Consider the following 56876-nt stretch of genomic DNA (forward strand, 5'->3'; position numbering starts at 1 on the left):
CCCGGAAGCTAAGCCCTCCAGCGCCGATGGTACTGCACCCGGGAGGGTGTGGGAGAGTAGGACACCGCCGGACAAACTTTCGGTCAAGGGCCGCCCCAACAGGGGCGGCCCTGAACCATTTTCCGGCCCCGGCACGGGCACCCGCGCCGTCAGCGGCGCTGGATGCCCTCACGGATCTTGCGGAACAGCACCGCCGCGCTGTCGGGCGATCGTCCCGGGAACATGCCCAGCACGACACTGCCGTGGTCGGCCCAGCCACAGACCGCGAAGTCACCGCCCTCGCCGGTGGTGGTGCCGCACTTCATCACACCGCCGAGCCGGCCGGCGTCCACCTCACGTAGCCCGGACACCTGGCCGGTCTCGTCGGCCATCAGGTCGAACAGCGTGTCCAGGTCGCGTTCGGGCCGCCAGAGCAGCGTGGTGCCGCCGAACAGCAGCACCGACTGCTTCGCGCCCTGCCGGTCGGAGTAGACGGCGCCGAAGCTGCTGTCCAGTTCGATGTCGGCGGACAGCCCGTCGCGCAGGTATTCCGCGGTGCTGCGGGCATTCTCCCGGTCGTCGCGGTCCAGCCCGGCAACCTCGGCAGGCTTGTCGAGGGTGGCGTCCTTCTGCTGCCACACCCGCCAGCCACCCAGCCCGAGCGCGCCGGCACCGGCCACGCCGACCGCGAGCAGGGCGGAAAGGATGACCCTGCGGTGTCGCGGGACGGCGGGTCGGTCGGGCTCCTGCGCGGGATCGCGGCGGCTCAGCTCGATCGGTTCGTCGGTCAGCTCGACCGGATCGGGACCCCCGTCGACCGGGCGCTCGGTGAGGTGCGCGTCGGACATGTCCGCCACCGTACGCGAATCACAGGTGGCGCACGTCAGCTCCCCGAAAGCGCTCCGTAGACTTTCAGGGTGACCGAGAGACTGGATGCCCGACGCCCCGACGCCCCGACCCTCGCCGGCCAGTACCAGCCCGGCGAGGTGGAGCAGCGACGGTACGAGCAGTGGGTAGCCGGCGGACACTTCCGGGCCTCGGCGGGCAGCGACAAGCCGCCGTTCACCATCGTCATCCCGCCGCCGAACGTGACCGGGTCGCTGCACATGGGCCACGCGTTCGAGCACACGCTCATGGACGCGCTCACCCGGCGCAAGAAGATGCAGGGGTACGAGACGCTGTGGCTGCCGGGCATGGACCACGCCGGCATCGCCACCCAGAACCTGGTCGAGCGGCAGCTCGCCGGTGAAGGGCTGTCCCGGCACGACCTCGGGCGGGAGAAGTTCGTCGAGCGGGTCTGGCGGTGGAAGGCCGAGTCCGGCGGCGCGATCCTCGGCCAGATGCGTCGCCTCGGCGACGCGGTCGACTGGGACCGGGAACGCTTCACCATGGACGAGGGCCTGTCCAAGGCCGTGCAGACCATGTTCAAGAAGCTCTTCGACGACGGCCTCATCTACCGGGCCAACCGGATCATCAACTGGTGCCCGCGCTGCCTCACCGCGCTGTCCGACATCGAGGTGGAGCACACCGACGACGAGGGTGAACTGGTCTCGATCCGCTACGGCGACGAGGTCGTGGTGGCCACCACCCGGGCCGAGACGATGCTCGGTGACACGGCGGTGGCGGTCCACCCGGACGACGAGCGCTACCAGCATCTGATCGGCACGGAGGTGGCGCTCCCGCTGACCGACAGGCGGATCCCGATCGTCGCCGACGAGCATGTCGACCCGAGTTTCGGCACCGGCATGGTCAAGGTGACGCCGGCGCACGACCCGAACGACTTCGAGATCGGCCAGCGGCACGACCTGCCCTCGCTGACGATCATGGATGAGCGGGGCGTCATCACCGCGCCGGGTCCGTTCCAGGGCCTGGACCGGTACGAGGCCCGCCCGGCGATCGTCGCGGCGCTGCGCGAGCAGGGCCGGATCGTGGCCGAGAAGCGGCCGTACGTGCACGCCGTGGGGCACTGCTCGCGGTGCAAGACGACTGTCGAGCCGCGGCTGTCGTTGCAGTGGTTCGTCAACACCGGGCCGCTGGCCAAGGCGGCCGGTGACGCGGTGCGCGACGGGCGGGTGACGATCGAGCCGGCCGAGCTGGCCAAGCGGTACTTCGCCTGGGTCGACAACATGCACGACTGGTGCATCTCCCGCCAGCTCTGGTGGGGCCACCGCATCCCGGTGTGGTACGGCCCGGCGGGCGAGATCGTCTGCGTCGGCCCGGACGAGGAGCCGCCGACCGGCGAGGGCTGGCGGCAGGACGACGACGTCCTCGACACCTGGTTCTCCAGCGGCCTGTGGCCGTTCTCCACGCTCGGCTGGCCCGAGCGGACCGCCGACCTGGCGAAGTTCTATCCGACGAGCGTGCTGGTCACCGGCTACGACATCCTGTTCTTCTGGGTCGCCCGGATGATGATGTTCGGCCTGTACGCGATGGACGGCGTGCCACCGTTCGACGTGGTGGCGTTGCACGGCATGGTGCGTGACGAGCACGGCAAGAAGATGTCGAAGTCGTTCGGCAACGTGGTGGACCCGTTGGACTGGATCGACCGGTTCGGTGCCGACGCCACCCGGTTCACGCTGGCCCGTGGCGCCAACCCCGGTCAGGACGTGCCGGTCAGCGAGGAGTGGTGCCAGGGCTCGCGCAACTTCTGCAACAAGCTCTGGAACGCGACCCGGTTCGCGCTGCTCAACGGCGCGCACACGACCGGCCCGCTGCCGGAGGCGGGGAGCCTGTCCACCGTCGACAGGTGGATCCTGTCCCGGCTGGCGCACGTCACCGCCGAGGTGGACGAGCAGTTCGAGGCGTACGAGTTCGCGAAGGTCTGCGACCTGCTCTACCACTTCGCCTGGGACGACGTGTGCGACTGGTACGTGGAGTTGAGCAAGCCTGTGCTTGCCGAGGGCGGTGCGGGCGCGGACGCCACCCGCCGGGTGCTCGGCCACGTGCTGGACCAGCTCCTGCGGCTGCTGCACCCGGTCATCCCGTTCGTCACCGACGAGCTGTGGAGCGCGCTGACCGGCGGGGAGACGGTCCTGACGGCCGGGTGGCCGGCCGCCGACCGTACTCTGGTCGACGACGCCGCGGAAGGCGAGGTCGGCGCCCTCCAGCGGGTGGTGACCGAGGTCCGGCGGTTCCGCTCCGACCAGGGGCTGCGGCCCACGCAGCGGGTGGTGGCCCGGCTCGACGGCCTGGCCGGCGCGGGCATCGCGGCGCACGAGCCGCTGGTCCGCGCGCTGGCCCGGCTCGACGCGGCCGGGGACGACTTCCAGGCCAGCGCCACGCTGGCGATGCCCGGCGCGGTGAGCGTCGCCCTGGACACCCGCGGCTCCATCGACGTGGCCGCCGAGCGTGCCCGGCTCACCAAGGACCGGGCGGCGGCCGAGAAGGAGGCCACCCAGGCGCGGGCCAAGCTGGACAATCCGGCGTTCGTGGGCAAGGCGCCCGAGCCGGTGGTGGCGAAGATCCGCGAGCGGCTGGCGGTGGCCGAAGCGGACCTGATCCGGATCGACGCCGCACTGGAGGCGCTGCCCTCATGAGTGACCGTACCGCGTTCGCCGAGGTGGACGCCGCGCTCAACGCGCGCGGCTTCACCCGCATGCACTTCGAGCTGGAGAAGATCGAAACCCTGCTCGACCTGCTGGGCAGCCCGCAACGGGCGTACCCGTCGATCCACCTGACCGGCACCAACGGCAAGACCTCGACCGCCCGGATGATCGACTCGCTGCTGCGGGCGTTCGGGTTGCACACCGGCCGCTACACCAGCCCGCACCTGGACACCGTCCGGGAACGGATCAGCCTGGACGGCGAGTCGGTGAGCGAGGAGCGGTTCGTGGCGATGTACCAGGACATCGCGCCGCTGGCGGAGCTGGTCGACCAGCGGTTCGCCGAGCCGCTCACGTACTTCGACATGACCACCGCGCTGGCGTTCGCCACGTTCGCCGACGCGCCTGTCGACGTCGCGGTGGTGGAGGTGGGGCTCGGCGGGGCGGAGGACGCGACGAACGTGCTCCAGGCCGGCGTCGCCGTGATCACCCCGATCGGCCTGGACCACACCGAGTGGCTGGGCGACACGATCGAGGACATCGCGCTGCACAAGGCCGGCATCATCCACCCCGGCGCCACCGTGGTCGCGGCGGCGCAGGAGGACGAGGCGGCCCGCCCGATCCTGGCACGCTGCGCCGAGGTCAACGCCACCGTCGCCCGGGAGGGCGCCGAGTTCGGCGTGCTGCGCCGGGCCATCGCGGTCGGCGGCCAGGTGCTCACCATCCAAGGGCTGGGCGGGGTGTACGAGGAGATCTTCATCCCGCTGCACGGCGCACACCAGGCGCAGAACGCAGCCGTGGCGCTGGCCGCGGTGGAGGCGTTCCTCGGCGCAGGCGCCCGGCGGCAGTTGGACATCGAGGCGGTCCGCGAGGGCTTCGCCGCGACCAGTTCGCCGGGTCGGCTGGAGCGGGTGCGTACCGCGCCGACGGTGCTGCTCGACGGCGCGCACAACCCGCACGGGATGGCCGCCACGGTCGCCGCGGTGCAGGAGGAGTTCGCGTTCAGCAAGCTCGTCGGTGTGCTGGCGGTGCTCGGCGACAAGGACGCGGCGAGCCTGCTCGAACTGCTCGAACCGGTGGTGGACTCGATCGTGGTGGCGGAGAACAGCTCGCCCCGGGCGCTGCCCGTCGACGAGTTGGCCGCGCTGGCGCGGGAGGTGTTCGGACCGGACCGGGTGCAGGCCACCCGGGACATGCCGGACGCCATCGAGGCCGCGGTGGCCGAGGCCGAGTCGGACGTGCCGGGTGAACTGTCCGGGGTGGGCGTGCTGATCACCGGATCGGTGGTGACCGTGGCCGACGCCCGCCGGCTGCTCAAGCGATGACCGGCCCGCAGCGGCCCCCCGCCGGCGCGGACCGGCCCGGTGGGCCGGGGGAGCCGGGGCCGGACGGTGTGCGCCGGTCCGGGCTGCGCAACCCGGCCAAGGCGGTACGCGGGCTCGGCGCCGGCACCCTGGCGCTGGAGGCGCTGGTGCTGCTGCTGGCGATCCAGCCGATCCGGGTCGTCGGCGGCGACCTGGGCGGGGCCGCGATCGGGGCGATCGTCGCGCTGGCGGTGGCGTGCGTGGTGCTGGCCGGGATGATGGGCCGGCCGTGGGCGTGGAACGCCGGCACCGTGCTCCAGGGTCTGCTGCTGCTCTCCGGCCTGCTGCACTGGTCGCTGTTCGGGCTCGGCGTGATGTTCGGGCTGGTGTGGGCGTACGCGCTGCACGTGCGGCGGGTCATCCTCGGCTGAACGCCGCACGCACGCGGTGGTGGGCGGGACCGGCCTGGACGCTCAGGCGTCGGCGAGGGTGCGCCACTGGGTCAGGGCCACGCCGTGGCCGTCGGGGTCGCGGAACGCCGCCGCCCACACCTCAAGCTTGGTGCCCCGGTTGACCACCCGGGGGGCGTACGTGAACCGGACACCGGAGTCGCGCAGCCGCTCGTACGCGGCCTGGATGTCGTCGACCTCCAGGTTGACGTGCACCAGCCGGCGGCTGATCGGCGCGGCCCCGGTCACCCGGCGCAGCACCAGCCGGGTCGGCCCCGAGCCGAGCACCGCGTTGCTCTCACCCCGGTCGAGGTCGGCGAAGCCGAGTTCGCGGTAGAAGTCGAGGGACCGGTCCAGGTCGGCGACCAGCAGGGTGAGGCCGACGCCGCTGATCGGGCTGGTCGTCCCGTCGGTCTCCCCGTCGCCGGCCGGGCCGAAGATGGCCTCGTCCAGTTCCTGCGCCGTCGGCGTCGCCGCCGACTCCCGCGCCGCGCCCGACCGGGCCGCGTCGGGTTCCCGGCCCGCAGGCGACTGCCGTGGCAGGTCCGGTCCCGGTGCCAGGTCCGGTCCCGGGGCCACCTCGGACGGCCAGGGCCCGTCCAGGGGGACGTCGATCGGGTCCACCCGCACCGTGTCGTCGAGCCGCTCCCCGGCCGGCGGGCGGGGAGCGCTGGCGCGGCGGGGGAGGCCGCCGGCGGCAGCCGGCTCGACCAGTTGCCCCTCCAGCACCAGCGGACCGCCGGGTCGCTGGTGCACCACCACCGGTTCGCGTTCCTCGGCCGGCGTGACGTCGTCCAGGACGTCGTCGAGGAGGAGGTCGTCCCGGAACTGCCCGGGGGTGGGCGGGTAGTCGTCGCGGAAGTCCTCCTCCGGGGCGCGGCCCGCCCAGGGCGGCGCCTCGTGCGCGATGAGGGGCTCGTCGAGCGGTTCCGGATCGGCGTACTCGGGCGGCAGGTCGGCGACCGAGGCGGCGCTCTCGGCGTGCGTGGGCACCTCGTCCCAGAGCACCCGCACGTGGCGCTGGTCGTCGAGGGCCACCCGGACGGGCAGCGCCTGGCCCAGCGAGGGCCACTTGGAGACCGGCACCCGAGGCTCGATGATCTTCTTGGACCTCGGCGGCAGGCCTGGCGCGTCGATCACCAGTTGCAGCTCGCAGCGACCGAACGCGTACTGGGTGGGCGGTTCGGAGGCGCTGTGCACGTGTCCCAGGCCGATCACCCAGGTGCGCCCGCCACCGCGCACCGTGGCCAGGGCGATCGCCAGCACCAGCAGCGCGACGCCCAGGGCCACGATGGCCCAGCTCGTCATGCCCAGCCCGAACACGGCCACGAAGGTGGCCAGGGTGCCCAGCACCACGCCGACCAACTTGCGCACCGGCGCGATCGTGCGGTTCCCGCCATTCGCCACAGTGGACCTCCCAGGGGTTCCATGGCCAGGCTAGGCCGCCGCGGCGGGCCAGGGAAGGCGTAGCCGCCGCGTCGGCGCCGGGGCCGGGTCGCTACGCTGACCGTACCCAGCCCGGCCCCGTCCTGCGCACAGGAGGAAACCAGCGTGTCCAGCAGCAACCCGGACGAGCGGACGCTCGTACTGATCAAGCCCGACGCGGTCAGCCGTGGTCTGGTCGGCGAGATCCTGTCCCGGTTCGAGCGCAAGGGCCTGCGGATCGACGCGATGGTGAGCCGGAGCATGGACGGCGACTTCGCCGACAAGCACTACGCCGAGCACGTCGACAAGCCGTTCTATCCGCCGCTGAAGACGTTCATGACCAGTGGCCCGCTGGTGGCCCTGGTGCTCTCCGGCGACCAGGTGGTCGAGGTGGTCCGCGCGATGATCGGCAGCACCGACGGCCGCAAGGCCGCCGCCGGCACCATCCGCGGCGACCTGTCGCTGTCGAACCGGGAGAACCTGGTGCACGCCTCCGACTCGGCCGACAGCGCCAAGCGCGAGATCGCGCTCTGGTTCCCCGAGCTGGCCTGAGCATCTCCGGCGCAGCCGGCGAGCAGGGCGACCGCCACCAGGGCAGCAGGGATCAGTCGAGCACGCACGTGTTTCCTCCCCCGTCGGCGTGTCACCGGCGGCTGTAGAGGAACGGCCGGCACCCGGGGGCCCGCGTCATCAGGTCGGCGGCTGCGTCTGGCAGGTCACCGCGATCCGGTTCCACACGTTGATGGTGGCGATCGCCATCAGCAGGTCCGCCAGCTCCTTCTCCGACCAGACCTTCGCGGCGGCGCCCCAGACGTCGTCCGGCACGCCGTGCTCGCCGAGCCGGGTCACCGCGTCGGTGAGGGCCAGGGCGGCCCGCTCCCGCTCGTCGAAGAACGGCGTCTCGTGCCACGCCGCGACCGCGAACAGCCGCCGGCTGTCCTCCCCGGCCGCCAGCGCGTCGCGGCTGTGCAGGTCCACGCAGAACGCGCAGCCGTTGCGCATCGACGCGCGCAGCTTGACCAGTTCCAGCACGGTGTGGTCCACGTTCGCCCGGACGTACTTCTCCAGGCCCAGCACGGCCTGCACCGCCTCCGGAGCCACCGCCGCCATGTCCATCCGGCTCATCGCCGCCTCCTTGGGAACTCGGGTACACGGACAGGACGGGCCACGGCGGGCATGGGTGACGCGACGGGGGTGTGACGGTCGTCATACGTGGCCGGACAGCATGCCGGCCCTCACCCGCACCGCCGACCGGGTGCGAGGTGCGGATAGTCGGAGGCGGCGAGGGTGTGGGGTCGAGTACGCTTGGGCACACAGGCGACGATCCGGCCATCACCGGTGAGCCTCCGGAAGAACAGCCGGGTGACCGGCCCAGTAGAACCGGACGGGACCGGCCCGTCACAGCCGGCCAACGAGCGGGCGGTCGCACCTCGGCCGCCAAGCGGGGTGGTACCGCGGGCCCGGCCCGGGGCGTCGGTCACGACGTACCGGACGGAGGCTCGTCCTCGCAGACCACAGATGAGTGAGCTGCTGAGGGAGCGACAGGCGATGGCCTATCCGTTGCACGACCCGACCGGCGCCGGGGTCCCGGCGAGCCCGGACCTGCCCGCGGTCGAGCGCCGGGTGCTGGAGCACTGGACGGCCGACAAGACCTTCGAGGCGTCCGTCGAGGCCCGCGCCACCGGCCGGGACGGGGACAACGAGTACGTCTTCTACGACGGCCCGCCGTTCGCCAACGGCCTGCCGCACTACGGCCACCTGTTCACCGGCTACGTCAAGGACGTGGTGCCGCGCTACCAGACCATGCGTGGCCGGCACGTCGAACGCCGGTTCGGCTGGGACTGCCACGGCCTGCCCGCCGAGGTGGTGGCGGAGAAGCAGCTCGGCATCACCACCAAGGCGGAGATCCTCGACCTGGGCGTGGCCCGGTTCAACGAGGCCTGCCGCAGCAGCGTGCTGGAGTTCACCCAGGACTGGGAACGCTACGTCACCCGGCAGGCCCGCTGGGTGGACTTCGCCAACGACTACAAGACCCTCGACCTGGACTACATGGAAAGCGTCATGTGGGCCTTCAAGACCCTGCACGACAAGGGTCTGGTCTACGAGGGCTTCCGGGTGCTGGCGTACTGCTGGCGGTGCGAGACGCCGCTGTCGAACACCGAGACCCGGATGGACGACGTCTACCGGGACCGGCACGACCCGTCGCTGACCGTGTGGTTCGAGTTGACCGCCGACGACGACGCGCCAGAGCTGCTGCGCGGGCCGGTCCGGCTGGGCGTCTGGACTACCACGCCGTGGACGCTGCCGTCGAACCTGGCGCTCGCCGTCGGCCCCGACATCGAGTACGCGGTGCTGGAGCGCGACGGCCGGCGCCACGTGGTCGGCGCCGCCCGGCTCGCCGCGTACGCCAAGGAACTGGAGGGGTACGAGCAGGTCGGCACCGTGCGCGGCGCGGACCTGGTCGGCCGCCGCTACACGCCGTTGTTCGACTTCCTGGTCGAGCCGGCCGGACAGAACGCGTTCCAGGTGCTCGGGGCGGACTTCGTCACCACCGAGGACGGCACCGGGATCGTGCACCTGGCGCCGGCCTTCGGCGAGGACGACCAGAACGTCTGCAACGCCGCCGGCATCCCCACCATCGTCACCGTCGACGACCACACCCGCTTCACCGCGCTTGTGCCGCCGTACCAGGGCGAGCAGGTCTTCGACGTGAACAAGCCGGTGATCCGGGACCTGAAGGAGCGGGGGGTGGTGCTGCGGCAGGACACGTACACCCACTCCTACCCGCACTGCTGGCGCTGCGACACCCCGCTGGTCTACAAGGCGGTGTCGTCGTGGTTCGTGGCCGTGACCAGGTTCCGGGACCGCATGGTCGAGCTGAACCAGGAGATCAACTGGACGCCTGGGCACATCAAGGACGGCTCGTTCGGCAAGTGGCTGGCCAACGCCCGGGACTGGTCGATCAGCCGGAACCGGTTCTGGGGCTCGCCGATCCCGGTCTGGCGCTCCGACGACCCGAACTACCCGCGGATCGACGTGTACGGGTCGCTTGCCGAGATCGAGCGTGACTTCGGCGTACGGCTGACCGACCTGCACCGGCCGGCGGTGGACGACCTGGTCCGCCCCAACCCGGACGACCCGACTGGCACGTCGATGATGCGCCGGGTGCCGGAGGTGCTGGACTGCTGGTTCGAGTCCGGCTCGATGCCGTTCGCCCAGGTGCACTACCCGTTCGAGAACCGGGAGTGGTTCGAGCACCACTACCCGGGCGACTTCATCGTGGAGTACATCGGGCAGACCCGCGGCTGGTTCTACACCATGCACGTGCTGGCCACCGCGCTGTTCGACCGGCCGGCGTTCCGCAACTGCCTCAGCCACGGCATCCTGCTCGGCTCGGACGGGCGCAAGATGTCCAAGAGCCTGCGCAACTACCCGGACGTCTACCACGTGTTCGACTCGCACGGGTCGGACGCGATGCGGTGGATGCTGATGTCCTCGCCGGTGCTGCGCGGCGGCGACATGGCGGTGACCGAGTCGGGCATCCGGGACGCGGTGCGCCAGGTGCTGCTGCCGCTGTGGAACGTCTGGTACTTCTTCACGCTCTACGCCAACGCCGACGACCACACCGCGCGTCGTCGCACCGACTCGGCGAACGTGCTCGACCGGTACGTGCTGGCGAAGACGAACGAGCTGGTGGCGACCGTCGGCGCGCAGATGGACGCGTACGACATCTCCGGCGCGTGCGGCACCGTCCGGTCCTACCTCGACGCGCTGACCAACTGGTACGTGCGCCGCTCCCGGGACCGGTTCTGGGCCGGCGACGCGGAGGCGTTCGACACGCTGTGGACCGTGCTGGAGACGCTGTGCCGGGTGGTGGCGCCGCTGGCGCCGCTGACCGCCGAGGAGATCTGGCGCGGGCTGACCGGCGAGCGGTCGGTGCACCTGACCGACTGGCCGTCGGCGCAGGAGTTCCCGGCCGACCACGAGCTGGTCTCCGCGATGGACAACGTCCGGGCGGTCGCCTCGGCGGCGCTGTCGCTGCGCAAGGCCAAGGGTCTACGGGTGCGGCTGCCGCTGGCCAAGCTGACCGTGGCGTCGCCGGTGGCCGACCAGTTGCGCCCCTTCACCGACCTGGTCGCCGACGAGGTGAACGTGAAGGAGGTCGTGCTCACCGACGAGGTGTCCGCGTACTGCCAGCAGGTGTTGACCGTGGTGCCGCGGGCGCTCGGCCCCCGGGTGGGCAAGGCGGTCCAGCAGGTCATCAAGGCGGTCAAGGCCGGCCAGTGGGAGCTGCGTGACGGCGCACCGGTCGCCGCCGGGGTCACCCTCGCCGAGGGCGAGTACGAGCTGCGGCTGGTCGCCGCGGACGCGGAGCACTCCGCGCCGCTGCCCGGCGCCGACGGCGTGGTGGTGCTGGACACCGAGGTCACGCCGGAGTTGGCCGCCGAGGGATTGGCCCGGGACGTGGTGCGGGTGGTGCAGCAGGCCCGCCGCGACGCCGACCTGGACGTGTCGGACCGGATCACGGTGGCCGTCTCGGCCTCCGAGGAGGTGCGCGCGGCGGTCGCCGCGTACACCGACTTCGTGACCCGGGAGGTGCTGGCCGACAGCGTCGACTTCGCCGAGGGCCTCGACGGCTTCGCCGGTGAGGTCGGCGACGGCGAGCGGGTGACGGTGACCGTCCGCCGGGTGTGAGCATGTGGCGCGGGGGCCCGGTCGACGCCTACGGTGTCGACCGGGGCCCTCGCGTGACACCCCGCCCCACGAGTGGACTGCGGCCTACCCGCTCGGTGGTTGACGGTGGCGTCGGCTACCGTGACAGCGCCTGTCTCACGTACGACCGCCGGAGGACCCGTGCCCCTGCTCTACACCATCGGCAAGCTCACCGTGGCGCCCACGCTCCGGTTGGCCTTCCGGCCGCACGTGGAGGGGTTGGAGCACATCCCGGCGACCGGTGGCGCGATCTTCGCGGGCAACCACCTCTCGGTCGCCGACGAGCTGCTGCTCGGCACCGTGGTGCCCCGGCACCTGGCGTTCTGGGCCAAGTCGGAGTATTTCACCGGCACCGGGCTCAAGGGGGGCCTCTCCAAGTTCGTGCTCACCGGGCTGGGCGCGATCCCGGTCGAGCGGGCCGGCGGCCGGGCCGCGCTCACCGCGTTCGACGCGGCGATCCCGGTGCTCAAGGCCGGTGACCTGGTCGCCGTCTACCCGGAGGGCACCCGCTCGCCAGACGGACGGCTCTACCGGGGGCGTACCGGCACCGTCCGGCTCGCGATCGCCGCAGGTGTCCCGATCATCCCGGTCGGGGTGACCGGCACCGACAAGGCCCAGCCGATCGGGACGCGGATCCCGCGACCGGGCCGCGCCAAGATCACCATGACGTTCGGCAGGCCGCTGGACTTCACCGGCCGCCCCGACGACCGGACGTCCCTGCGCGCCATGACCGACGAGATGATGGCCGAGATCCAGAAGCTCACCGGCCAGGAGTACGTTCCCCGCTACGCCCCGAAGCGCGCCGACCAGACGCCCGAGGAGCCCACGGCCTGAGCCGTCCGGCGCCCCTTCAGGACTTGGGGAACACGATCCGCTGGCGCAGGTCGTTGAGCATCCGTCCGCTGTCGTCCACGGACAACCGGGTGAACACGCCCGTGGTGAGGCTGCCGTGGTCGACCGAGGTGCAGACCACCACCGTGTCGCCGTCCGCCCGGCCCACCGCGCACCGCTCGTGCCGGCCCCGCACGCCGGTGTCCACCACGGTCGAGGGCTTGAGCGCGTAGTCACCGGTGAGGCGGTCCATCTCGGACTCCGCGTCGGACTCCGGCGTGAGCCGGAAACCGGTGCTGCCGAACAGGATCACCTGCTTGCCGTCGCCGGTGGCGTAGATGCCGGCGAAGGTGTCCTCGGCGAGCAGGTTCGTCTGGCGTACCTCGTTCTTCAGCTTCTCCGCGGCGACCCGGCTGCGCTCGTCCTGCAGCAACCGCATCGAGCCGAGATCGTCCGGCAGGTCGGCGCCGGCCGGGTACTGGCTGGACAGCGGCTGGACCCACCAGAGCGGGACGCCGCAGCAGCACGCCACCGAGAGCAGCAGCATCCAGGGCCAGCGGCGTCGACGACGCGCCGGCTTCCTCGGGGCGTACCCGGGGGGTGCCTGCCCGCCGGGGGCGGTGTTGCCGCCGCGGCGCTGCTTCGGCGGCCGGGCCTGCTTCGGCGGCCTGGCCGGTTGCGCCGGCGGGGGCGGGGGAGCGGGGTACGGCGGCGCGGGCACGTGGGGCGCGGGCGCCTGACGGGCGGGCATGTGGGGTGCGGCCTTCGGAGCGTGCCCGGCCGGCGCGGGGGGCCGGGCGGCCGGCGGGCCGGGGTGCGGGATGTACGCCTGTGGGGCGGCCGGCGGGGGCGGCTGCGGGGCCGGATGTGCCGAGGTCGGCCAGGGGGTGGTGGGGGACGGCATCGGCGGCAGCTCGGCCGACGGCAGGTCCCACCCGGTGGTGTCCACCCCCGCCCACGGGTCGACCGGGGTGGCGTGCTCGGGCGACGCGATCGGCGGCGGGGTCGGCTCGGCCGACTGACCCCAGCCGGGCCGGCGCGCCGGCGGCGGCGGGACGGCGGCCGAACCGCTCCAGCGGGGCACCTGCGTGTCCACCCGCGTGCGGTCCGGGGTGCTCGCCGCCGGGAGCGCCTCGTCGACCCGGGTCGGGTCCGGCCGCTTCCCGGACCCGGGAGTCGGTACCGGGGTGGTGCGGCCCGGGACCGGTGCCGATCCGCGGGCCCGCCCGAGCGGTACGGGTGGGGTGGCATCGGTGTCGCCGGTCTCGGCGTCATCGGCTCCAGCGTCACTGTTCTCGGCATCGCCGGCTCCAGCGTCACCGGTCTCGGCATCGCCGGTCTCGGCGGCGCCTGTCGACGCGTCGGGGTTCGGCGACGTGGTGCCGGGCGCGGCGCCTGGGCCCGCGGGCTCGGCCGTGTCGTCCGGCGCGGCCTCGCGCTCCCGGGTGTCGCCCCCGGGGGCGTCGGCCGGCGCGGGCGAGCCCGCGTCGGGCACGGTGACGTCGGGTGCCCCGGCGTCGGGCGCGGACGCCGAGGCGGAGGCGCCGGTGGCACCTGCGGAGTCGACGGCGGTCGGCGGCCCAGCGGGTGGCTTCTCGCCCCCGTCGGCCGGCTCGCCCGCCCCCGGCTGCGGCTGCGGCATCGCGGCTCTCTCCTCTCGCACCGATTGCGAGGTTAGTACCGCACCGCCACTCCGCACGAATCACACGTCGCCCGACCCGCTCGCCGTGAGCACGGAACTCGCGTCGGCGAGCGGCTCCCGGCGCTCGCGGACTCCCCGGTCACCGGCGCCGGCACGGCCGGGGTGCCGGTGCGCGGGAGGCCGGGGCCGGCAGCGCGTACGCTTGGCCATCATGAGTGCCCCGTCCACGACCCCGCGCCCCGCCGCCGCCAACTCGGTCTGGCCGCGGTTGGAGCCGTTGCTGCCGCAGGTGACCAAGCCCATCCAGTACGTGGGTGGGGAACTCGGCGCGGTGGTCAAGGACTGGGACGCGGCGACCGTCCGGTGGGCGCTGATGTACCCGGACGCGTACGAGGTGGGCCTGCCCAACCAGGGCGTACAGATCCTCTACGAGGTGCTCAACGAGCTGCCCGACACCCTGGCCGAGCGCACGTACGCGGTCTGGCCGGACCTGGAGGCGCTCATGCGCGCCCACGGGGTGCCGCAGTTCACCGTCGACGCCCACCGTCCGGTGCGCGACTTCGACGTGTTCGGCGTCTCGTTCTCCACCGAGCTGGGCTACACGAACCTGCTCACCGCGATCGACCTGGCCGGCATCCCGCTGCTCGCCGCCGACCGCACCGACGCCGACCCGGTGATCCTGGCCGGCGGGCACGCCGCGTTCAACCCGGAGCCGATCGCCGACTTCGTCGACGCCGCGGTGCTCGGCGACGGCGAGGAGGCGGTGCTGGAGATCACCGCCATCGTGCGGGAGTGGAAGGCCGAGGGCTCGCCCGGCGGCCGCGACGAGCTGCTGCTGCGGCTGGCCCGCACGGAGAGCGTCTACGTGCCGCGCTTCTACGACGTCGACTACCTGCCCGACGGCCGGATCCAGCGGGTCGTGCCGAACCGCGCGGACGTGCCGTTCCGGGTGCACAAGCGCACGACGATGGACCTGGACGCCTGGCCGTACCCGAAGAAGCCTCTGGTCCCGCTGGCCGAGACGGTGCACGAGCGGTACGCGGTGGAGATCTTCCGCGGCTGCACCCGGGGCTGCCGGTTCTGCCAGGCCGGCATGATCACCCGTCCGGTGCGGGAGCGCTCGATCACCACGGTCGGCCAGATGGTGCAGCAGGGGCTGGAGTTCTCCGGCTTCCACGAGGTGGGCCTGCTGTCGCTGTCGTCGGCCGACCACTCCGAGATCGGCGACATGTGCTCCGGCCTGGCCGAGCAGTACGCCGGCACCAACGTGTCGCTGTCGCTGCCGTCGACCCGGGTGGACGCGTTCAACATCGACCTCGCGCAGGAGCTGTCCCGCAACGGGCGGCGGACCGGCCTGACCTTCGCCCCGGAGGGCGGGTCGGAGCGGATCCGCAAGGTGATCAACAAGATGGTGTCGAAGGACGACCTCATCCGCACCGTGGTCACCGCCTACACCAACGGCTGGCGGCAGGTGAAGCTCTACTTCATGTGCGGCCTGCCCACCGAGACCGACGCGGACGTCCTGGAGATCGCCGACATGGCGCACGAGGTCATCCGGGCCGGCCGCGCGGCGACCGGGTCGAAGGACATCCGCTGCACGGTGTCCATCGGCGGTTTCGTGCCCAAGCCGCACACCCCGTTCCAGTGGGCGTCGATGGAGCGCCCGGAGGTCATCGACGGCCGGCTCAAGCTGCTCAAGCAGGCCATCAACAGTGACCGCTCGCTGGGTCGGGCGATCGGCTTCCGCTACCACGACGGCGAGCCGTCGCTGATCGAGGGCCTGCTGTCCCGCGGTGACCGCCGGGTCGGCGCGGTGATCCGCAAGGTGTGGGAGAACGGCGGCCGGTTCGACGGCTGGAGCGAGCACTTCTCCTACCAGCGCTGGGTGGAGGCCGCGGCCGAGGTGCTGCCGGCCTACGGGGTCGACCTCGACTGGTACACCACCCGCCAGCGCGAGGAGCTGGAGGTCCTGCCCTGGGACCACCTCGACTCCGGCCTGGACAAGGACTGGCTGTGGCAGGACTGGCAGGACTCGCTGTCCCAGTACGAGCAGGACGACTGCCGGTGGACGCCCTGCTTCGACTGCGGCGTCTGCCCGTCCATGGACACCGAGATCCAGATCGGACCGACCGGCCGGAAGCTGCTGCCGCTCACGCCGGTCAACGGGCTGACGCTGCCCGCCGCCGCCCAGGGCTGAGGCCGCACACCGGCCCACCTGGTGGCCGGTCCCGGGGCGGGGTGCCTTCGCTGGCGCATCCTCGATACGCTGCGTCCGTATTGGACCGGCCCGCAGGGTCGGTAGCGGGGAGGACGAGCAGCATGGGCATCAATCCGCCGGACACCGGCGATCTGCAGGTCAGCGTCGAGGACCTGGACGCGGCCGCCGAGTACATCGAGCGCCTCAAGCAGTACGTCGAGGACACCATCTCCTGGGAGATGGAGCAGATCAAGCTCAAGATGAAGGGCGACAACAACAGCCCGCAGATCGTGGCCGGGGGCACCCCCTTCGGCGCGTACGGGGAAGCCCAGTTGCAGTGGCAGGCGTTGGAGCGCTCCACGGCCAACATGGAGTTCCACCTGAAGAGCCTCTCCGCCAAGCTGGCCGGCCTGAAGAAGGGCACCGAGGACATCGCCAAGGCGTTCCGCGACGCCGAGGAACGCAACGCCGCCAACGGCAAGGACATCGAACGGCTGTTGGAGTCCGCTGCTGTGCCGCCGGGCGGTCCGGAGATGCCCACCTACCCGTACTCGGCCTGAGAGAGGAAACGGCCATGGCTGGAGCCACCTGGGAACGCTGCGTCCGCGAGGTGACGCTGTCGGCGGATCCGTACACCGTCGGTGAGGTCGGCTCGCGGTGGAGCAACCTGACCACCGCCCTCGCCCACCTGCGCGACTCCCTGGCCGGCCGCGCGTTCGTCGGCCCGGTCGCGTCCGGGCAGGAGCGCCCGCTGGCCGGCGGCCTCACGGGCATGCTCGGCGGCTGGAAGGGTGGCGGCGGCGACGCCTACCGTGAGCACCTGGGTGAGATCGGCAAGGACATCGAGGAGCTGATCACCCACGCCAGTGGCGTCAGTGGCGCGCTGTCGCGCATCGAGTGCGACATCCGTAAGGCGGTCGCCAGCATCCCGGTTCCGCTGATGGACAACTTCGGCTGGAACGAGTGGAGCCTGCCCGGCGGCACCCAGCTGGACGACGCCCGCGACGGCGAGAGCGAGTCCGGCTTCCTCACCGCCCTGCGCAGCGACTACCAGGCCAACCAGGGGTTGTACGCCGACGGGGCGTTCCGCGACAAGGCCGACGACCTCGAAGCCACCATGAAGATCGACGGCCAGGCCAACGACCAGAAGCGCGGCGGCTGGTGGGACACCAAGTCGCACCTCGACAACTGGTACAGCGACAACCAGCAGGCGGCCCTCAAGGCCATGTCACCGTTGCCGGAGGCGGTGCAGGCCGAGCGCCCCAAGCTGGTCGTGCCGACGCCGCACGGCGGGCTGGACGACGGCTACCGCGCGGACACCAGGGTTCCCCCCTCGGGGCTGCCCGGCGGTGGGCTGCCGGGCGGTGGCGTGCCGGGTGGCGGTGGCGGTGCGCCGGGCGGCGGGATGCCGTCCCTGGGCAGCACCGGCGTCGGTGGTGGCATGCCCGGTGGCGGTTCGTTCACGCCGCCGAGCACCGGCGTGCCCGGCGGCGGCCCCGGCGGTGGCTCCTACACCCCACCGAACACCGGCACGATTCCCGAGCTCGGCGGCCGCCCCGGTTCCGGTGCTCCCGAGTACGGCAGCGGCCTGGCCGGCGTGGGTTCGCCCGGCACGATCACCGCGGGCTCGCCCGGCACGGCCTCGGTGGGCGCGCCGGCCACCCTCGGCGGCGGGCTGAGCGCCGGTGGTGGTGGCTTCGGCGGCGGTGCTGGTCTGGGTTCGGCCGGAGGGATCGGCGCGGCCGGCGGAATGGCGATGGGCGGCCTGCCCGGCATGGTCGGCGGCGGTAACGGCAAGGTCCCGCCGCTGACCAGTGCGGCCAGCGCGCTGAAGGCCGCAGCCGCCGCGGGCCCGGGCGCCGCGGGCGCGGGCGGGATGCGTGGCGGGACGGCCGGCGCGGGCATGATGGGCGGCGGAATGATGGGTGGTGCGGGCGGCGCCGGTCACGGCGGCGGCGCGGCGGGACACTCGTCGTGGTTGACTGAGGATGACGATCCGTGGGGTGCCGGTGACGGTGGGTCCCCGGGCATCCTGCGATAAGGACGGACGGATGAGGGTGCACGTCGGCGCGCTCCGGCCGGTGGTGGCCGGGCTGGCGGCCGGGCTGATGGTGCTGGGGGCCGCGCAGCCCGCGGTCGGCGCCCCGCGCCGGTCCGAGCAGTGGTATCTCGACGAGTTGCGGATCGACCGGGCACACCAGATCTCCACCGGACGGGGCGTCGTGGTCGGCGTGGTCGACTCCGGCGCCGACACCAACCACCCGGACCTGCGTGGTCAACTCCTGGCCGGCGGCACCACCTTCGGCTCCGGCGACGGCCGGCGCGACCCGGAGGGCCACGGCACCCACATGGCCGGCATCATCGCGGCGAACGGAGCCGGGGTCACCGGTGTCGCGCCGGACGCCCGGATCCTACCCATCCGTAAACCGGCGGACGAACTCGGCGACCCGGGCCACTCCGCGGTCGGCATCCGGATGGCCGTCGACGGCGGCGCGAAGGTGCTCAACCTGTCCTACGGGCACGCCGGAGACATCGACGCCGGCGAGCAGGCCGCGGTCCGGTACGCGCTGGAGCGCGACGTGGTCGTGGTGGCCGCCGCCGGCAACGTCCGCAAACTCGGCCCGGACATCGCCGCGCCCGCCAAGATCCCCGGCGTGATCGCGGTGACCGGCACGACGCGGGGCGGCGGCTTCTGGTCCGGGTCGGCGCAGGGCCCGGAGGCGGTCATCGCCGCGCCGGGGGACGAGGTCTACAACATCGGCCCCGACCGGGGCTACGGCTGGGGTGACGGCACCTCCGACTCCAGCGCCATCGTCGCCGGGGTCGCGGCGTTGATCCGGTCGAAGTACCCGAACCTCTCCGCGCCCGACGTGATCAATCGGATCATCCGCACGGCCCGGGACGCCGGCCCGCCCGGCCGTGACCCCCGGTTCGGCTTCGGCCGGGTCGACCCGGTGGCGGCGCTGACCGCCGACGTGCCGTCGGTGGCGGCGAACCCGCTGCTCGGCGCCGCCCCGCCCGGCGCCTCCGCGCCGCCGGCCGCCGCCGAGGACGAAGACTTCGACGTGACCGACTACGGCGACCGTGGCGGCCCCACCGACCAGCAGGTCATGGTGATCGGCATCGGGATCGCCGTGGTGCTCGTGGTGCTGCTGGCGTTGGTGGTGTTCCTGATCTGGAACCGCCGTCGGCACCGGCGGGAGCTGGCCCGGGCCTCCGCGGTCCCGGACGAGGTGTTGGACCGGATGGACAACGGTGGGCAGGGTGCGCCGGTCCAGCCGGTGCCACCCCATGGCTACGCCCAGCCGGGCGGATATCCCCAGCCGGGCGCCTACCCCCAGCCGGGCGGCTACCCCGCGCCGGGCCCGGGCGCCTACCCGCCCGCGGGCCAGGGGCAGCCCACGCCGCCCGGCCGCAGCCCGTACGCCCCGCCCCCGCCGCCGCCGCGCACCTGACCCCGCGGCCTCCGCCGCCGGCCGCGGCGGAGGCCGCCTCTGCCGCCGACCCCTGATCGGGGCGGGGCCGTGGTGGGGTACGTGGTGGTTTGGGGTGGCGTGCGGTGGCCCCGCCTGTGGCGCGCGTCGGGCCCTGCGCCAGGATGGTGCGGATACGCAGGCACAGCCCGAGGAGTCACGATCGCCAGAAAGCCTCAACCCGAGGGCGGCCAGGCACCCGTCGTCCAGCGGATCCGTATCCGGTACGCCAAGCGTGGGCCGCTGCGGTTCACCTCGCACCGGGACTTCGCCCGGGCCTTCGAGCGCGCGTTGCGCCGCGCCGGTGTGCCGATCGCCTTCTCCCAGGGCTTCACCCCGCACCCCAAGATCTCGTACGCCTCGGCGGCGCCCACGGGCGTGGCCAGCGAGGCGGAATACCTGGAGATCGGGCTGCGCGAGCGGGTCGACCCGGCGCGGCTGTGCGCGGCGCTGGACGCGGCGCTCTCGCCCGGGCTGGACGTGCTCGACGCGGTCGAGGCCGCCGGGGGAAGCCTCGCCGACCGGATCGAGGCGTCGCACTGGCGCATCGAGCTGCCCGAGGTGGATCCACAGGTGCTCGGTGCGGCGGTGGCCGCCTTCACCGCCGCCGAGGAGATCCAGGTCGAGCGGATGACCAAGCAGGGGCGGCGCACCTTCGACGCGCGTGGCGCCGTGATCCGCATCGATGTGCTGCCGTCGACTGAGACGCCTTCCGGGGCGGCGACCGTACCGTGTGCGATACTCGAACTGGTCGTGCGGCAGGTCACCCCGTCCGTACGGCCCGATGACGTCCTGTCCGGCCTCCGTGCGGTGGCCGCCCTGGAGCCGCCGGTGACCCCCAAGGTGATCCGGCTGGCGCAGGGCACGCTGACCGCGCAGGGCGAGATCGTCGATCCGTTGGACGCGGACCGCGACGGGGCAACCATCGGAGAGCGCTGACCGTCGGTCAACGCTCTGGCAGGCAGACTTCGGCGGACGCGCGCCCGCGTGCCCGGCGGAAACACCTTTGCGGCAACCCTGCGTGGCAGCGCTCACCCGCGCCCGGGGCGGCCAGAACTGGAGAACGTCCATGCTCGAGAACGAGCCCGAGGGCGGCGAACGGACCGGCGAGCAGCCGGCCGGGACGACCGCCGACCGTGCCGCCACCACGTCCGGCAACGCCGAGGGAGTGACTGCTCCCGGCAACGCCGAGGGAGTCACCGCCTCCGGCAACGCCGAGGGCGCCGCCGAGACGAAGCCGCCGGCGCGTAAGCGGGCCAGCCGCCGCAAGGCCGCCCCGCTGAACCAGCCGGAGCAGACCGACGCGCCGGTCGAGGCTCCCGCGACGGCGACCGGCAGCGGCGAGTCGCCGCAGGCCGAGGTGCTCGCACCGGTGGCGGGGGAGTTGGATCCGGCGCCGAAGACCACCCGCCGTCGCCGCAAGGCAACCCCGGCGAAGGCGGTCGAGGAGCCGGTGACCGCCGCCGGGGCGGAGGTCACCTCGGACGAGGTGGTGCCCCCGGTCAAGGTGACCCGGACCCGTCGCCGTAAGGCCACACCGCCCACCGAGGCTGTCGAGTCGCCTACCGCCGCGGTCGATGCCGTGATCGACGGCCCGGTCTCGACCCCCGGGGTCGGGGACGTGGTCGCCGAGGGCCGCGCGGAGATCGGCGGGGGAACGGCTCCCACCGGACCGGCCGCCGCCGAGGTGACCGCCCCGGGCGCCACCGTCGGCACCGGGGAACCGGACGCCGAGGAGGACGAGCCGGTCGTGGGTGCGGCCGGCGCGTCGACACGTGCCGACGAGGCCACCGTGGCCCGCGCGGGCGGGCCGGCGGACACCACAGGCGTGGTGTCGACCGGCGCCGCGGTTCCGGGCCTCGCCGACGAGCCGGCCGAGGAGGTGCGGCCCGCCGGGCGTCGGCGCCGCGCCGCGCTGTCCGCGCCGACCGTCCTGTTCATGGCCCCACAGCCCGACGAGGCCCCCGCTGTCCAGGTCACGTACCCGGCCGCGGAGGAGCCCGTCGAGGAGCCGGCGGAGACCGGGCGGCGTCGTCGCCGGGGCCGCCGGGAGGCCGAGCCGGTCGAGGCGGAGGCCGAGCCGGAGGCGGTCGAGGAGACGTCGGTCGACGAGGCCGAGGAGATCGACGAGGACGACGAGGACGACGAGACCGCCGCGGCTCGCCGCCGTCGTCGCCGGGGCCGTCGGGGTCGCGGCCGGGGCAAGGGTGGCGCCGACGAGGCCGACGACGAGGACGAGGAGTCCGGCACGGCGGAGACCGCCGAGGACGAGTCCGACGAGTCGGGCGAGGACGAGGAGCCGGACGGCGAGGGGATGACCCGTCGCCGTCGCCGTCGTCGTCGCCGGGGCTCGGGCGACGCGGAGACCACCGCCGAGGACGGCGTGCCCACCGTCGTCAAGATCCGGGAGCCGCGCAAGCCGGTCGACGAGGTGCAGGGCGTCTCCGGCTCGACCCGGCTGGAGGCGAAGCGGCAGCGCCGCCGGGACGGTCGCGAGCAGCGCCGCACCCGCCCGCCGATCCTGAGCGAGTCGGAGTTCCTGGCCCGCCGGGAGGCGGTGGACCGGGTGATGGTGGTCCGCCAGCGCGGCGACCGCACCCAGATCGCGGTGCTCGAGGACGGTGTGCTGGTCGAGCACTACGTGACCCGCAACTCCTCCGGGACCATGGCCGGCAACGTCTACCTGGGCAAGGTCCAGAACGTGCTGCCCAGCATGGAGGCGGCCTTCGTCGACATCGGGCGCGGACGCAACGCGGTGCTGTACGCCGGTGAGGTCAACTGGGACACCACCGGCCTGGAGGGGCGGGCCCGTTCGATCGAGCAGGCGCTGCGCTCGGGCGACTCGGTGCTGGTGCAGGTGACGAAGGACCCGATCGGGCACAAGGGCGCCCGGTTGACCAGTCACATCGCGCTCTCCGGTCGACACCTGGTCTACGTGCCCAACGGCAACGCCTCCGGGATCAGCCGCAAGCTGCCCGACACCGAGCGCAAGCGGCTGCGGGACGTCCTCAAGAAGCTGGTGCCCGACGGTGCCGGCGTGATCGTCCGGACCGCGGCCGAGGGGGCCAGCGAGGACGAACTGGCCCGGGACGTCAAGCGGCTCCAGGCGCAGTGGGAGGACATCCAGGCCAAGTCGACCGAGGGCGGGGCCCCGGTGCTGCTCTACGAGGAGCCGGACCTGGTCATCCGCGTGGTCCGGGACCTGTTCAACGAGGACTTCCGCGAACTGGTCATCGAGGGCGAGACCGCGTACGACCTGGTCGAGTCGTACCTGTCGCACGTCTCGCCCGACCTGGTCGCGCGGCTGCGCCGGTACGCCGGTGTGCAGGACGTGTTCGCCGAGTACCGGATCGACGAGCAGATCCTCAAGGGGCTGGACCGCAAGGTCTTCCTCCCCTCCGGCGGTTCGCTGGTGATCGACCGCACCGAGGCGATGACCGTTGTCGACGTCAACACCGGCAAGTACACCGGTTCCGGCGGCAACCTGGAGGAGACGGTCACCCGCAACAACCTGGAGGCGGCCGAGGAGATCGTGCGCCAGCTGCGGCTGCGCGACCTCGGTGGCATCGTGGTGATCGACTTCATCGACATGGTGCTGGAGTCGAACCGGGAGCTGGTGCTGCGCCGGCTCACCGAGTGCCTCGGTCGGGACCGCACGAAGCACCAGGTGACCGAGATCACCTCGCTCGGCCTGGTGCAGATGACCCGCAAGCGGATCGGGGCGGGCCTGCTGGAGGCGTTCAGCGAGACCTGCGAGTGCTGCAAGGGCCGGGGGGTGGTCATCCACACCGAGCCGGTGTCGGAGAAGCCGCGCGCCGGCGCGGCGGAGAAGGTCAAGGCGGTCGCGTCCGCGGTCGTCGCGCCGGCCGAGGAGAAGGGCCGCCGCCGGGGTCGCAAGGCCGCCGCGGAGAAGCCCGCCGCCGAGGCCGCGCCGGAGCCGGCCACCGTCGAGCCGTCGTTGTCGGCCGAGCCGCCGGCCGCCGGGCCGGACCGGACGGTGGCCGAGGTGGCCAAGACCTCCGACGACTACTACGACACGCAGGGCTACGACCTGTCCCGGTACGGGGCGGACACGTCGGCCGCTCCGGCGGCCGCGGACAGCCGGGAGGGCGAATCGGCCCGGCTGGCCGCCGCGGACGACCCGGATGCGATCGGCGACGGGGACACCGACGACGACAGCGGTTCGCCGCGGCGGCGGACCCGGCGCGGTGGCGCCCGGCGGCGTACCCGGCCGTGAGGCGTCCAGCCGCGTGATGGTGGAAAGGCCCCCGCCCGAGCCCGGCGCGGGGGCCTTTCCACGCGTACCCCGGGCGGGCCGCGACGGGTCGCGTCGGCAGCCCGGCCGGCCCCGGTGGCGCCCGTGGCGAGTGCGGGCGGCGGCCCGGTTTGGGGGGCGGGCAGGGTATGGCGTACGCTGGCCTGCGGCGCACCTTTGTGTGCCTGAGTTCCCACGTGCCCGCTCCGCCGGTGTCACGGCTCCCGGCGAGACGCCGTGGGAACGGCCGGTAACGGTTCGAGCGCCGGTGACGGTGCAAGAGCCGGTAGCGGTGGAAGTGAACGCCAGCAGCCTCAACGACAGGGAGTCCGCCTCCGATGTACGCGATCGTCAAGACCGGCGGCAAGCAGTACAAGGTCGCCGAGGGCGACGTGATCGAGGTCGAGAAGCTCGCCGGCGCGCCCGGCGACGCGGTGAAGCTCACCGCGGTGCTCCTCGTCGACGGTGACGACCTGGTGACCGACGCGGCGAAGCTTGCCAAGGTCGCGGTGTCCGGCGAGATCGCCGCGCACACCAAGGGCCCGAAGATCCGGATCCACAAGTTCAAGAACAAGACCGGCTACCACAAGCGCCAGGGTCACCGCCAGCCGTTGACCCAGGTCAAGGTGACCGGCATCTCCAGCGGGAAGTAGGTCGTCCTCCAATGGCTCACAAAAAGGGTGCGTCCAGCTCGCGTAACGGTCGTGACTCCGCGGCCCAGCGGCTCGGCGTGAAGCGCTTCGGTGGTCAGGTCGTCAGCGCGGGTGAGATCCTCATCCGGCAGCGTGGCACCAAGTTCCACCCCGGTGACCTGGTCGGCCGTGGCGGCGACGACACGCTGTTCGCGCTGTCCGCCGGTTCGGTGCAGTTCGGCACCAAGCGCGGTCGCAAGACCGTCAGCATCGTGCCGCAGCAGTAGTTCTGAAGGCGTGGCGGGCCGCGGACCTCGGGTCCCGGCCCGCTTCGCTTTTTCACGTGCGGGGCGCACCCCGCTGGAAGGATTGGCGTCGTGACGACGTTCGTTGACCGGGTCGTCCTGCACATGCAGGCCGGCGACGGCGGGCACGGCTGTGTCTCGATCCACCGGGAGAAGTTCAAGCCGTTCGGCGGCCCCGACGGCGGTAACGGCGGCCACGGTGGCAGTGTGTCGCTGGTGGTCGACCCGCAGGTGACCACGCTGCTCGACTTCCACTTCCGGCCGCACCTGAAAGCGGACAACGGCAAGGGTGGGGCCGGTTCGAACCGGGACGGCGCCAACGGCCGCGACCTGCTGATCAAGGTGCCGAACGGCACCGTGGTGCAGACCCTCGACGGCGAGGTCCTGGCCGACCTGGTCGGGGTGGGCACCACCTTCGAGGCGGCCCGGGGCGGCCGGGGCGGGCGGGGCAACGCCTCACTGGCCAACGCCCGCCGCAAGGCGCCCGGCTTCGCCGAACTGGGGGAGCCCGGTGACCGGCTTGACGTGGTGCTGGAGCTCAAGAGCGTCGCCGACGTCGGGCTGGTCGGTTTCCCGTCCGCCGGCAAGTCGTCGCTGATCTCGGTGATCTCCGCGGCCAAGCCGAAGATCGCCGACTACCCGTTCACCACGCTGGTGCCCAACCTGGGCGTGGTCCGGGTGGACAACCACACCTTCACCGTCGCCGACGTGCCCGGCCTGATTCCGGGCGCGGCCAGCGGCAAGGGCCTGGGCCTGGAGTTCCTCCGCCACGTCGAACGCTGCGCCGTCCTGGTGCACGTGATCGACACCGCGACGTTGGAACCCGGCCGGGACCCGGTCGCCGACATCGATGCCATCGAGGCGGAGCTGTCCCAGTACGGCGGGCTCGCCGACCGGCCCCGACTGGTCGCCCTGAACAAGGTCGACGTGCCGGACGGTCAGGACCTCGCCGACATCGTCCGCCCCGACCTGGAGGCGCGCGGACTGCGCGTCTTCGACGTCTCCGCCGCCACCCGCGAGGGCCTGCGGGAGCTGACGTACGCGATGGCCGAGCTGGTCGACCAGGGCCGCCGTGCGGCCCCGCCGGCCGAACCGACCCGGCTGGTGATCCGCCCGAAGGCGGTCGACGACGCCGGTTTCACCGTCGAGGCCGAGCCGGACGGTTCGTACACGGTGCGCGGCAGCCGCCCGGAGCGCTGGGTCAAGCAGACCAACTTCGACAACGACGAGGCCGTCGGCTTCCTGGCCGACCGGCTGGCCCGCCTGGGCGTGGAGGAGAAGCTGGCCAAGGCCGGCGCGCAGGCCGGCGACCTGGTGCGCATCGGCGACCGGGAGTTCGACTGGCAGCCCACCCTCTACGCGGGCACCGACTTCGTGCCCGGCAACCGGGGCACCGACGTGCGGCTGGAGGAGAAGTCGAACCGCCCGTCCGCGTCCGACCGACTGGCCGCCCGTAAGGCCCGCCGGGTGCAGGAGGACGGGACCGAGGTCGAGGCGGGGCCCGCGGCGGCCCCGGACGTCGAGTAGCCGTTTCGCGTCGAGTAGCCGTTTCGGCGGCCGACGCCGGAAACCTCCGCGACATCTGGCGGCCCTACCGTACGAGGATGCTGATCGAGTCCCGTCCCCCCACCGACCCGGAGATCGCCGCGCTGGTGGTCGCCCAGCAACGCGAGTTGCGGGACGCGGACGGCGGGTTGGACGGGCAGGTCACCGTCGTGCACACCGACATCCGCTACCTGGCGGCCGTGGTCGGCGGTCGGGCGGTCGGCTGCGGTGGCCTGCAGGCGCTCGACGCCGACACCGGCGAGCTGAAGCGGATGTACGTGCTGCCCGCGTACCGCGGACGGGGCATCGCCCGGCAGTTGCTGGTGGCGTTGGAGGAGTTGGCCTTCCGGCAGGGGCACCGCACGGTGTGCCTGGAGACCGGCACCTACCTGCCGGCCGCGATCGGGCTCTACCGGTCCAGCGGCTACGAGCCCGTCCCGGTCTACGGCGAGTACGTCGACAACCCGTACAGCGTGTGCTTCGCAAAGCGGCTGCCGGTGGCCGCCTGACCGCTCAGGCGTTCGTCTGCGCGTGCGGCGCGGTGACCGGCTTGGACTCCCGGGCTGGCGTGCTGGCGCAGCACGATGCTGAGCAGGATCAGCGCGCCGACGGCGAGGAACTCGCTCTGCCAGTTCTGCATCGACTGGAACCAGAAGTCACTGGTGCCGAGGAACTGCCAGGCGCTGATCGGGGCCGCCCCGCTCGCCAACGCCTCCTCCTGGTTGTAGGCGGTTACGCCGCCGAAGAGGTGACCGAGGAACGCGCCGCCGAAGATCATCAGCAGGGCGATGGCGAGACTGTTGCGGTAGACCACCAGGGGCAGCCCGCCGACCCGTACCGGCCACGGCGAGTCCGGGGCGGCGTGGTCACGGTTGTCCTCCGGCCGGTCCGTCTCATCCGGCGGCTTCGACTCGGCCGAGCCCTTCTGCACCAGGTACGCGGTGAGCAGCACGTAGCCGCCCATCTGGAGGAACTCCGACTCCCAGTTCTCGAACACCGCCTCGGCGAAGTGCCCGGTGCCCAGGTAGGCCCACCAGCTCAGCGGCTCGGCGCCGTACCGGGTCAGTTCCTCGTTGTGCACCTGCCAGCCGAAGACGCTCTGCAACACCGGGAAGACCAGGAACGCGCCGAGCATGGCCACCGAGAGCAGGTTGTCGCGCAACCACCGTGGCATCACCGGACCTCCTCGCCCGCGCCGCATCTACCGCCCGTGTGGGCGCTCCTGCCCCCGGATCGACCGGGGCAAACGCCGGCCCGGCGTGTCGTGCCTGGTCAGGGGCGGTCGAAGGGGGTGTCCAGTCGGCCCCCGGTGCCGGCGTCGTCGTTGAGCAGCAGGCCGGTGGCGAGCATCCCGAAGCCGAGGAACAGGTGCAGCCAGTTGTCGGCGTCGTTCACCGGCACGAAGTTCACCGGGGTGTCCCGGTCGATGGCGAAGCCGTACAGCCACAGCACCAGGTAGAGTGCGCCGCCGCCGGCCAGGAACACCCGCGCCCCGGCCAGCCGACGGGCCATCACCAGCCCCACCAGACCGAACAGCAGGTGCACCAGGTTGTGCAGCACCGACACCTGGAACACCCCGAACAGTTCCGCGCCGGAGTGGTGACCGGCGAACGTCATCTCGCCGTAGTGGGTGGTGACGCCGGGCACGAAGCCCAGGATGCCGATCAGCGCGAAGACGGCGGCCGCCGCGAGGGCGACCTTCTGCACCGCAAGCCGGGCCGGCGCGTGGTCGCGCGCGTCACGTGTCATCCCTGTCACCCCCGTGAACCCCCCCGCCCCGGTGGGCAGGCATCCCATTCTGTGACGCGACCGGGCCGCTTCCGCAGAGAATTTACGAATCAGGCATGGACCCGCCGACCTGGGGTAGGGCAGTTGTCACGCGGAAAACATCGCGTACACCCCTCGGAGATCACCCGCTGGGAACACACGAGCGGAAGGGACACCATGACTCAGGATTTCTCCCCCACGTCCGCCACGTACGAGTCGACGAACGGCGGCGTACGCGACCAGGCGCGCCAGGTCGGTTCGGATGCCGCAAGCGCGGGCGGCGCGGTCGCCCAGACCGCCAAGGAGCAGGGCCAGGAGGTGGTGGGCGAGGCCAAGCGGCAGGCCCGCGACCTCTACGGCGAGGCCCGCAGCCAGGTCACCACGCAGGCTGGCCAGCAGCAGCAGCGCGCCGCGAGTGGCCTGCGGTCGCTGGCCGACGAGATGCGCACGATGGCGCAGCAGGGCGGCGGCTCCGGCCCGGTGACCGGACTTGCCCAGCAGGCCGCCGAGCGGGTGCAGGGCGTGGCCGGCTGGCTGGAGCAGCGTGAGCCGGGCGACCTGCTCAACGAGGTGAAGGGCTACGCCCGCCGCAACCCCGGCACGTTCCTCGTCGGCGCCGCGCTGCTCGGTGTGGTCGCCGGCCGGCTCACCCGCAACATCGCCGCGGTCGGCGACGACAACGGCGTCCGTCCGGCGTACGACCCGGACCGCACCGCCGTCATCCCGACCACGCCCGCCGTGCCGGCGCAGACGACGCCGCCGGGTGGCTACCTCGACCCGACGCCGGGCACCTACGCCGAGCCGGACCCGGGCTACTCCGCGCCGGGCGCGACCTACCCGGGCGGCGGCGCGCCGAACACCTGGGCCGACCCGGTGGGCGGCACCGGTCAGCCGCTGCCCCCGCCGGAGCGCACCGACCCGCTGCCGGGCGTCCCGTCCACCGGCGCTCCCCGCCCGTGACCCGCCGCGCAGGCAGAAGGGAGGCGACGGCATGACCGTGCCGACGCAGGACCCCGGTTACCAGGCGGCGGGTGCGCCGCACCAGGCCGACGAGGTGCGCGGAAGCTCCCTCGGTGAGCTGATGCGCCAGGTCACGACCGACCTGTCGACGCTGATGCGGCAGGAGGTCGAGCTGGCCAAGGCCGAGATCCGCCAGGAGGGCAAGAAGGCGGGCAAGGCCGCCGGCTTGTTCGGCGGCGCCGGTTTCGGCGGCTACATGGTGGCGCTGTTCGTGTCGATCGCCCTGTGGCAGTTCCTCGACAACGTCATGGACTCCGGGCTGGCCGCGCTGATCGTGGCGGTGCTCTGGGCCGTGGTCGCCGCGGTCCTCTACTCGATGGGCAAGAAGAACGCCGAGCGGGTCCGTGGCCTGAAGCAGACCAACGACAGCGTGCAGCGCATTCCCGACGCGCTCAAGCCGCACCCGGAGGGAGTCATCCGATGAGCACCGATCCCGAGCAGATCCGACGCGAGATCGAAGCGACCCGCAACAACCTCAGCTCGGACGTGGACGCCCTGGCGTACAAGGTCAGCCCGAGCCGCATCGTCGACGACCGCAAGCAGCGTGCACGCAGCGCGCTGACGAACGTGAAGGACAAGGTGATGGGAACCGCATCCGACCTCGGCCACAGCACCGGCCACGCCGCCCACTCGGTGGGCGACCACGCCTCCTCGATGGCGTCCACCGTGGGCGAGAAGGCCCACTCCGCCGCCTCCACGGTGGGCGACGCCGCCCAGCGGGCACCGCAGGTGCTGCGCCAGAAGTCCGAGGGCAACCCGATCGCCGCCGGGTTGATCGCCTTCGGCGTCGGCATGCTGGTCTCCTCGCTGATCCCGGCGACCCGGCGCGAGCAGCAGGTCGCCGCCCAGGTCAAGGAGAAGGCGACCGAGCACGGCGGGGTGGTCAAGGACAAGCTCGGCGAGGTCGCCGGTGAGCTGAAGGACGAACTGCGTGAGCCGGCGCAGCACGCCGCCGATTCAGTGCGGACCACGGCGCAGCAGGCCGCGCACGCGGTCAAGGACGACGGCCGCGCCGCCGCGCAGGACGTGCGGCACAGCGTCGAGCAGACGCGCTCCTGAGGTGTCCGGCGGGGGCCCTTTCTATCGCCTGGCGGTAGGAAGGGCCCCCGCGGCGTACCCGGGGCGGTATGGAATGGAGGAGTGATGAGCAGCAACGCAACGAGATGGGCGCTGGCCGGCGCCGCCGCCGCGACGGCGCTCGGGGTCACCCGGACAGTGGCCCGACGTCGGCGCCGGCACCAACCCGACCGCGAGGACGGCTGGTACGTGGTGCACCGCGGGATCACCGTCGACCGGCCGGTGGACGCCGTGATCGGCTTCTGGACGGATCGGGAGCGGCTCGACCGGAGCCTGGCCGAGTGGGCCACGCTGGAGCAGCTCGACGCGAACCGGTGGCGCTGCGTGGCGGCCGATCCGGCCGGCGACGGCACCCAGTGGCGGGCCGAGATCACCGTCGACGGCCCCGGGCAGTTGAGCTGGCGGGTCATCGACGGGCCGGTCGCCCAGCGGGGCCGGGTCGAGCTGGTCGCCGCGCCGCAGGACCGGGGCACCGAGATCCGCGCCGAGCTGCGCTGGCGTTCCGGCCCGCTGCGGCGCGCGGTCGGGCTGGTCGGCGGGGACGACCCGGACCTGGCGCTGCGCACCACGCTGCGCAGGATCAAGTCGCTGATCGAGACGGGCCAGGTGATGGACACCCGGCACGACCCGTCCGGGCGCAGCCCGCGCCAGGAGCGGGCAACGGACAAGGTACGCGAGAAGCTGATGGTGGGAGGTCGACCGTGAGGGCGTTGTGCTGGGAGGGCGTCGGCAAGCTCGCCGTACGCGACGTGCCGGAGCCGACCATCCGCTCGGCCGGCGACATCATCGTCAAGGTGCGGGCCAGCAGCGTCTGCGGCTCCGACCTGCACCTGATCAACGGTTACCTGCCGGCGATGCGCGAGGGGGACGTACTCGGCCACGAGTTCATGGGCGAGGTGGTGGAGACCGGTCCCGACGTACGGCGGATCTCCGTCGGCGACCGGGTGGTCGTCGGTTCGGTGGTGGCCTGCGGCGGCTGCTGGTACTGCCGCACCGAGCAGTACTCGCTGTGTGACAACTCGAATCCGCAGCCGGTCTTCACCGAGAAGCTGTGGGGCCACTCGCCCGCCGGCATTCTCGGCTACTCGCACGCGGCCGGCGGTTACTCGGGCAGCCACGCCGAGTACATCCGGGTGCCGTTCGGAGACGTCGGCGCGTTCACCGTGCCCGACGGGGTGCCGGACGACTCGGTGGTGTTCGCCTCCGACGCCATGCCGACCGGCTGGATGGCGGCCGACTTCTGCGGCCTCAAGGGCGGCGAGGTGGTGGCGGTCTGGGGCGCCGGCGGCGTCGGCCAGATGGCCGCCCGGTCCGCGCAGATCCTCGGCGCCGAGCGGGTCGTGGTCATCGACCGGCTGCCGGAGCGGCTCGCCACGGCCGCGGACCGGTTGGGCGTGGAGACGATCAACTACGCGGAGACCGACGTGCTGGAGGCGCTGCGGGAGTTGACCGCCGGTCGAGGGCCGGACGCCTGCATCGAGGCGGTCGGGATGGAGTCGCACGACGTCGGGCCGACGTACGCGTACGACAGGGCGAAGCAGGCCGTCCGGGCACAGACCGATCGACCCACCTCGGTCCGGCAGGCGATCATGGCGTGTCGCAAGGGCGGCACGGTCAGCATCGTCGGCGTGTACGGCGGGCTGGTGGACAAGTTCCCGCTCGGCGCGGCCATGAACAAGGCGCTCGTGCTGCGGATGGGGCAGATGCACGCCCAGCGCTACATCCCGATGCTGTTGGACCGGATCGCGACCGGCGAGATCGACCCCGGCTATCTGGCAACCCACCCGATGTCGCTGGAGGACGGCGCCCGGGGCTACGAGATCTTCGAGAAGAAGCAGGACGGCTGCCTGCGCAGCGTGCTGCACCCGCAGGCGGCGTGACAGTCGACCGGGGTGCGTCCGCTCAGGGGAGCGGGCGTACCCCGTCGACCACCAGCCCGCCGGCCGGCAGCGCCGGCATGGTGCCCAGGTCGAGCGCGAGGTCCTGCGGCGGCACCCGGTAGCTCATCGCGCCGGTCAGGTTGGCCACCGCCCGCTTCATCAGCTCGATCGTGATCCACTCACCGGCGCAGCGGTGGCCGGTCAGGTGGTCCCCGCCGCCCTGCGGGACGAGGCCGTACGGGTCGTCGCGCCAACCGGCGAAGCGCTCCGGGCGGAACTGTTCCGGCTCCGGCCACAGCCCGGGGTGGTGGTTGGTGCCGTACAGGTCGAGCAGCACCCGACGGCCCTGCGGGAACGTGTGGCCCTGCCACTGGAACGAGCGGCGTACCCGGGCCGCGGCGACCGGGAAGAACGGGTAGTGGCGGCGTACCTCCTGCACGAACTGCTCGGTCGCGGCGTCGTCACCGCGCACCCGGTCCCGCCACTGCGGGTGGTCGTGCAGGGCCAGCGCGGCGAAGACCACGTACCGGTCCACCGCGACCGTCGGGCGCAGCCCGTTGAGCAGTTCCACGGCGGCGATCCGGCGGGGCAGGAGCTGACCTGTGCCGTCCCGGTGTCCGGCGACGACGCGCAGCACGCTGCTCTCGGGGCTCGGCGCCGCGCCCGCGCGGACCCGGTCGACGAGCGCACCGGCCCAGCGTTCGGCACGGCGGCGGGCCAGCCGTCCGCGCCAGTGCCGGGGACCCAGCGCGGCCGGTGCCTCGATCATGGCGTGCATCTCGGCGGTCCGGGCGGGTACGTCGGCGTCGGCCAGCGGCACCCCGGCCCAGGCCCAGACGGCCTCGGTGAGCAGCTTGCCCACCTCGTCGTAGAGCACCACCGGGCCACTGCCGGCCCAGTCCGGGAGGCGTGCCCGCCACCGGTCGTCGAAGATCTGCCCGAGGCGTCGGACCGCGTCCGGCGTCATGACGGACATGAGCATTGCCTTGCGGTCGTGGTGATCCGCGCCGTCGAGGCCCTGCACGCCACCGACTCCGGTGAGGGTGCGTTGTCCGCGTGTCGGCATCGCGCCGCGCCGGACGAACCGTTCCTCGTCGTAGAACAGCTCGGCGGCCTCCCGACCGCGTAGGCAGATCGTCGGCTCCAGCAGCAGTCGGGTCTGGAAGATGTCGGTGCCGAGACGGTCGCAGCGGGTGCCGACGAAGCGGTAGCCCTCGCGCAGGAAGGCCAGGGTGCTGTCCGGGCTCCGATCGCTCGGCATGGTGCTCATCGGGACAGCTCCTGATGCGGTTTGCTCCGGCACGACGTTTGCTCCGGCACGACGTGCGTTGTCTACCCGCGGCGACGCGGCCGAATCCCCTATTCCAGCAGCTTCACCCCGGCCCGGGAGGGGCCAGCGCGATGCCGGGCTGGCCCCTCCCGGCAGGCGGAAAAGCTGGTTGTCTCGGAGGGACGCGGACCGCCGCCCGCCAGCACGGGGCCGGCGATGACCAGGGACGACGGGGAGGGCACGGATGCGTAACGAGAAGGTGGCCCGGTGGCGCGAGACGGCGGACGGCCGGCTGGGCCGGGGCCCGGCCCCGGCCGCCCCGGGCGGGCGGCCGGAGCCGCTGATCGGCGGCCCGCGCCGCCCCGGGGGCCGCCCGCCGCGGCACTTCACCGTGCACCTCGGCTTCGCGGCCACCGACACCGCCGTCGCCCGCGAACTGGCCGTGGCGTACGCCGAAGCGCTCGGGCTGCTCCGCCCGGAGCTGGCCCTCGGTGCGGCTGCCCTGTCCCCGGCCGACGCCTGGCACCGCGCCGAGCGGCTGTTCTGCGGCGCGGTGGGCCCCGACGGCGAGCGGTGTGCCGACGTGGCCGGCCATCCCGGCTTCCACCATGCGCCCGGCCCGGGCGGGCTGGGCTGGGGCGACGGTGACTGAGCCGGCCCGTTCAGTCCAGGTCGAACTCGCCGTCCTGGGCGCCCGCGACGAACGCGTCCCACTCGGACTGGGTGAAGACCAGCACGGGGCCGCCCGGCTCGGCCGAGTTGCGCATGCCGATCAGGTCGTCGACGAAGGCCACTTCGACCGCTCCCTCGGACGTGTCGCCCTCCGCTCGCTGCCATACCGCCCGAGAGAGGTCGAAATCGCCCTTGGGGTGCTGGCCCATCGTTGTTCCTCCATCGCCTTGCGTAACGACGAGGCCCGGGCGGACCTCATCGGGCAGGATAAGCGGATGCCGAGCCTGACCCGTGCAGAGGCGACCGCGCGTCGCGCGTCGATCACGGTCGAGTCCTATGCGGTGGACCTCGACCTGACCGGCGACGCCGAGTGGTTCCGCTCCGCCGTCACCATCCGGTTCCGGGCGACCCCCGGCGCCGACACGTTCGTCGATGCCAAGCCCCACCGGCTCCTGCGCGTCCGCCTCAACGACCGTGACCTCGACCTGGCCCTGCTGGACGACGGGCGGTTGCCGCTGGCCGGGCTGGCCGAGTCCAACACGCTCACCGTCGAGGCCGAGATGGCCTACTCCAACACCGGCGAAGGGCTGCACCGGTTCGTCGACCCGGCCGACGGCGAGACCTACCTCTACGCGATGTCCTTCCTGGACGACGCCCCCCGCATCTTCGCCGCGTTCGACCAGCCCGACCTGAAGGCGCCGGTGACGCTCGCGGTCACCGCGCCGCCGCGGTGGACGGTCGCGGCCAACGGCGCGGTGGCCGACCGGCCGGCGCCGGGGCGCTGGGAGTTCGCCCCCACGGCGCCACTGGCCACCTACTTCCTCACGCTGATCGCCGGGCCGTGGCACGAGTTGCGCGCCGAGCACGACGGCATCCCGCTCGGCCTCTACTGTCGAGGCTCGCTCGCCGAGCACCTGGACGCCGACGCCGAGGAGATCTTCACCGTCACCCGGCAGTGCCTCGACCGGTTCCACCAGCTCTTCGCCGAGCGTTACCCCTTCGGCAAGTACGACCAGGCGTTCGTGCCCGAGTTCAACGCCGGCGCGATGGAGAACCCGGGCCTGGTCACGCTGCGCGACGACTACATCTTCCGGTCCGCGGTCACCGACACCCAGCGCGAGCGGCGGGCCACCACCATCGCCCACGAGATGGCGCACATGTGGTTCGGTGACCTGGTCACCATGCGCTGGTGGGACGACCTCTGGCTCAACGAGTCCTTCGCGGAGTACCTGGGCACCCGGGTCACCGCCGAGGCGACCCGGTTCGACCAGGCCTGGACCACGTTCGCCATCCGCCGCAAGAGCTGGGGCTACACGGCCGACCAGCGTCCCTCCACCCACCCGGTGGCGCCGCCGGAGGTGGCCGACGCCGCGCAGGCCCTGCTCAACTTCGACGGCATCTCGTACGCCAAGGGCGCCAGCGTGCTGCGCCAGCTCGTCGCGTGGCTCGGCGACGACGCCTTCGTCGCCGGGCTGAACGCGCACTTCGCCGCGCACCGGTTCGGCAACGCCACGCTCGCCGACCTGCTGTCCAGCCTGGGTGCGGCGAGTGGCCGCGACCTGACCGGGTGGGCGGAACGCTGGCTGCGCCGCGCCCAGGTGAACACGCTGCGGGTGGAGACCACGGTGGACGCGGACGGCCGGTGGGCCGAGGTGGCGGTGGTCCAGACCGCACCGCCGAGCCACCCGGTCCGGCGCCCGCACCGCATCGCGGTGGCCCACCACGTCGCCGACGGCCCGACCCGCCGGTTCGACGTCGACCTCGACCCGGACTCCGACGGCGGCCGTACGCCGCTGCCGGAGTTGGCCGGGCAACCCGCCACCGGCCTGCTGCTGCCCAACGCCGGCGACCTGACGTTCGCCAAGATCCGGCTCGACCCGGCCTCGGTGGACGCCGTGCCGAGGCTGCTGCCCGACCTCGACGACCCGCTGGCGCGGGTGTTGCTGTGGAGCGAGGCGCTGGACGCGGTGACCGACGGGGAGCGGCCCGCGGCCGCTCTGGTCGAGCTGATCGCGGTGGCGTTGCCGGCGGAGCCCGAGGTGACGATCGTCGAGGAGGTGCTGACGCTGAGTCGACGCCTGATCGACCGCTACCTCGACCCGCTCGCCCGCGACGCCGCGTTGGCGCGGGTGGCCGCTGCCTGCGCGACGCTGCTCGGCGGAGCCCGCCCGGGTAGTTCGTTGCAGCTCGCGGCCGCGCGCGGGCTGATCGGGGCGACCACGGACACCGGGTTGCTTGCCGGCTGGCTGGCCGGCGAGGGTGTCCCGTCAGGGCTCGCGGTCGATCCCGAACTGCGGTGGGCGGTGCTGTACCGGCTGGTGGTCCTCGGGGCGGCCGGCGCGCCGGAGATCGACGCCGAGGCGACCGCCGATCGCAGCGCCACCGGTGCCGAGCGGGCCGCCGCATGCCGTGCCGCACTTCCCGACGCGGACGCGAAGCGTGCCGCGTGGGAGATCATCGCCCGCAACACCGAGCTGTCCAACCGGCTGGTCGAGGCGACCGCGGAGGGCTTCTGGCAGCCCGAGCAGTCCGAGGTGACCGCCGGGTACGTGGAACGCTACTTCGCCGACATGCCGGCGGTGGCACGCCTGCGTACCGCGTGGGTGGCCGACTCGGTCGCGGTGGCCGCGTTCCCCCGCTACGCGGTGGCGCAACCCACCCGGGAGTTGGCCGCGGCGCTGCTGGCCCGCGACGACCTGACGCCCGGCCTGCGTCGGTGGGTCACCGACCTGGACGACGACATGCGCCGGGCGCTGGTGGCCCGCACGGCGGTGGCCGCCGCCGGCGCCTGACCGGCCGGCGGCACGCCGGGCGGTATCGGCCGCCCGGCGTGCGCCGCGGACCCCACCCGGGTCGCTCCGGCGCGCGGCCTAGGATCGCGGGGTGGAGGAAGACATCCGGCGGATCGGCATCATGGGCGGCACGTTCGACCCGATCCACCACGGCCACCTGGTGGCGGCGAGCGAGGTGGCCGACCGGTTCGGGCTGGACGAGGTGGTCTTCGTGCCGACCGGGCAGCCGTGGCAGAAGGCGGACGAAACGGTCAGTCCGGCCGAGGACCGCTACCTCATGACGGTGATCGCCACCGCCTCCAACCCGCGCTTCCAGGTGAGTCGGGTCGACATCGACCGGGGCGGCCCCACCTACACCGTCGACACGTTGCGCGACCTGCACGCCGAGTACGGCCCGAAGGCGCACCTGTTCTTCATCACCGGCGCGGACGCCCTGGAGCGCATCCTGTCCTGGAAGGACCTGGACGAGGTGCTCGAACTGGCGCACTTCATCGGGGTGACCCGGCCCGGCTTCGACCTCACCGACCAGCATCTGCCGGCCGACACGGTCAGCCTGGTGCAGGTGCCCGCGATGGCGATCTCGTCGACCGACTGCCGGGCCCGGGTCAGCCGAGGCGAGCCGGTCTGGTATCTGGTGCCCGACGGTGTGGTGCAGTACATCGCGAAACGGCGGCTCTACCGCCGATGATCTCGTCCGCCTTGTCCCGTTCCGTCCCTGAAATCCACCAGAACTGACAAGTCGTCACCCCGCCGGGTGTGAGAGGCTTGGAGAGTCGCACGGTTGATCGAAGGAGAACGGTGACAGTTTCCGAGCGCGCGCACGAGCTGGCGATCGCCGCGGCCCAGGCCGCGGCCGACAAGAAGGCACAGGACATCGTCATCATCGACGTGGGCGACCAGCTCGCGATCACCGACGCGTTCCTGCTGGCCGCCGCTCCCAACGAGCGTCAGGTGCTCGCCATCGTCGACGCCATCGAGGAACGCCTGCTGGAACTGCCGGAGAAGGCCAAGCCGGTGCGCCGCGAGGGCGAGCGCGGCGGCCGCTGGGTGCTGCTCGACTACGTCGACATCGTGGTGCACGTCCAGCACACCGAGGAGCGCGAGTTCTACGCCCTCGACCGGCTGTGGAAGGACTGCCCGCAGATCCCGTTCGTGGATCGCGACCTGGCCGACTCGGCCGCCGGCACCGCCACCGCCGAATGACCCGCCTGATCATCTGGCGGCACGGCAACACCGACTGGAACGCGGCGAACCGCGTCCAGGGCCAGACCGACGTGCCGCTCAACGACCTCGGCCGGGAGCAGGCCCGCGCCGCCGCCCCGGTGCTGGCCGCGCTGCGCCCGGACGCGATCGTCGCCAGCGACCTGCGCCGGGCCGCCGACACCGCCGCCGCGCTGGCGGCGCTGACCGGGCTGCCCGTCCGCACCGACGCCCGGCTGCGTGAGCGGCACTTCGGCCGCTGGCAGGGCCTCGTCCTCACCGAGGCGGCCGAGCGGTTCCCCGACGAGTACGCCCGCTGGCGGGCCGGTGACCCCGACCCGGGCGCCGACATCGAGAGCCTGGACGACCTGGGCGCACGGCTCGGCGCCGCGTTCCGGGACGCAGCCGACCTGGCCGCCGACGGCACCGTCGTGGTGACCACGCACGGCGGCGGCGCCCGGCAGGGCGTCGGCCACCTGCTCGGCTGGGACCACACGGTGCTGCGCAGCCTCGGATCGCTGGCCAACTGCCACTGGACCGAACTGCGCCGCGACGACGGGGTGCAGCGGCGCACCCGACCGGGCTGGCACCTGCGCGCGCACAACGTCGGTCTGATCACCCAGCCGGCGCTCACCGACGCGGTCTGAGACCTCCGGCCCCGGCACGTCACCGCCACATCGGCTAGCGTGCCGGTCATGCCCGTCGCGGTCGTCACCGACTCCACCGCCTACCTGCCCCCCGACCTGGCCCGTGCGCGCGGACTCACCGTCGTCCCGCTGACCGTCGTGCTCAACGGCGCCGAAGGGCTGGAGGGCATCGAGACGTCCCCGGCCGACGCCACCCGCGTGCTGGGCGGCCGGCGCGTCTCGGTGAGCACCTCACGCCCCGCGCCGGAACAGTTCGCGCAGGTTTACCGCACCCTGCTGGCCGAGGGCGCCGACGGCGTGGTGTCGGTGCACCTGTCCGCCGAGCTGTCCGGCACGGTCGAGGCCGCCCGCCTGGCCGCCGCCGAGACCGGCGACCGGGTCACCGTCGTGGACAGCCGATCCACAGGCATGGGCCTGGGCTTCCCCGCGCTCGCCGCCGCCGCTGCCGCCGCCGGTGGGGCCGACCTTCCCGGGGTACGCGACGCGGCGCTCGACGCGGTCGCCCGCACCACCATCTTCTTCTACGTGGACACGCTGGAGTTCCTGCGCCGGGGAGGCCGGATCAACGCGGCCGAGGCGCTGTTCGGCACCGCACTGTCGGTCAAGCCGATCATGCACATGCCGGACGGCGCGATCGTCGTCAAGGACAAGGTTCGCACCGCCAGTCGAGGGGTGGCCCGCCTGGTCGACCTGGCCGCCGAGGCAGCCGGCGACGCGGAGGTGGATCTGGCGGTGCACCACCTCGCCGCCCCGCAGCGCGCCGAACAGTTGCTGGCGGCGCTGACCGAACGGCTGGGTGAGCGGCTGCACGACACGTACGTCACCGAGGCCGGCGCGGTGGTCGCCGCCCACGCGGGCCCCGGACTGGCCTGCGTGGTGGTCCACCGCCGCCCATGACCACCCGGTCGGCTCCCGGGTGCCGGTCGGTGGGGGGCAGGACTCCGGGGTGGATCTCCGTGGCGGGGGTGGCCGGATGAGTGCCGGGTCCTACGTCGTCACCGGGGGCGGCCGGGGGATCGGCCGGGCCGTCGTCGAACGGCTGGCCGCCGACGGTGGCACGGTGGTCGTCGTCGAGCGGGACGGGAACGCGCTGGGCTGGCTGGCCGGGCACCCGGCCGCCGACCGGCTGCACGCGGTCACCGGCGACGCCGGCGACGAGGCGGTCACCGGGCGCGCCGCCGACCGCGCCGAGGCCGCCGCCCCGCTGACCGGGTGGGTGAACAACGCCGCCGTCTTCCGCGACGCCGCGCTGCACCACACGCCACCGACCGAGGTGTTCGACCTGATCGCGGCCAACGTGCGCCCCGCCGTGGTGGGCGCCGGCACCGCCGTACGCCGGTTCCTGGCCGCCGGCACCGGTGGCGCGATCGTCAACGTCTCCTCCCACCAGGCCCGCCGGGCGGTGCCGGGCGCCCTGCCGTACGCCACCGCCAAGGCGGCCGTGGAAGGGCTGACCCGGGCGCTCGCCGTCGACTACGGCCCACGGGGAATCCGGGTCAACGCGGTCGCGCTCGGATCGATCCACACCGAGCGCCACGCCGCGTACCTCGCCGGGCTCGACGCGGGCGGCGTGGAGCACGTCGAGGCGGAACTGGCTCGGCTGCACCCGCTCGGCCGGATCGGGCGTACCGACGAGGTGGCCGAGGTGGTCGCGTTCCTGCTCTCGGGCCGGGCCTCGTTCGTCAACGGCGCGACGGTCCCGGTGGACGGGGGACGGGCCGCGCTCGGCCTGGACCCGGAGGCCCGCTGACCGGCGTCCGGGTCCCGGGGCCGACTCCGACAGCACACCGGGGACATGATCGGGTGGCCGTCCACAACCCGTCCGCTGTCCACAGGTGAGCGTCGACGACCCGCCCGGACGACCGCCGCCGCCGTAGCGTCCCGGCCGTGCCAGACGACAGGGAGACGATGGTGCGGCGGCGGCTCGCCCGGTTGTTCCTACCGGCGGGACAGGTCGCCGCCGAGCCGCAGGCCGACCGAGCCGCCCGGGTTCGACCCGGTCCGGCGTTCCCGCTGCCGCAGCCTCGGCACGACCTGTCGGAGCCGGCGCCGGAGTTGCGGTCCGGGTTCCCCGCACCCGGGCCGGGGCTGCCGTCCGGTCTCGCCGAGCCGGAGCCGCGAGCAGGCGCTTCCGTGCCCTGGCCGGACCCGGACGATCCGTGGGCGACCGACCGGGTGTTCGCGGCGTACCCGGGCGAGGTGGCCGAGGTGGATCCGCCCGACGACGTCGAGGTGGCGCGCGGGCCGGCCTCCCGGCTGCCCGGCCCGGGCGCGTTCGATCCGGGCCGGCGGGGTGTCCGCGCGCTCGCGGCGGTAGCGCTCGTCGTGGTGCTGGTGGCCGCCGTCTGGGCGTGGCGCTCCCGCCCGCGTGCCGAGCCGGTCGGCCCGGTGGCGTCGGGCATCGAGGCGGCGACCGGCGGGGTGCCGGTCGCACCCGCGCCGTCCGGCTCGTCCGGGCAGGTGGTGGTCGCGGTGGCCGGCAAGGTCCGCCGGCCGGGGTTGGTCCGGCTGCCGGCCGGCGCCCGGCTGGCGGATGCCGTCGAGGCGGCCGGCGGCGCGCTGCCCGGCGTGGACGTGGCGTTGCTCAATCCCGCGCGCAAGGTCACCGACGGCGAGTTGATCCTGGTCGGTGTCACCGCCGCACCGGGCCAGAACGGGCCGGGTGCGGCGGCCGGCGCCGGTCAGCCGGGTGGCCCGTCGGCGCCGGCCGGGCCGGTCAACCTCAACACCGCCACGCTGGCACAGCTCGACGCGTTGCCGGGTGTCGGGCCGGTGCTGGCCCAGCGGATCCTCGACCACCGTGACCGGCAGGGCGGCTTCCGGTCCGTCGCCGACCTGCGCCAGGTCGACGGCATCGGCGACGCCCGGTACGAGCAGCTCAAGGAACTGGTGACGGTGTGACAGGCACCCGTGATCCGGAGCCGGCCGACCGGGCGACCGCGCCGGATCTGCGGCTGGCCGGGCTGGCGGTGGCCACCTGGCTCGCCGCGCTGGCCGGGTTGCACCTCACCGTCACGGCGACCGTGTGGCTGGGCGCCGTGGCCGGTGTGCTCGCCCTCGCCGCCGGCCTGCACCTGCGGGGCGCGGTGGGCCGCCCGTCCGCGCCGGTGCGCCGGTACGGCTGGATCGCGGTCGCGGTCCTGCTCGGTGTGCTCTGCGGGGCTGCCGCCACCGGCGCCCGGCTCGCGGTCCGCGACGCCGCGCCGGTACGCGCGCTCGTCACCGAACGCGCCCTGGTCACCGCCGACCTCGTGGTCCGCGACGATCCACGTCCGGTCCGCGGCGCGCCCGGCCGTCCGAGCATGCTGTTGGTCCGGGTCGACCTGATCCGCCTGACCGGTCCGGACGGTCCTCGGGTGACCGGGCCGGTACGCGGCCTGGTGCTGGCGACCGATCCGGCGTGGCGCCCGCTGCTGCCCGGGCAGCGGGTCACCACCCGGGGCCGGCTGTCCGCGCCGCGCGGCGGCGACCTGACCGCCGCGGTGCTCTCGACCACCGGCTCGCCCACGCTGCGCGGCAGCGCGTCGTGGCCGCAACGGGCGGCCGGCGTCCTGCGGTCCGGGCTGCAGCGGGCCTGCGGGCCGCTTCCGGACGCGCCGGGCGGGTTGCTGCCCGGCCTGGTGGTGGGCGACACCAGTCGGCTGCTGCCGGAGGTGGAGGAGGACTTCCGCGCCACCGGCATGACACACCTCAACGCGGTTTCCGGGTCGAACGTCGCTATTGTCGTCGGGGCCGTGCTGCTGCTGGCCCGCTGGGCGCGGGCCGGTCCGCGTACCGCCGCCGCGCTGTGCGTGCTCGCCCTCGTGGGGTTCGTCATCCTGGTGCGTCCCTCGCCGAGCGTGGTGCGGGCCGCCGCGATGGGCGCGATCGGCCTCGCCGCGCTGGCCACCGGCCGATCCCGGGCGGCGCTGCCCGCACTTGCCGCCGCCGTCGCCGCGCTGGTGCTGCTGGACCCGGACCTGGCCGGCGACCCGGGCTTCGCGTTGTCGGTGTGCGCCACCGGTGGGCTGTTGCTGCTCGCCCCCGGGTGGCGGGACGCGTTGCGTCGACGGGGCGTGCCGACCGGGCTGGCCGAGGCGCTCGCGGTGCCGGCCGCCGCGCAGCTCGCCTGCGGCCCGGTGGTCGCCGGGCTCTCCGCGACCGTGAGCCTGGTGGCGGTGCCGGCGAACCTGCTGGCCGTGCCCGCCGTCGCCCCGGCCACCGTCCTGGGCGTGCTCGCGGCGGTGCTTTCGCCGGTCTGGCCTGCGGGGGCGGAGTTCCTGGCCTGGCTGGCGAGTTGGCCGGCGCGCTGGCTGGTGGCGGTGGCGGCGCACGGTGCCGGGCTGCCGGCCGGGAACGTGCCCTGGGCCGGCGGCGTCACCGGCGCCCTGCTGCTGGCCGTGCTGAGCGTGGCGCTGCTGTTCGCCGTTCGCCGGCGTCGGGGTCGGCGGCTGGTCGCTGCCGTGTTGACGGCGGCGCTGCTGGGCGCGCTGCCGATCCGGCTGTTGGCCTCGGGCTGGCCGCCGCCCGGCTGGGTGGTCGTGGCGTGCGCGGTGGGGCAGGGGGACGCGGTGGTGCTGCCGGTGGCCGCCGGTCGCGCGGTGGTGGTCGACGCCGGCCCGGAGCCGTCCGGTGTGGACGGCTGCCTGCGGCGCCTCGGCGTACGCGAGGTGCCGCTGCTGGTGGTCAGCCACTTCCACGTGGATCACGTGGGCGGGGTGGCCGGGGTGTTCCGGGGCCGGCAGGTGGGCGCGGTGGTGGGTCCGTCCTGGTCCGAGCCGGCCTACGGCGTGTCGCAGGTACGCGAGGCGGCCCGTCGGGGTGGTACCGCGCTCACCCCGGCGCAGGCCGGCTGGCGGTGGCGGGCCGGTGCGGTGGAACTGGCCGTGGTGGGGCCGCCGTACCCGCTGCGTGGCAGCCGGTCCGATCCGAACAACAACTCGCTTGTGGTGGCCGCCTCCGTGGCCGGGGTGCGGATCCTGCTGTCCGGTGACGCCGAGGCCGAGGAGCAGCGGGCGATGCGGGAGACGATGCCGGCCGGCGCGATCCGGGCCGACGTGCTGAAGGTGGCCCACCATGGTTCGGCGTACCAGGACGGCGAGTTCCTCGCCGCGGTGCGCCCGGCGGTCGCGCTGGTCTGTGTGGGTGCCGACAACGACTACGGGCATCCCCACCCGGGGTTGCTGGGCCGGCTGACCCGGGGCGGGGCCCGGGTGTTCCGCACCGACACCGACGGGGACGTGGCCGCGGTCCGCGTCGACGCGGGCCTGGCGGTGGTGGCGCGCGGTGCGGACGCCGGGCCGCGCCGCTGAGCGGAGCCCGGGCGGGGTGGAGCTTGTCGAGGTAGGCGGCAGATGAGGGTAAATGTCAGGATTTGCGTTGAGTGCGGGCTGTGCCGTCACAGTCCCCGATGAGCAGGCACGATTGCCCCCGGAGGCGTGCGAGTATGGGCGGCGTGACCCCCGCCGGCCTGCCCCCCATTGTGCTCGTCCTCGGCGACGAGGAGCTGCTCGCCACGCGAGCGGTCACCGAAGCCGTCGCCCGGACCCGCGAGGTGGACCCCGACGTCGACGTCCGGGAGTACCAGGCCGGCTCGCTCACCGTCGGCGAGATCGCCGAGATGCTCAGCCCGTCGCTGTTCGGCGGCCGCCGGGTGCTGGTGCTGCGCTCCGGCCAGGACGCCCGCAAGGACCTGTCCGCCGCGCTGCTGGCGTACGCGAAGAACCCCGACCCGGACGTGCAGCTCGTGGTGCTGCACCTGGGCGGCGCGAAGGGCAAGGCGTTCGCCGACGGGCTGCGGGCGGCGGGCGCCACCGTGGTGCCGGCCGCGAAGCTCAAGGGGGACCGGGAACGGGCCGCGTTCGTCCGGGACGAGATCCGCCGCAACGGTGGCAAGTGCACCCCGGACGCGGCCGACGCCCTGGTCGCGGCGGTCGGCAACGACATGCGTGAGCTGGCCGCGGCGTGTTCGCAGCTCCTCGCCGACACCGACGGGCGGATCGGCGCGGACACGGTGGCCCGCTATTACCGGGGGCGGGCCGAGGTGACCGGCTTCACGGTCGCCGACGCGACGATGGTCGGCGACGTGCCGGGCGCGCTGGAGGCGCTGCGCTGGGCGCTGCACGTCGGGGTCGACCCGGTGCCGATCGCCGACGCGCTGGCCGACGGCGTACGCACCGTGGCCCGGGTGGCAGCCGCCGGGCGGGGCTCGGCCTTCCAACTGGCCAAGACGCTCGGCATGCCGGCCTGGAAGATCGAGAAGGCGCAGGTGCGGGCCCGGGGCTGGACCCCGGAGGGCCTGGTCGAGGCGATGCGGGTGGCCGCCGAGTGCAACGCGGCCGTCAAGGGCGGTGCCGACGACCGGGCGTACGCGTTGGAGCGGGCTGTCTTCTCGGTGGCCGCGGCACGGCAGGGCAGCGCCCGGTGACCCGGCCGTGGCCGACCGTGCCGACGGACGAACAGCGGTACCGGCCGCTCTACGCCCGGGTGCTCGGCCTGCGCTTCGTCAACCCGGGCGGGGTGCTCTGCTTCCTCTTCTTCGAGGGAGCGGTGGCGCTGGCCGTGCTGCTCGCGCTCGCCGAACTGGTGAGCTGGTGGGCGGTGCTGGTGCTGCCGACCGTGGTGGCTGCCATGGTCAAGCTCAACGACGTGGTGGCCGAGATGGTCATCCGCACCGCCGCGCAGGTGCCCGAGCAGGAGCGCGACCGCTTCCGACGGCAGATGGAGCCGGTCGTCGGGCGGGCGCGGGTGCCCACCGCCCCGCCCTCCGGGCGGCCCTCGCACTGACGGTCCGGCCGCAGGTCGGGACCGTGCCGGGTCAGGGGACGGGCGGAAGCCCCGAGGCGACCGCCCCGGGGCTTCCGATCACATCTGTGGCGCTGGTCAGGCGGAGAACGACGCGACGCGCTTGGCGATCGCAGACTTCCGGTTGGCCGCCTGGTTGGAGTGGATGACACCCTTGCTGGCAGCCTTGTCCAGCTTGCGGGTGGCCTCGCGCATGAGCACGGTGGCCTTCTCGGTGTCGCCCGCCTCGGCAGCCTCGTGGAACTTCCGGATGGCGGTCTTCAGCGACGACTTGACCGACTTGTTACGCAGCCGGCGCTTCTCGTTCTGCCGGTTGCGCTTGATCTGGGACTTGATGTTCGCCACGCGACAGCCTCGTCTTGATAGCTCGGGTTGGTCAGCTTCCGCGCACGACGAGTCATGCGTCATCGCCGCGCGAAAAGCCAGGCTACCAGGTCGGCCCCCGACGAGCCAAAACGCCTCTCGGTCGGGCCTCGACCGGCAGGCGCCGGCCGGTCCGGGCCCGGCGGTGCGGCCTGGTCTTCACCGAGGTGGGGGTGTCCGGCCGTCCGCTGCCGCCACCGTCCCGGACGGTGTCGGTCCGGGGTCGTCGGGGGCCGGTGCGGGCCAGCCCCGGCGGGCGGCCAGCCAGCCGAGCGCCTGCCCGCCGCTCCAGCGTTGGTGCGACCGCAGGTGCGGCGAGGCGTTCGACGGCCCGGCGGCGGCGCCGGTGAGGAAGTAGCCGGCGAGCGCGGCGAGCGTCACGTCCAGCGCGTCGGCGGGCGCGCCGGCGGCGGCCGGGTGGCCGCCGAAGGCGGCGTCCGCGTCCAGACCACTGGCGTACGCGGTGAGCAGCAGTCCGGCCAGGTCGAACCAGGCCGGCCCGTGGCAGAGCCAGGGCCAGTCGCACAGCCAGGCCCGGCCGTCCGCGTCCAGCAGGAGGTTGTCCACCCGCAGGTCGCCGTGGGCCAGCCCGGAGGCGGCGTCGGCGTACCCGGGCAGGCGCGACTCCAGCGCGACCAGCTCCGCGAGCGGGGCGTCGGCCGCCGCGGCGGGCAGCGGTTCCCGGCCGGCGGCCACCTCGCCCCACCAGAGGATGTCGTCGCGGGCCAGGTCGGCGAGGCGGGGCAGGCCGAGCGCGACCAGCTCGGCGGGCGGGTCGGCGAGCGCGGCGGCCACGTCGGCGTACGTGGCGAGGGCGGCTGCCAGCTCGGTCGGGTTCCAGGGCAGTCGGGGCGTGTGCCCGTCGATGGCGTCCAGCGCGAGCGCGTACCAGCCGGAGTCGGTGAGCGCCCAGCGTGGGCGGGGCACCGGCAGGTGGGCCGGGAGCCGGGCCAGGACGACGGCTTCGCGGGCGTACCAGTCGACGAGGTGGCGCTGCCGGTGAAGCGCGGCGGCCTTGACGAACACCCGGTCACCGGCCGGGCCGGTCAGGACGGCGGCGAAGCCGTCGGTGAACCCGCCGCCGGCGACGCGGACCGTCGGTGGGCCGCCGACCCGGGCGGCCAACGCGTTCCGCAGCCCCGGGGGCAGGTCCGCCCAGCCGGGCCGGACGGCCGTCGCCCCGTACGTGACGGGCGGGAGCGAGATCGCGGGCACCGCACCATGCTGCCGGACGGCGGCGGGGCTGTCATACCTCACCGGCAGCATTGCGGTCGTGCGCTTCGTCCCCGATCCGTCCCGGGGGCCCGAGAGCTGGGAGACTTCCCGACCATGAGGACCGAGGAGTTCTGGGAGTTGATCGAGCAGGCCCGCAGCGGGGCCGGGGGAGAGGCCGACGCGGTGGCCGCCCGGGCGGTGGCGCTGCTCGCCGAGCGCGATCCGCAGGAGATCGTCGGGTACGCCCACCACCAGCGGCGGGTGCTCGCCGCCTCCTACCGGGTCGACCTGTGGGGTGCGGCATATCTGATCAACGGGGGCGTCTCGGACGACGGCTTCGAATACTTCCGGGGCTGGTTGATGGCCCAGGGTCGGGCGGTCTTCGCGCGGGCGGTGGCGGGGCCGGACTCGCTGGCCGAGCTGCCCCGGGTGCGGGCGGCGGCGCTCAGCGGCGAGGAGTTCGAGTGCGAGTCGATGCTCGCGGTGCCGTGGGACGCCTACCGGAAGGCGACCGCGGCCGACCTGCCGGCCGAGCGTGACCCGGTGCCGGTGCCCGACCTGAACGATTTCTGGGACTTCGACGACGAGGAGGAGGCCCGCCGCCGGCTGCCGGGGCTTGCCGCGCTGTTCGTCGAGCCGCCCCTGGAGTGACGGGGGAGTCCCGGGGGAGCCCGGGCGTGTCCCGGGCGACGTGGGAGCATAGGGGTGGCCGGCGACACGCCGGCCCGCTCACGTCAGCCGACCAGAACGGACCGCTGTGCCACCGACGCTCGATCCCGGCGCGAACGCTCCTGGTGCCACCGACCCGGCGCGCATCCGGAACTTCTGCATCATCGCCCACATCGACCACGGGAAGTCGACCCTGGCCGACCGGATGTTGCAGCTCACCGGCGTGGTCGATCCCCGGCAGATGCGCGCGCAGTACCTGGACCGGATGGACATCGAGCGCGAGCGCGGCATCACCATCAAGAGCCAGGCCGTCCGGATGCCGTGGACGATCCGGGAGGGTGAGCGGACCGGCGAGACGGCCGTGCTCAACATGATCGACACCCCGGGTCACGTCGACTTCACCTACGAGGTGTCCCGCTCGCTGGCCGCCTGTGAGGGCGCGCTCCTGCTCGTCGACGCGGCCCAGGGCATCGAGGCGCAGACGCTGGCGAACCTCTACCTGGCGCTCGAGAACGACCTGCGCATCATCCCGGTGCTCAACAAGATCGACCTGCCGGCGGCCCAGCCGGAGAAGTACGCCGAGGAGTTGGCCCACCTGATCGGCGGTGACCCGGCGGACTGCATCAGGGTCTCCGGCAAGACCGGGGAGGGCGTGTCCTACCTGCTCGACGAGATCGTCCGGCAGTTCGTGCCGCCGACGGGTGCGGCCGACTCCCCGGCCCGCGCGATGATCTTCGACTCGGTGTACGACGTCTACCGGGGCGTGGTCACGTACGTCCGGGTGATCGACGGCAAGATCAGCGCTCGGGACCGGATCAAGATGATGTCCACCGGCGCGGTCCACGAGCTGCTGGAGATCGGCGTCATCTCCCCGGAGATGGTGAAGGCCGACGCGCTCGGTGTCGGCGAGGTGGGCTACCTGATCACCGGTGTGAAGGACGTCCGGCAGTCCCGGGTGGGTGACACGGTCACCATCAACGGCAACCCGGCCAAGGAGGCCCTGGGCGGCTACAAGGACCCGAAGCCGATGGTCTACTCAGGGCTCTACCCGATCGACGGTTCGGACTACCCGAACCTGCGTGAGGCGCTGGACAAGCTCAAGCTCAACGACGCCGCGCTTGTCTACGAGCCGGAGACCTCGGGCGCGCTCGGCTTCGGCTTCCGTTGCGGCTTCCTCGGCCTGCTGCACCTGGAGATCATCCGGGAGCGGCTGGAGCGGGAGTTCAACCTCGACCTCATCTCCACCGCGCCGAACGTGGTCTACCGGGCCCTCCAGGAGGACGGCGAGGAGATCGTGGTCACCAACCCGAGCGAGTACCCGACCGGCAAGATCGCCGAGGTGTACGAGCCCACGGTGCGGGCCACCGTGCTCACCCCGAACGACTACGTCGGTGCGGTGATGGAGCTGTGCCAGGGCCGCCGGGGCAGCCTGCTCGGCATGGACTACCTCTCCGCCGACCGGGTGGAGTTGCGGTACTCGCTGCCGCTGGCCGAGATCATCTTCGACTTCTTCGACCAGCTCAAGAGCCGGACCAAGGGTTACGCCTCGCTCGACTACGAGACCTCCGGCGAGCAGGCGTCCGACCTGGTCAAGGTGGACATCCTGCTGCACGGTGAGCCCGTCGACGCGTTCAGCGCCATCGTGCACAAGGACAAGGCGTACGCGTACGGCACGTCGATCGCGGCGAAGCTGCGCGCGTTGATCCCGCGCCAGCAGTTCGAGGTGCCGATCCAGGCGGCCATCGGCAGTCGGGTGATCGCGCGGGAGACTATCCGCGCCATCCGCAAGGACGTGCTCGCCAAGTGCTACGGCGGTGACATCAGCCGTAAGCGCAAGCTGCTGGAGAAGCAGAAGGAGGGCAAGAAGCGGATGAAGATGGTGGGCCGGGTGGAGGTCCCGCAGGAGGCGTTCATCGCGGCGCTGTCGTCGGACTCCGGCGACGGCAAGCCCGCCGGCAAGAAGTAGCCCTCCGCGTACGCGACCGGCCGGCATCCCCTTGGTGGGGGCGCCGGCCGGTCGCGTACCCGCAGAGATTTTCCCGCCCGGTGGCAGCGCTCCCACCTGCGGTTCCGTCCCGTCGCGGCGGGTGCGGACCGGCTCCCGGGGGGACGGGCGGTTTCAATTTTCGATGCCTCGGGCACTTGGTCGGCACGACAGCAACCGCACGGAAAACGTGCGAAATCACTTAGGAGGACCGACCGTGGAGTTCACCGTCTGGGGCATCATCACCGCGCTGGTCGTGGGTCTGATCATCGGCGCGCTGGGCCGGCTGCTCGTGCCGGGCCGGCAGAACATGCCGATCTGGCTGCACATGCTGATCGGCGTCGGTGCCGCGCTGCTGGGCACGGTCGTCGCCCGGGCCTCCGGTTTCGCCGACACCAAGGGCATCGACTGGCGTGAGCTGATGCTGCAGGTGCTCTTCGCCGCCATCGCCGTGGCCGTGGTGGCCGGCGTCGGTCGTCGGCGCGGCGTCTCGCACTCCTGATCCCGCATCATGCGCGCCGACGGGCGCCCGGCCGAGTAGGCCGGGCGCCCGTCGGCGTTTCGACATTGAACCCCGTCGGTGCGCGCGGGAGGCTGCCCGCGCCGGGGATCGGGGAGAAGCGGCAGGTCACGGCAGGTTTGAACAAATCGTCACCGGAGTCGGTTTGGATTTCCGGGCGGTCGGGAACTTAGCGATCACGACAGTAACCACACAAAAACGTGTGACCGAGCTAAATGAGGAGGGCGACCATGGAGTTCACCGTCTGGGGCATCATCACGGCGCTGGTCGTTGGTCTGATCATCGGCGCGCTGGGCCGGCTGCTCGTGCCGGGCCGGCAGAACATGCCGATCTGGCTGCACATGCTGATCGGCGTCGGTGCCGCGCTGCTGGGCACGGTCGTCGCCCGGGCCTCCGGTTTCGCCGACACCAAGGGCATCGACTGGCGTGAGCTGATGCTGCAGGTGCTCTTCGCCGCCATCGCCGTGGCCGTGGTCGCGGGTGTCGGTCGTCGGCGCAGCGTTTCGCGCTACTGACCGCCGCACCAACGCCTGGAAGGGCGCCCGGCCGACAGGCCGGGCGCCCTTCGGCGTACGCACGTCCCGAACGGCCCGGCCGGCATCGATGTCGGCCGGGCTGTCGGCTGCGATACGGTCCCTGTGCCCGCCGTCACACGCACCCCCTGTTGTAAAGGAAATTTTCCTACTAAGGTGCGGCGGAGAAGGTTAGTGCCAAACGGTCCTGAGGGAGATATGGCGTGAACAGGTGGAAGCGGCTGGCTCCGGTCACCGCCATCGTGGCGTCGGCCGCGTTGGCGCTGACCGCGTGCGGTGGCTCCGGCGACGACGACAAGGCCGCCGACAACAGCAAGCTCACGGTCTGGATGATGGGCGAGGGCGGCGACGCCCAGACCAAGTTCCTCGACACCGTCGAGGCGGAGTTCAAGAAGAAGCACCCCGAGACCGACGTCGTGGTGCAGTACATTCCCTGGCTCGAGGCGCCGAAGAAGTTCCAGGCCGCCCTCGCCGGCGGGGAGGGCCCCGACGTCACCGAGCTGGGTAACACCGAGACCCAGGGGTGGGCCGCGCAGGAAGCCCTCGCCGACGTCACGGACAAGTTCAACGGCTGGTCCGAGGGCAAGGACATCCTGCCCGACCTGGTGAAGAACGCCCAGCTCGACGGCAAGCAGTACGGCGTGCCGTGGTACGCCGGGGTGCGCGCCGTCTACTACCGGACCGACTGGTTCGCCGAGGCCGGCGTGAAGCCGCCGACGAACTGGGAGGAGATGGTGTCCGCCGCGAAGGCCGTGCAGGCCAAGAAGCCCGGCACCTACGGCATCGCCCTGCCCGGCAACTCCGAGCTGCCGTTCTACTCCTTCCTCTGGGGCGCGGGCGGCGAGATCGCCACCAAGGAGGGCGACAGCTGGAAGTCCGGCTACAACACGCCCGAGGCACAGAAGGCGGTCAAGTTCTGGACCGACCTGGTGACCGTGCACAAGGTCGCCCCGCCGGCCGCCGCCGGGTGGAACGAGGTCGACGCCCGCACCCAGTTCGCCACCGGCAAGGCCGCCATGGCATTCGGCGGAAGCTGGCAGGGCGGCGCGATGAAGAAGGACAACCCCGACATCGAGAAGGTGTGGGGCACGTTCCCGATCCCCGGCCCGGACGGCAAGCCCGCTCCGGCGTTCGCCGGCGGCTCCGACGTCGCCATCTGGAAGGACAGCGAGCGGCAGTCGCTGGCCTGGGACTACATGACCGTGCTGCTGAGCAAGCAGAAGGACCAGGAGTTCGCCAGCAGCCTCGGCTTCTTCCCGGTCTACAAGGACCTGGTCAGCGGCGGCAACTACGCCAACGACAAGGTGATGGCGGCGTTCGCCACCACCATCCAGAACACCAAGCTCACCCCGCTCACCCCCAAGTGGGTCGAGGTCAGCCGGACCAAGACGGTGACCCAGGCGATGAACAGCTCGGTCATCAAGGGTCAGAAGACGGTCGAGAAGGCAACCGCCGACGCGGCCACCGAGATGGAAAGCATCCTCAACGCCAAGTGAGCACGCTGACCGACGAGGCCATCGGCGAGGCCGCCGCGCGGGAGACCCCCGTGCGGCGGCGTCGCCGCCGGGTCGACCGCCTCCCGTACCTGCTGCTCCTGCCCTGCCTGGCGATCATCGCCGTGCTGCTGCTCTGGCCGCTCGGCCAGGTCGTGTGGATGTCCTTCCACAAGCTGGACAGCGTCCGGCAGCTGCGCGGCGACCGCGAGTGGCCCTGGATCGGCCTGGACAACTACACGCAGATCCTCGGCGACCCGTTCTTCCACACCGTGCTGCGCAACACCGTGCTGTTCGCGCTCGCCAACGTGGCGCTCACCATGATCCTCGGCACGCTCGTCGGGCTGCTGCTCAACCGCCTGGGCAAGAAGATGGCCACGTTCGTGGCGAGCTGCGTGATGCTCGCCTGGGCCACCCCGGCGCTGACCGGCACCATCGTCTGGAAGTGGATCTTCGACGACACGAGCGGCCTGGTCACCTGGCTGTTCAACAAGCTTCCCGACGGGCTCTCCACGGCCCTGTTCGGGCGCAGTGACTGGACCGGGTACGGCTGGTTCAACGACCCGCTGCTGTTCTTCGCCATCCTCACGCTCGTGGTGGTCTGGCACTCGTTCCCGTTCATCGCGGTGAGCGTGCTGGCCGGGCTCAAGAGCGTGCCGACCGAGTTGCAGGAGGCGGCCCGGGTCGACGGCGCCGGGCCGTGGAAGGTGTTCTGGTCGGTCACGTTCCCGATCCTGCGGCCGGTCTTCGGCATCCTCGTGGTGCTCTCCACGATCTGGGACTTCAAGGTCTTCACCCAGCAGTTCGTGCTGGCCGGCGGCACCCAGGACCGGCCGACGTTCATGCTGTCGATCTACTCGTACGCGGAGGCGTTCTCGCCGCCGCCCAAGTACGGCCTCGGCTCCGCCATCGCCGTCATCCTCACCGTGATCCTGCTCGTGGTGACCGGCCTGTACGTCCGCATGGTGCTGCGGCAGGAGGACGAATGATGATGAAGAAGATCGCCCTCAACGGCGCCGGCCTGCTGGTCGCGCTCTTCGCCGCGTTCCCGGTCTACTGGATGGTGGCGACCTCGCTCAAGCCCAACCGGGAGATCTTCTCGTCCACGCCCCGGCCAGTGCCGGCGGAACCGACACTGGAGCACTACCGGGAGATCCTCACCGGCAACCTCATCCCCGGCGTGACGTTCGGCGACTTCTTCCTCAACAGCGTGCTCGTCGCGGTGGCCACCGTGCTGCTGAGCGGGCTGGTCGCGCTGCTCGCCGCGACCGCGGTGGCCCGGTTCCGGTTCAAGCTGCGCACCACGTTCCTGATCCTGCTGCTCGTGGTGCAGATGATCCCGCTGGAGGCGCTTGTCATCCCGCTGTTCCTGATGATCCAGCGGCTCGGCCTCTACAACACGCTGCCCAGCCTGATCCTCACGTACCTCGGCTTCTCGCTGCCGTTCGCGGTGTGGATGCTGCGCGGCTTCGTCGCCGCGGTGCCCAAGGAACTGGAGGAGGCCGCCGCGATCGACGGCGCCACCCGGGCGCAGACGTTCCGCAAGGTGCTCTTCCCCCTTGTCGCGCCCGGCCTGGTGGCCACCAGCATCTTCTCCTTCATCACCGCCTGGAACGAGCTGATCTTCGCGCTGACGTTCCTCAACGACCAGCAGAAGTACACGCTGCCGGTGGCGATGACGTTCTTCTTCGGCCGCGACGACACCGCGTGGGGATCGGTGATGGCCGCGTCCACGCTGTTCACCCTGCCGGTGATCGTCTTCTTCCTGCTGGTGCAGCGCCGGATGGTCTCCGGCCTGGTCGCCGGCGCGGTGAAGGGCTGACCCGGCTCAGGCGGCCGCGAACACCTCGGCCAGCACCTGCGTCGCCGGGTCACCCTTCACCCGGGTCCACGAGCCCTGCTCGGCGGTCCACTCCAGGTTGCCGAAGCGCACCCGCTTCACCCCGCGTTCGTCGGCGTGCGAGACCATCCAGTGCGCGTACCGCCAGCCGTTGCGGTCGCCGCCGGCCGGCACGGTCAGCGCGGTCAGGTCAGTCGCGGTCGCCAGCCGGGGCAGCCCCCAGTCCAGCGACAGCCCCTCCAGCACGGCGCTGGCCGCGGCCGGACCGCGCATCGTCGGCGTGGAACCGACCGTGCAGGCCACCGCGCCTGTCGCGTGGCCGAGCAACGCGCGGGTGAGGACCTCCGACTCGTCCGCCCACTTCTCGTACGCCTCGGGGTAGGCCGACCGCTGCACCCGCTGGGCGGCCTCGGTGACCCGCATCCGCTCCCAGCCCTTGACCTTCTTCAGCGCGGCATAGAACCTGTTCGTCGCGTACCGCGGGTCCTGGATCTGTTCCGGGGTGCCCCAGCCCTGGCTCGGGCGCTGCTGGAACAGGCCGAGGGAGTCCCGGTCGCCGTGCGCGATGTTGCGCAGGTGCGACTCCTGGTAGGCGGTGGCCAGCGCCACCACCACCGCCCGCTCGGGCATCCCCCGCTGCGCGCCGATGGCCGCGATGGTGGCCGCGTTGGCCATCTGGTCGGCGCCGAGCACCACCTCGCCGTCGGCCTGCACCGTGCAGGTCCGGCTGGCCAGTGGCAGCCGCAACTTGTTGCCGAACTGCTTGCTCACGAACCAGACGGCGAGCAGGGCCAGCACACACACCGCCACACCAGATGCCACGATCGCCGTTCGCGTGCGCACTCGCACCCCCCGTCCCCACAGTCCGGCAAGCGTACGTCGCCGCCCACGCCGTCCCTCGCCCCAGCGGTCGGGGTGGGGCCCGCCACCGTCGAGAACGTCAGGCGCGGCCCCACCCGACACCTCAGTCTCCGGCGGGCACCCAGGCGGCGGGACGCTTCTCCCGGAACGCCATGATCCCCTCCCGTCCCTCGTCGGACAGGAAGTACCCGGTGGAGAGCGCCGCCAACTCGGCGATCTCGGCCCGTAGGTCGGTGGGCGCGGGCCGCCGCAGCAGCTCCTTGACGCCGGCCAGCGCGGCCGGCGCGCCCCTGACCAGCGACGCGCAGTAGCGCTCGACGGCCGCGTCCAGCTCGTCGGCCGGCACCGCCGCGGTGACCAGGCCGACCTCGGCGGCCCGCCGGCCGTCGAACGTGTCGCCGGTCAGGTAGAGCTCGGCGGCGGCCCGGGAGGTCAACCGGGGCAGCACGGTCGCCGAGATCACCGCGGGGACCACCCCGATCCGCACCTCGGTGAACGCGAACGTCGCCTCCTGCGCGCAGACCGCCAGATCGGCGACCGCGATCAGGCCCAACCCACCGGCCCGGGCCGGCCCGGCGACCTTCGCCACCACCGGCTTCGGGCAGTCCCGCAGGGCGACCAGCACGTCGCCGAGCATCCCGGCCGGGACCGTGCCGCTGGCGTACGCGGCGGCGGTCTCCTTCAGGTCGGCGCCGGAGCAGAAGACCGGGCCGGCGTGGTCGAGCACGATCGCGCGGACCGCGTCGTCGGCGACCGCGGCGGCCAGCCCGGCCAGCAGCTCGGTCATCAGGGGGGTGGAGAGCGCGTTGCGGTTGTGCGGGCTGTCCAGGGTGAGCGTGGTCACCCCACGAGCCGTGGCGACCCGCACGAGAGCGTCCGGAGAGGTCATGCCGGGCACACTAGTGGCCATGCCCGGCGTCCTTCCAGAAGGCGAACCCGTTCCCCGCGACGGATCGCTGCCCACCGCCGCCCGCCGTGCCGTCGGCGCGCGCGGTTTCGGCGTGTACGTGCACGTCCCGTTCTGCGCCAGCCGGTGCGGTTACTGCGACTTCAACACGTACACCGCCGCCGAGCTGGGCGGTGGGGCGAGCCGGGAGACGTACGCCGACTCCGTGCTGGCCGAGCTGGCGCTCGCCGCCCGGGTGCTCGGGGACGCCCCGCCGCCACGGGTGGACACCGTCTTCGTCGGCGGCGGCACACCCACGCTGCTGCCCGCGGACGACCTGGCCCGGATCCTCGACGGCATCGACCGCACCTGGGGGCTGGCCGCCGACGTCGAGGTGACCACCGAGGCCAACCCCGAGTCGGTGACGCCCGAGTCGCTGCGGATCCTGCGCGCGGCCGGTTACACCCGGATCTCGCTGGGCATGCAGTCGGCCGCCCCGGGGGTGCTCGCCGTGCTCGACCGGCGGCACAGCGCCGGCCGGGCCGTCGCCGCCGCCCGGGAGGCGCGTGAGGCCGGCTTCGCGCACGTGAACCTGGACCTGATCTACGGCACCCCGGGCGAGACGGCCGAGGACTTCGCCGCCTCGCTGGCGCAGGTGGTCGAGGCCGGGGTGGACCATGTCAGCGCGTACGCCCTGATCGTGGAGGACGGCACCCGGCTGGCCGCGCGGATGCGTCGGGGCGAGCTGCCGTACCCCTCCGACGACGTGGCGGCGGACCGTTACCTGGCCGCGGAGGCGGCGCTGCGCGCGGCCGGCTTCTCCTGGTACGAGGTGTCTAACTGGGCCCGCTCGACGGCCGCCCGGTGCCGGCACAACCTGCTGTACTGGACCGGCGCCGACTGGTGGGGCCTGGGGCCGGGGGCGCACAGCCACGTCGGCGGCGTGCGCTGGTGGAACGTCAAGCACCCGAGCGCGTACGCGGCCCGGCTGGCCGACGGCGGGTCGCCCGCGCTGGCCAGGGAGCAGCTCACGCCCGGCGAACAGCACATGGAGGACGTGATGCTGCGCGTGCGGCTCGCTTCCGGGCTGCCTGTGGACGCGCTCGACGAGG

At 72.9% G+C, this 56876-nt stretch carries 52 protein-coding genes and 1 rRNA gene (1 of these 53 running past the window's edge); 41 read left to right on the forward strand and 12 right to left on the reverse strand.

Annotation, left to right across the window (positions count from 1 at the left end; all coding sequences use genetic code 11):
• Positions 1–73, forward strand: a 5S ribosomal RNA gene (gene rrf / locus ACLQ2X_RS15405); the annotation flags it as partial.
• A 76-nt stretch (positions 74–149) separates the two neighbouring features.
• Here rrf and ACLQ2X_RS15410 read toward each other — a convergent pair.
• Positions 150–827, reverse strand: a complete 678-nt coding sequence (locus ACLQ2X_RS15410) for a hypothetical protein (RefSeq protein ID WP_425681706.1) — start codon at positions 825–827, stop codon at positions 150–152.
• Positions 828–896: 69 nt separating this feature from the next.
• Between ACLQ2X_RS15410 and ACLQ2X_RS15415 the strand changes: the two genes are divergently transcribed.
• The 3 genes from ACLQ2X_RS15415 to ACLQ2X_RS15425 are packed head-to-tail and all read left to right on the forward strand — an operon-like array spanning position 897 to position 5256.
• Positions 897–3515, forward strand: coding sequence for a valine--tRNA ligase (locus ACLQ2X_RS15415; protein ID WP_425681707.1), 2619 nt, complete (start codon positions 897–899; stop codon positions 3513–3515).
• On the forward strand, positions 3512–4846 hold the full coding sequence (locus tag ACLQ2X_RS15420; protein ID WP_425681708.1) for a bifunctional folylpolyglutamate synthase/dihydrofolate synthase: 1335 nt from the start codon (positions 3512–3514) through the stop codon (positions 4844–4846). The genes ACLQ2X_RS15415 and ACLQ2X_RS15420 overlap by 4 nt, the downstream gene beginning before the upstream one ends.
• Complete coding sequence (locus ACLQ2X_RS15425) at positions 4843–5256, forward strand: DUF4233 domain-containing protein (RefSeq protein WP_425681709.1); 414 nt, start codon at positions 4843–4845, stop codon at positions 5254–5256. Before ACLQ2X_RS15420 ends, ACLQ2X_RS15425 begins: the two co-directional genes overlap by 4 nt.
• A 42-nt stretch (positions 5257–5298) precedes the next feature.
• Here the strand turns inward: ACLQ2X_RS15425 and ACLQ2X_RS15430 are convergent, their stop codons facing one another.
• The gene (locus ACLQ2X_RS15430) at positions 5299–6681 is read right to left on the reverse strand and encodes a VOC family protein (RefSeq protein WP_425681710.1); all 1383 of its coding nucleotides are present in this window, start codon (positions 6679–6681) and stop codon (positions 5299–5301) included.
• Positions 6682–6825: 144 nt separating this feature from the next.
• Between ACLQ2X_RS15430 and ndk the strand changes: the two genes are divergently transcribed.
• Complete coding sequence (gene ndk / locus ACLQ2X_RS15435; RefSeq protein WP_425681711.1) at positions 6826–7251, forward strand: nucleoside-diphosphate kinase; 426 nt, start codon at positions 6826–6828, stop codon at positions 7249–7251.
• A 138-nt stretch (positions 7252–7389) separates the two neighbouring features.
• On the opposite strand, the gene ACLQ2X_RS15440 is transcribed toward ndk, so the two are convergent.
• The gene (locus ACLQ2X_RS15440; RefSeq protein WP_425681712.1) at positions 7390–7824 is read right to left on the reverse strand and encodes a carboxymuconolactone decarboxylase family protein; all 435 of its coding nucleotides are present in this window, start codon (positions 7822–7824) and stop codon (positions 7390–7392) included.
• Between the two features lie 423 nt (positions 7825–8247).
• On the opposite strand from ACLQ2X_RS15440, the gene ileS reads away from it, so the two are divergent.
• Together ileS and ACLQ2X_RS15450 are read left to right on the forward strand one after the other, a co-directional pair.
• Entirely contained in the window at positions 8248–11394 is a 3147-nt protein-coding gene (ileS, locus tag ACLQ2X_RS15445; RefSeq protein ID WP_425681952.1) for an isoleucine--tRNA ligase, read from the forward strand.
• Positions 11395–11553: 159 nt separating this feature from the next.
• On the forward strand, positions 11554–12246 hold the full coding sequence (locus ACLQ2X_RS15450) for a lysophospholipid acyltransferase family protein (protein ID WP_425681713.1): 693 nt from the start codon (positions 11554–11556) through the stop codon (positions 12244–12246).
• Positions 12247–12262: 16 nt separating this feature from the next.
• On the opposite strand, the gene ACLQ2X_RS15455 is transcribed toward ACLQ2X_RS15450, so the two are convergent.
• Positions 12263–13906: a hypothetical protein gene (locus ACLQ2X_RS15455; protein WP_425681714.1), complete on the reverse strand. Its 1644-nt coding sequence runs from the start codon at positions 13904–13906 to the stop codon at positions 12263–12265.
• Positions 13907–14096: 190 nt separating this feature from the next.
• On the opposite strand from ACLQ2X_RS15455, the gene ACLQ2X_RS15460 reads away from it, so the two are divergent.
• From ACLQ2X_RS15460 to ACLQ2X_RS15505, 10 genes are all read left to right on the forward strand, one after another.
• The gene (locus tag ACLQ2X_RS15460) at positions 14097–16082 is read left to right on the forward strand and encodes a TIGR03960 family B12-binding radical SAM protein (protein WP_425681715.1); all 1986 of its coding nucleotides are present in this window, start codon (positions 14097–14099) and stop codon (positions 16080–16082) included.
• 122 nt (positions 16083–16204) lie between these two features.
• Positions 16205–16642, forward strand: a complete 438-nt coding sequence (locus ACLQ2X_RS15465) for a hypothetical protein (protein ID WP_425681716.1) — start codon at positions 16205–16207, stop codon at positions 16640–16642.
• Positions 16643–16656: 14 nt separating this feature from the next.
• A complete protein-coding gene (locus ACLQ2X_RS15470; protein ID WP_425681717.1) occupies positions 16657–18123 on the forward strand; it encodes a hypothetical protein in 1467 nt (488 codons plus the stop codon).
• Between the two features lie 10 nt (positions 18124–18133).
• Positions 18134–19537, forward strand: a complete 1404-nt coding sequence (gene mycP, locus ACLQ2X_RS15475) for a type VII secretion-associated serine protease mycosin (protein WP_425681718.1) — start codon at positions 18134–18136, stop codon at positions 19535–19537.
• Between the two features lie 237 nt (positions 19538–19774).
• Entirely contained in the window at positions 19775–20494 is a 720-nt protein-coding gene (locus tag ACLQ2X_RS15480) for a TIGR03936 family radical SAM-associated protein (RefSeq protein WP_425681953.1), read from the forward strand.
• A gap of 130 nt (positions 20495–20624) precedes the next feature.
• On the forward strand, positions 20625–23792 hold the full coding sequence (locus ACLQ2X_RS15485; protein ID WP_425681719.1) for an Rne/Rng family ribonuclease: 3168 nt from the start codon (positions 20625–20627) through the stop codon (positions 23790–23792).
• A gap of 356 nt (positions 23793–24148) precedes the next feature.
• On the forward strand, positions 24149–24463 hold the full coding sequence (gene rplU / locus ACLQ2X_RS15490; RefSeq protein ID WP_018787289.1) for a 50S ribosomal protein L21: 315 nt from the start codon (positions 24149–24151) through the stop codon (positions 24461–24463).
• 11 nt (positions 24464–24474) lie between these two features.
• Entirely contained in the window at positions 24475–24729 is a 255-nt protein-coding gene (rpmA, locus tag ACLQ2X_RS15495; protein ID WP_091072397.1) for a 50S ribosomal protein L27, read from the forward strand.
• Positions 24730–24819: 90 nt separating this feature from the next.
• Entirely contained in the window at positions 24820–26274 is a 1455-nt protein-coding gene (gene obgE, locus ACLQ2X_RS15500) for a GTPase ObgE (RefSeq protein WP_425681720.1), read from the forward strand.
• 77 nt (positions 26275–26351) lie between these two features.
• Positions 26352–26801 carry a GNAT family N-acetyltransferase gene (locus ACLQ2X_RS15505; RefSeq protein WP_425681721.1) on the forward strand — a complete coding sequence of 150 codons (450 nt, stop codon included), beginning with the start codon at positions 26352–26354 and terminating at the stop codon, positions 26799–26801.
• Here the strand turns inward: ACLQ2X_RS15505 and ACLQ2X_RS15510 are convergent.
• Entirely contained in the window at positions 26735–27466 is a 732-nt protein-coding gene (locus ACLQ2X_RS15510) for a DUF6766 family protein (protein ID WP_425681954.1), read from the reverse strand. The genes ACLQ2X_RS15505 and ACLQ2X_RS15510 overlap by 67 nt on opposite strands.
• Before the next feature lie 98 nt (positions 27467–27564).
• Entirely contained in the window at positions 27565–28041 is a 477-nt protein-coding gene (locus ACLQ2X_RS15515; RefSeq protein ID WP_425681722.1) for a DUF4383 domain-containing protein, read from the reverse strand.
• A gap of 195 nt (positions 28042–28236) precedes the next feature.
• On the opposite strand from ACLQ2X_RS15515, the gene ACLQ2X_RS15520 reads away from it, so the two are divergent.
• The 5 genes from ACLQ2X_RS15520 to ACLQ2X_RS15540 all read left to right on the forward strand — a co-directional run bounded on the left by ACLQ2X_RS15520 (position 28237) and on the right by ACLQ2X_RS15540 (position 32036).
• A complete protein-coding gene (locus tag ACLQ2X_RS15520; RefSeq protein ID WP_425681723.1) occupies positions 28237–29019 on the forward strand; it encodes a hypothetical protein in 783 nt (260 codons plus the stop codon).
• Between the two features lie 31 nt (positions 29020–29050).
• Positions 29051–29503 (forward strand): phage holin family protein, encoded by a 453-nt coding sequence (locus ACLQ2X_RS15525; RefSeq protein WP_425681724.1) that lies wholly within the window; start codon positions 29051–29053, stop codon positions 29501–29503.
• The gene (locus ACLQ2X_RS15530; RefSeq protein WP_425681725.1) at positions 29500–30138 is read left to right on the forward strand and encodes a DUF3618 domain-containing protein; all 639 of its coding nucleotides are present in this window, start codon (positions 29500–29502) and stop codon (positions 30136–30138) included. The genes ACLQ2X_RS15525 and ACLQ2X_RS15530 overlap by 4 nt, the downstream gene beginning before the upstream one ends.
• An 84-nt stretch (positions 30139–30222) precedes the next feature.
• Positions 30223–30861, forward strand: coding sequence for a cyclase (locus ACLQ2X_RS15535; RefSeq protein WP_425681726.1), 639 nt, complete (start codon positions 30223–30225; stop codon positions 30859–30861).
• Complete coding sequence (locus ACLQ2X_RS15540; RefSeq protein WP_425681727.1) at positions 30858–32036, forward strand: zinc-dependent alcohol dehydrogenase; 1179 nt, start codon at positions 30858–30860, stop codon at positions 32034–32036. Before ACLQ2X_RS15535 ends, ACLQ2X_RS15540 begins: the two co-directional genes overlap by 4 nt.
• 22 nt (positions 32037–32058) lie before the next feature.
• Here ACLQ2X_RS15540 and ACLQ2X_RS15545 read toward each other — a convergent pair whose 3' ends face one another.
• The gene (locus tag ACLQ2X_RS15545; protein ID WP_425681728.1) at positions 32059–33306 is read right to left on the reverse strand and encodes a cytochrome P450; all 1248 of its coding nucleotides are present in this window, start codon (positions 33304–33306) and stop codon (positions 32059–32061) included.
• A gap of 244 nt (positions 33307–33550) precedes the next feature.
• On the opposite strand from ACLQ2X_RS15545, the gene ACLQ2X_RS15550 reads away from it, so the two are divergent.
• Positions 33551–33958 carry a hypothetical protein gene (locus ACLQ2X_RS15550; RefSeq protein WP_425681729.1) on the forward strand — a complete coding sequence of 136 codons (408 nt, stop codon included), beginning with the start codon at positions 33551–33553 and terminating at the stop codon, positions 33956–33958.
• Positions 33959–33968: 10 nt separating this feature from the next.
• Here the strand turns inward: ACLQ2X_RS15550 and ACLQ2X_RS15555 are convergent, their stop codons facing one another.
• A complete protein-coding gene (locus ACLQ2X_RS15555; RefSeq protein ID WP_425681730.1) occupies positions 33969–34187 on the reverse strand; it encodes a DUF397 domain-containing protein in 219 nt (72 codons plus the stop codon).
• A 66-nt stretch (positions 34188–34253) separates the two neighbouring features.
• Between ACLQ2X_RS15555 and pepN the strand changes: the two genes are divergently transcribed.
• From pepN to ACLQ2X_RS15605, 10 genes are all read left to right on the forward strand, one after another.
• Positions 34254–36770: an aminopeptidase N gene (pepN, locus tag ACLQ2X_RS15560; protein ID WP_425681731.1), complete on the forward strand. Its 2517-nt coding sequence runs from the start codon at positions 34254–34256 to the stop codon at positions 36768–36770.
• Between the two features lie 91 nt (positions 36771–36861).
• Positions 36862–37458, forward strand: coding sequence for a nicotinate-nucleotide adenylyltransferase (gene nadD, locus ACLQ2X_RS15565; protein ID WP_425681732.1), 597 nt, complete (start codon positions 36862–36864; stop codon positions 37456–37458).
• A gap of 110 nt (positions 37459–37568) precedes the next feature.
• Positions 37569–37973, forward strand: a complete 405-nt coding sequence (gene rsfS / locus ACLQ2X_RS15570; RefSeq protein WP_425681733.1) for a ribosome silencing factor — start codon at positions 37569–37571, stop codon at positions 37971–37973.
• The gene (locus ACLQ2X_RS15575; protein WP_425681734.1) at positions 37970–38617 is read left to right on the forward strand and encodes a histidine phosphatase family protein; all 648 of its coding nucleotides are present in this window, start codon (positions 37970–37972) and stop codon (positions 38615–38617) included. Before rsfS ends, ACLQ2X_RS15575 begins: the two co-directional genes overlap by 4 nt.
• Positions 38618–38665: 48 nt before the next feature.
• The gene (locus ACLQ2X_RS15580) at positions 38666–39514 is read left to right on the forward strand and encodes a DegV family protein (protein WP_425681735.1); all 849 of its coding nucleotides are present in this window, start codon (positions 38666–38668) and stop codon (positions 39512–39514) included.
• Between the two features lie 76 nt (positions 39515–39590).
• A complete protein-coding gene (locus tag ACLQ2X_RS15585; RefSeq protein WP_425681736.1) occupies positions 39591–40367 on the forward strand; it encodes an SDR family NAD(P)-dependent oxidoreductase in 777 nt (258 codons plus the stop codon).
• 137 nt (positions 40368–40504) lie between these two features.
• Positions 40505–41518: a helix-hairpin-helix domain-containing protein gene (locus tag ACLQ2X_RS15590; protein WP_425681737.1), complete on the forward strand. Its 1014-nt coding sequence runs from the start codon at positions 40505–40507 to the stop codon at positions 41516–41518.
• Positions 41515–43908 (forward strand): ComEC/Rec2 family competence protein, encoded by a 2394-nt coding sequence (locus ACLQ2X_RS15595; RefSeq protein ID WP_425681738.1) that lies wholly within the window; start codon positions 41515–41517, stop codon positions 43906–43908. Before ACLQ2X_RS15590 ends, ACLQ2X_RS15595 begins: the two co-directional genes overlap by 4 nt.
• A 134-nt stretch (positions 43909–44042) precedes the next feature.
• Positions 44043–45023, forward strand: coding sequence for a DNA polymerase III subunit delta (gene holA, locus ACLQ2X_RS15600; RefSeq protein ID WP_425681739.1), 981 nt, complete (start codon positions 44043–44045; stop codon positions 45021–45023).
• On the forward strand, positions 45020–45382 hold the full coding sequence (locus ACLQ2X_RS15605) for a hypothetical protein (protein WP_425681740.1): 363 nt from the start codon (positions 45020–45022) through the stop codon (positions 45380–45382). The genes holA and ACLQ2X_RS15605 overlap by 4 nt, the downstream gene beginning before the upstream one ends.
• Before the next feature lie 96 nt (positions 45383–45478).
• Here the strand turns inward: ACLQ2X_RS15605 and rpsT are convergent, their stop codons facing one another.
• Both rpsT and ACLQ2X_RS15615 read right to left on the reverse strand, forming a co-directional pair.
• A complete protein-coding gene (gene rpsT, locus ACLQ2X_RS15610; protein ID WP_013287988.1) occupies positions 45479–45745 on the reverse strand; it encodes a 30S ribosomal protein S20 in 267 nt (88 codons plus the stop codon).
• A gap of 177 nt (positions 45746–45922) precedes the next feature.
• Positions 45923–47029, reverse strand: coding sequence for a phosphotransferase family protein (locus ACLQ2X_RS15615; RefSeq protein WP_425681741.1), 1107 nt, complete (start codon positions 47027–47029; stop codon positions 45923–45925).
• Positions 47030–47092: 63 nt separating this feature from the next.
• Between ACLQ2X_RS15615 and ACLQ2X_RS15620 the strand changes: the two genes are divergently transcribed.
• The 7 genes from ACLQ2X_RS15620 to ACLQ2X_RS15650 all read left to right on the forward strand — a co-directional run bounded on the left by ACLQ2X_RS15620 (position 47093) and on the right by ACLQ2X_RS15650 (position 53999).
• Positions 47093–47629 carry a DUF4240 domain-containing protein gene (locus ACLQ2X_RS15620; RefSeq protein WP_425681742.1) on the forward strand — a complete coding sequence of 179 codons (537 nt, stop codon included), beginning with the start codon at positions 47093–47095 and terminating at the stop codon, positions 47627–47629.
• A 106-nt stretch (positions 47630–47735) separates the two neighbouring features.
• Positions 47736–49613 (forward strand): translation elongation factor 4, encoded by a 1878-nt coding sequence (lepA, locus tag ACLQ2X_RS15625; RefSeq protein WP_425681743.1) that lies wholly within the window; start codon positions 47736–47738, stop codon positions 49611–49613.
• Positions 49614–49848: 235 nt separating this feature from the next.
• Positions 49849–50133 (forward strand): GlsB/YeaQ/YmgE family stress response membrane protein, encoded by a 285-nt coding sequence (locus tag ACLQ2X_RS15630; protein ID WP_425681744.1) that lies wholly within the window; start codon positions 49849–49851, stop codon positions 50131–50133.
• Between the two features lie 248 nt (positions 50134–50381).
• Entirely contained in the window at positions 50382–50666 is a 285-nt protein-coding gene (locus ACLQ2X_RS15635; protein ID WP_425681745.1) for a GlsB/YeaQ/YmgE family stress response membrane protein, read from the forward strand.
• Between the two features lie 221 nt (positions 50667–50887).
• Positions 50888–52180 (forward strand): sugar ABC transporter substrate-binding protein, encoded by a 1293-nt coding sequence (locus ACLQ2X_RS15640; protein ID WP_425681746.1) that lies wholly within the window; start codon positions 50888–50890, stop codon positions 52178–52180.
• A complete protein-coding gene (locus ACLQ2X_RS15645) occupies positions 52177–53166 on the forward strand; it encodes a carbohydrate ABC transporter permease (RefSeq protein ID WP_425681747.1) in 990 nt (329 codons plus the stop codon). Before ACLQ2X_RS15640 ends, ACLQ2X_RS15645 begins: the two co-directional genes overlap by 4 nt.
• On the forward strand, positions 53166–53999 hold the full coding sequence (locus ACLQ2X_RS15650) for a carbohydrate ABC transporter permease (RefSeq protein WP_425681955.1): 834 nt from the start codon (positions 53166–53168) through the stop codon (positions 53997–53999). The genes ACLQ2X_RS15645 and ACLQ2X_RS15650 overlap by 1 nt, the downstream gene beginning before the upstream one ends.
• 6 nt (positions 54000–54005) lie before the next feature.
• Here the strand turns inward: ACLQ2X_RS15650 and ACLQ2X_RS15655 are convergent, their stop codons facing one another.
• Entirely contained in the window at positions 54006–54866 is an 861-nt protein-coding gene (locus tag ACLQ2X_RS15655) for a hypothetical protein (RefSeq protein ID WP_425681748.1), read from the reverse strand.
• A 115-nt stretch (positions 54867–54981) separates the two neighbouring features.
• Positions 54982–55767: an enoyl-CoA hydratase-related protein gene (locus tag ACLQ2X_RS15660; protein WP_425681749.1), complete on the reverse strand. Its 786-nt coding sequence runs from the start codon at positions 55765–55767 to the stop codon at positions 54982–54984.
• 19 nt (positions 55768–55786) lie between these two features.
• Between ACLQ2X_RS15660 and hemW the strand changes: the two genes are divergently transcribed.
• Positions 55787–56876, forward strand: partial view of a radical SAM family heme chaperone HemW gene (gene hemW, locus ACLQ2X_RS15665; RefSeq protein ID WP_425681750.1) — the 5' portion only. Its footprint extends 134 nt past the window's final position; 1090 of the gene's 1224 nt are visible here — the first part of the coding sequence; the start codon lies at positions 55787–55789; the stop codon falls past the right edge of the window.

The sequence above is a fragment of the Micromonospora sp. DT31 genome (assembly GCF_049841795.1).
Classification (GTDB): domain Bacteria; phylum Actinomycetota; class Actinomycetes; order Mycobacteriales; family Micromonosporaceae; genus Micromonospora.

Bases quoted from the DNA above. Each gene is read 5' to 3' on its own strand.
- ACLQ2X_RS15410 (WP_425681706.1), bottom strand. From the start codon at position 827: ATGTCCGACGCGCACCTCACCGAGCGCCCGGTCGACGGGGGTCCCGAT.
- ACLQ2X_RS15420 (WP_425681708.1), top strand. From the start codon at position 3,512: ATGAGTGACCGTACCGCGTTCGCCGAGGTGGACGCCGCGCTCAACGCG.
- ACLQ2X_RS15425 (WP_425681709.1), top strand. From the start codon at position 4,843: ATGACCGGCCCGCAGCGGCCCCCCGCCGGCGCGGACCGGCCCGGTGGG.
- ACLQ2X_RS15440 (WP_425681712.1), bottom strand. From the start codon at position 7,824: ATGAGCCGGATGGACATGGCGGCGGTGGCTCCGGAGGCGGTGCAGGCC.
- ileS (WP_425681952.1), top strand. From the start codon at position 8,248: ATGGCCTATCCGTTGCACGACCCGACCGGCGCCGGGGTCCCGGCGAGC.
- ACLQ2X_RS15460 (WP_425681715.1), top strand. From the start codon at position 14,097: ATGAGTGCCCCGTCCACGACCCCGCGCCCCGCCGCCGCCAACTCGGTC.
- ACLQ2X_RS15465 (WP_425681716.1), top strand. From the start codon at position 16,205: ATGGGCATCAATCCGCCGGACACCGGCGATCTGCAGGTCAGCGTCGAG.
- ACLQ2X_RS15470 (WP_425681717.1), top strand. From the start codon at position 16,657: ATGGCTGGAGCCACCTGGGAACGCTGCGTCCGCGAGGTGACGCTGTCG.
- mycP (WP_425681718.1), top strand. From the start codon at position 18,134: ATGAGGGTGCACGTCGGCGCGCTCCGGCCGGTGGTGGCCGGGCTGGCG.
- ACLQ2X_RS15485 (WP_425681719.1), top strand. From the start codon at position 20,625: ATGCTCGAGAACGAGCCCGAGGGCGGCGAACGGACCGGCGAGCAGCCG.
- rplU (WP_018787289.1), top strand. From the start codon at position 24,149: ATGTACGCGATCGTCAAGACCGGCGGCAAGCAGTACAAGGTCGCCGAG.
- rpmA (WP_091072397.1), top strand. From the start codon at position 24,475: ATGGCTCACAAAAAGGGTGCGTCCAGCTCGCGTAACGGTCGTGACTCC.
- ACLQ2X_RS15505 (WP_425681721.1), top strand. From the start codon at position 26,352: ATGCTGATCGAGTCCCGTCCCCCCACCGACCCGGAGATCGCCGCGCTG.
- ACLQ2X_RS15510 (WP_425681954.1), bottom strand. From the start codon at position 27,466: ATGCCACGGTGGTTGCGCGACAACCTGCTCTCGGTGGCCATGCTCGGC.
- ACLQ2X_RS15515 (WP_425681722.1), bottom strand. From the start codon at position 28,041: ATGACACGTGACGCGCGCGACCACGCGCCGGCCCGGCTTGCGGTGCAG.
- ACLQ2X_RS15520 (WP_425681723.1), top strand. From the start codon at position 28,237: ATGACTCAGGATTTCTCCCCCACGTCCGCCACGTACGAGTCGACGAAC.
- ACLQ2X_RS15525 (WP_425681724.1), top strand. From the start codon at position 29,051: ATGACCGTGCCGACGCAGGACCCCGGTTACCAGGCGGCGGGTGCGCCG.
- ACLQ2X_RS15530 (WP_425681725.1), top strand. From the start codon at position 29,500: ATGAGCACCGATCCCGAGCAGATCCGACGCGAGATCGAAGCGACCCGC.
- ACLQ2X_RS15535 (WP_425681726.1), top strand. From the start codon at position 30,223: ATGAGCAGCAACGCAACGAGATGGGCGCTGGCCGGCGCCGCCGCCGCG.
- ACLQ2X_RS15545 (WP_425681728.1), bottom strand. From the start codon at position 33,306: ATGAGCACCATGCCGAGCGATCGGAGCCCGGACAGCACCCTGGCCTTC.
- ACLQ2X_RS15550 (WP_425681729.1), top strand. From the start codon at position 33,551: ATGCGTAACGAGAAGGTGGCCCGGTGGCGCGAGACGGCGGACGGCCGG.
- ACLQ2X_RS15555 (WP_425681730.1), bottom strand. From the start codon at position 34,187: ATGGGCCAGCACCCCAAGGGCGATTTCGACCTCTCTCGGGCGGTATGG.
- pepN (WP_425681731.1), top strand. From the start codon at position 34,254: ATGCCGAGCCTGACCCGTGCAGAGGCGACCGCGCGTCGCGCGTCGATC.
- ACLQ2X_RS15575 (WP_425681734.1), top strand. From the start codon at position 37,970: ATGACCCGCCTGATCATCTGGCGGCACGGCAACACCGACTGGAACGCG.
- ACLQ2X_RS15580 (WP_425681735.1), top strand. From the start codon at position 38,666: ATGCCCGTCGCGGTCGTCACCGACTCCACCGCCTACCTGCCCCCCGAC.
- ACLQ2X_RS15585 (WP_425681736.1), top strand. From the start codon at position 39,591: ATGAGTGCCGGGTCCTACGTCGTCACCGGGGGCGGCCGGGGGATCGGC.
- holA (WP_425681739.1), top strand. From the start codon at position 44,043: ATGGGCGGCGTGACCCCCGCCGGCCTGCCCCCCATTGTGCTCGTCCTC.
- ACLQ2X_RS15615 (WP_425681741.1), bottom strand. From the start codon at position 47,029: ATGCTGCCGGTGAGGTATGACAGCCCCGCCGCCGTCCGGCAGCATGGT.
- ACLQ2X_RS15620 (WP_425681742.1), top strand. From the start codon at position 47,093: ATGAGGACCGAGGAGTTCTGGGAGTTGATCGAGCAGGCCCGCAGCGGG.
- ACLQ2X_RS15635 (WP_425681745.1), top strand. From the start codon at position 50,382: ATGGAGTTCACCGTCTGGGGCATCATCACGGCGCTGGTCGTTGGTCTG.
- ACLQ2X_RS15650 (WP_425681955.1), top strand. From the start codon at position 53,166: ATGATGAAGAAGATCGCCCTCAACGGCGCCGGCCTGCTGGTCGCGCTC.
- ACLQ2X_RS15660 (WP_425681749.1), bottom strand. From the start codon at position 55,767: ATGACCTCTCCGGACGCTCTCGTGCGGGTCGCCACGGCTCGTGGGGTG.